Below are 56591 nucleotides of genomic sequence, written 5' to 3' on the forward strand. Positions count from 1 at the left end.
TGGCTCGGCGGGGCGGGCGGTCGTCCAACCCATCGCGCGGCCCGCCCGCCCCGCTCGGCATTTCCGTCCGCGCGTCCGGAGAATCCGGAACGTGCCCGAACTGACGCGTACGCGCTGCATATCCGCTGTTTGCCAGCGGTAGTAGACACCTTGGTGGCAGTCTGCTCAACAGCAGATACGCAAAGTGGTAGTTACAGGCAGGCAGCCGGAGGTGCACGTCCCGTGGCGTCCAATGTCAATCCCACCGTCAGGCGACGCCGGCTGGGCCAGGAGCTGCGCAGGCTCCGCGAGCTCAAGGGCATGACGGCGGAGGAGGTTGCGGAGCGGTTGCTCGTTTCGCAGTCGAAGATCAGCCGGCTGGAGAACGGGCGCCGCAGCATCAGCCAGCGCGACGTCCGCGACCTGTGCGGGGTGTACGAGGTCGAGGACCAGCGGGTCGTCGAGTCCCTGATGGAGATGGCCAGGGATTCGCGGCAGCAAGGCTGGTGGCACGCGTTCGGGGACATCCCGTACAGCGTCTACATCGGTCTGGAGACCGACGCCGAGTCGCTGCGCGTGTACGAACCCCAGCTGGTCACCGGGCTGTTGCAGACCCGGGCGTACGCCGAGGCCCTGGTGCAGGGCGCGTTGCCGGAGACCTCCGCCGCCGACATCGAGAAGCGGGTCCAGGTCCGGATGCGGCGACAGGAACGTATCACCGCCGAGCACAACCCCCTGCGCCTGTGGGTGGTGCTCGACGAGGCCGCGCTGCGCCGGCTCGTCGGCAGCAGGCTGGTGATGCGCGAGCAGCTGGAGTACCTGATCGAGATGTCCCAGCAGCCGCACATCACCGTCCAGGTGCTGCCCTTCGAGTGCGGCGCCCATCCCGGTCTCAACGGCCAGTACGCGATCCTGGAGTTCGCCGACGCGGCCGACTCCAGCGTCGTCTACCTGGAGGGCGTGACCAGCGACCTCTACCTGGAGAAGGCCCACGACGTGCAGAAGTACGCCGTGATGTACGAGCACCTGCGTGCCCAGTCGCTGAACGTCGAGCAGTCCCGGCAGTTCATCGCCGACGCGGCCAAGGAGTACGCCCGCTGAGGAAGTCGCGGACTGTACACCGGAGCCACGGTCCAGCGGAAGTCTCCAACGGAATATGCCACCCGGTCGAGTGAACGGGTACTCCAGGCGGGGAAGTTGGCTAGTAGCGTCGATCACGCCAACCAGTCGGAAAGGTTGGCGTGAATCGCACTACAGCAAGCACCACAGCAACTCGCAACAGGAGTGGACATGGCACTGCTTCAGGGCGCCACGGAGACGTGGACGAAGTCCTCCTATTCCGCAGGGAACGGGGCGTGCGTCGAGGTCAAGTCGCCGACGACCGCGGGACTCGCCGTACGCGACTCCAAGGTCGAGGAGGGCCCGGTCCTCGCATTCCCGGCCGGCGCGTGGAACGCCTTCGTGACCTCGGTCAAGGCGTAGGGGGCATTCCCTGACCCACCGCTTCACGCTCCCGACAAACACAACTGCACGGCCACAACTGCACAAGCGTCACCCGGAGCCCTCTCGACCAGCCCGCCGTCCTTGCCGAGGGGGCTCGGCTTGTGCCCGCCCCCACCGGCCGGCTCTCACCGCACGGGGAACGCGACGTCGCACACCGGATCCTGCGGTCCGGCCGCGTCCCAGTCCGCGAAGTAGACCTCCCGGCACGGGCCGTCGTATGTCAGGTCCTCCCGCCCGGCGATCCACCGCTCCACCGCCTCGAAGGCCGCCAGGATCTGCGGATGCGCCACCTGCGCCTTGCTGATCCGCGTGTACGCCAGCGTGCGCGCCGGCTCGACCCGTACCGCCGTCTCCCAGGCCCGCCCGTGCCGCTCGGCCCAGGCCCGGGCCGCCGCCTCGTCCGCCACCGGGACACAGGCCTCGGCGGGCCCGTCGCTCTCCATGGACACCTCGGCGTGGTACACGACGAACGGCGCCCCGGTCACACCCCCGCACTCCCGGGCCGCCGCCTCCAGCCGGCCCAGCGAGGCGCCGATCCAGGCCGGCAGCTCGTCCGCCAGCGTGTGCCGCGTCTCGGTGATCACCACCTGGGCCGGCACCTCGACCGTCTGCACCGTGAACGTCCCGTACATCTCCGTACTCCCTCCGGACAGCCGTCCACGGAGGTATGCGGCGAGCGTCCGCTGCCCGGCGACCCGCGCCTCGACGTCCGCCCAGTAGCCGGTCAGCAGCCCGGCGGCGGTGTCACCGTCCGCCGCCTGCGCCGCCTCGACCACCTCGGCGATCCGGGCCAGCGGCATGTCCAGCTGGCGCAGCAGCGCCACCAGCCGGGCGCGCTCCACCTGGCCGGCGCGGTAGTACCGGTAGCCGGTCACCTCGTCGACGTGCGCCGGGGCCAGCAGCCCGAGCCGGTCGTAACGGCGCAGGGCCTTCGCCGAGAGCCGGGAGCGCGCGGCGAACGCGCCGATCGTCAGCAGCTCCTCGTCCACGACGTCCACCATGTCCTCCACGGCCGCATCCTCCGTCACCGGGCGGATCCGTTCCGCCCGGTGACCAGGACGCTCGTCCCTGCCCCAGGGGCAAGGTCAAGCCGCGACCGGACCCGCGGTCAGGCGAGGGCGGCCTCCACCGCCGCCACGACCTCCGCGGACTCCGGCTCGGTCTGCGGCGCGAACCGGGCGACGACCTGGCCGTCCCGGCCGACCAGGAACTTCTCGAAGTTCCACCGGATGTCCCCGGTGTGCCCCTCGCCGTCGGCGAACCCGACCAGACGCTCGTAGAGCGGGTGCCGGTCCGCGCCGTTCACCTCGACCTTCTCGGTCATCGGGAAGGTCACGCCGTAGGTCGCCGAGCAGAACTCGGCGATCTCCTCGGCGCTGCCGGGCTCCTGGCCCATGAACTGGTTGCAGGGCACGCCGAGCACGGTGAAGCCCTGCGCCGCGTACCGCTCCTGGAGCTTCTCCAGGCCGTTGTACTGCGGGGTCAGGCCGCACTTGGAGGCCACGTTGACAATGAGCACGGCCTTGCCGCCGTAGCCCGGCAGACCGGCCGAGCCGCCCTGCAGCGCACCGATCTCCACGTCGAGCACGGACCCGCTGTTCTCAGAAGTCGTCATACGCGGATGCTAACTCCGCCGGGTGACCGTCCGGGTTCCGGCCTCGACCAGCGCGTCCCCGGCCGCCGTCCGCCCCCGCCGCACCGACCGCCCGGCCCGCCGCCGGTCCACCAGCCCCGCGTCGAGCTGCACCCGCGGATGCCGCCCGGCGGAACGGGGGCCCCGACCGGTCACCGCCGTCAGCCGGGTGGTGCTCGGCGGGGCATCCGGCAACACCGGCACCTCGGCCACCGGCACCACGCCGGACGCGGCCGGCACCCCGCTGACGCCAGGCGTGGGCGCCGCGCCGACGGGCTCGGTGGTCCAACCCACCTCGCCCGCCGACGCGACGACACTCGCCGCGGCAGCGTCCCTCGCGGTGCCGCCGGCGCTCGCTACGGCCGCTCGACGGGAGCGGACGGCTCCGCTGCCGGCACCTCCGGCGCCGTGAGCTCCCCGGCCGGCCCGAACTTGTCGGCGACGGCGGCGATCTGCTCGATCCCGGCCTTGAGCGCGGCCGACCCGTCCGGCCCGTCCAGTTCGCGCTCGTTCTTCTCGACCTCCTGGTCGAGCCGCTTGGTCGCCCGCTCGAAGTAGCGCAGCAGCTCGACCGGGAAGGGCATCACGAGCGTGGAGTTCTTCTCGGCGGCGACCTCGACGACGGTCTGCAGGAGGCGCAGCTGCATCGCCTCCGGGGTCTCCGACATGATCCGGGAGGCGTTGGCGAGCTGCTGCGCGGCCTGGAACTCGCCGTCGGCCGTGATGACCCGGGCCCGGCGCTCCCGCTCCGCCTCCGCCTGCCGGGACATGGACCGCTTCAGCGACTCCGGGAGCTGTACGTCCTTGATCTCGACGCGGTCGATGTGGATGCCCCACTCGGTGGCCGGGCTGTCGATCATCAGGGCGAGCCCCTCGTGCAGCCGCTCCCGGTCGGTCAGCAGGTCGTCGAGGTCGCTCTTGCCGATGATGGAGCGGAGCGAGGACTGGGCGACCTGGCCGACGGCGAACACGTAGTCCTGCACCTCGATGGCCGCGCGGACCGGGTCGGTGACCCGGAAGTAGACGACGGCGTCGACCTTCACCGAGACGTTGTCCTTGGTGATGCCCTCCTGCGTGGGCACCGGCATGGTGACCACCTGCACGTTCACCTTGCGCATCCGGTCGGCGAAGGGGATGAGGAAGGTGATCCCCGGCCGCCGGAAGTCCGGCAGCGCCTTGCCCCAGCGGAACACGACCCCACGTTCGACCTGGTTCACCACCCGCATCCCGCTGCGCAGCACGAGCAGGGCCGCCACGACCACCAGTACGACCCCTACGACGGCGCCGTCCATGGGCACACACTCCATTCTCGACGTGATCCGGACAAGAATCCGGACAAGGAAGAGGACACGTCCGGGCCCGGCCGGGATGCGGGTGCCGACGTCAGGAGTGCGTAAAGAAAAGAAGAAGGAAAAGAAGGGCTGACCGGGCACCCGGCGGCGCGGCCGGGGTGCCGTCCGGCGTGCGCGCACCCTCACCCGGATGGGCTATGATCAATCCAGAGCTGGTCGGCCCGGTACGGTCCGTCCGGTACTGCGTTGGTGGTCCAAGGAAAGACGCCCCGCTTCCTGCGGGGAAATGCAGGTGCAAGGCCTGCCCGGCGCTCCATCCCGAGGCCCGTCCACATCGGACGGGCCTCGTGCGTTGCCCGGGGCCGTCAGGTCTCCGGCCCCCACCACTCCGGCCCGCCGCCCCGCCAGTCGATCCATGGCGCCCGCGCCACGTCCGCCGGGTCCACCTCCAGCCCGGCCCGGCGGAGGAACTCGGCGACGTCGGTCAGGTTGTGTGCCAGCCCGAGGATCTCGCCGTCCACGCGCACGCGGCGGCCACCCGTCGGCGACGGTGGCTGCACGGTCACCCGTATCGGTCCGGACATGCCTTCAGGATCATCCGGGACATACGGTCCCGCACTCCAGCCCGCCATCATCCGAGCCCCCTCAGCTCCCCAGGTCCCGCAACTCCCGCCACGCGGCGGGGCTCGGCCGCCGCTGCCGCCAGTAGGGATGGAAGTACACCTCCACCGACAGCCGGTACAGCCGCCGCCGCACCTCGGTACGCCCGGGCCGCACGGCGAGCTGCCGGTAGGCGGCGCTCCACTCCTGCTGCGCCCGGGCCAGGTCCACGGGAAACGATCGCATGACTGAATTCAAGCACGTGTTCGATTTTTGAGTCTATCGAGCGCCGGCCGGCTGTCGGCTGGTCGGCGGTGCTGTCGGTGATCCGTAGGCGATGTGTCGGGGGCCGCTGGAACCGTGGGGCCGAGCCGTCCTGCCGGGCGGCTGCAGTTGTCCGTGACAGCAAGGGAGCCCCGCCGCCATGTCGTCCAACCCCTCCACCCCGCCCTGGGATGTCCGACGGCTCCCGCGTGCCGACGGCAGCGTCTTCCTGGTCACCGGCGGCAACGCCGGCATCGGGTACTTCGTCGCCGAGCAGCTGTCCGCGACCGGGGCCACCGTCGTCCTGAGCAGCCGGAACCCCGCGAAGGCCGAAGCCGCCACGGCCTCGATCCGCTCGCGGGTCCCCGGCGCGCGGGTACGTACCGTACGGCTGGACCTCGCCGACCTCCCGTCGCTCGGGACGGCGGTGGAATCACTGGACCTGGAACACCTCGACGCGGTGGTCCACAACGCCGGCGTCGCGCTCGACGATCCGCCGCGCCTGGAGACCGGGGACGGTCACGAGCTCATGTTCGGCACGAACCACCTCGGGCACTTCGCGCTGACCCACTGGCTGATGCCCCTGCTGTCGGCCGCACCTGCGGCCCGGGTGGTGACCATGGGCAGCTTCGCCGCCAGGTCCGAGCGGCTCGACCTCGCCGACCTGCAGTCCCGGAGGGACTACCGGCCCAAGCGCACCTACGGACGTTCCAAGCTGGCGCAGATGTACTTCGGCCTCGAACTCGACCGGCGCCTGCGCGCGGCCGACAGCCCGGTGGCCAGCGTGGTGGTCCATCCCGGGGGCGCGCTGGACTCCCTGACCTCCTCCCGACCGCCGGTGCAGGTGCGGACCGCCGGTGCGCGTCTCCGCGGCGCACCGGCCGCCCTCCTCGTGCAGGGCAAGCACGACGGCGCCTGGCCCGCGGTCCGGGCCGTGCTCGACCCCGCCGTGCGCGGGGGACAGCTGTGGGGACCCCGTGTCTTCGGCCTGCGGGGCCGCCCGCGGAACGAACCCGTGTGGGCCCACCTCACCGACGCCTCCGTCGCAGCCCGCCTGTGGGACACCAGCCGCGACCTGACCGGCGTCGATCCCGCACCCCGCAGCGCCCCGTAAGGGGCGCGCGGGCATGCGCGAACAGCGACGAAAGGCGCCGCGGCCGACCGACGGCCTGCTGCGGCGCCGCCGCGAAACGCTCGGTGCTCAGTCGACGTCCACCGGACCGTCGTCCGACTTCCGCCCCTTCCCGGTGGGCAGCTGGAGCAGGCTGCTCCCGCCGCCGTCGCCCGCGCTCTCCCCGGAGCGGTGGCCCTCGGGGCGCCGGCCGTCGGAGTCCTGGCCGCCCAGGTTCTGCCGTACCGAGTCGAGGATCGTCAGGCCCTGGGACACCAGGCCGGCCGCGAGCTCGCCGAGGCCGTCCGCGCCGTTGAGGACGTTGACGTTGGCACCGGCCAGGCCGCCCGCGGCCTCCTTGACGATCTGCGGGAGCTGGTCGATCAGCATCCGGTCCAGGGCCACCCGGTCGTACGACGCGGCCGCCTCCGCCTGGATCTTCATCCGCTCTGCCTCGGCGGCCGCCAGGATCCTGACCCGCTCGGCCTCGGCCTCGGCGGGCTTCACGACCTCGGCCACCAGCTGCTCCTGGCGCAGCTTGGCCTGGCGCAGGGCCAGCTCCGTCTGGGCGGCGAGCACCTCCTGCTGGGCGTGCGCCTGCGCCAGCGGACCGGCCTGTGCGGCCTGTGCCTGGGCGCGGTCCACCTCGGCCGAGTACTCGGCCTTGACGATGGCGGTCTGCCGGGCGTACTCGGCCTGGTTGCGGGCCGCCGCCTGCTCCGCCTCGACCGAGGCCTGGGTGGCCTGCGCCTGTGCGATCTGCGCCTGTCGCTGGATGGCGGCCTTGTGCGGTGCGGACATCGCGTCGATGTAGCCGGTGTCGCCGTCGTCGATGGACTGGATCTGCAGCGAGTCGACGATCAGGCCGATCTTCGCCATCTCCGTCTTCGAGGTGTCCAGCACCTCCGCGGCGAGCTTCTGCCGCTCGGTGACGATCTCCTCGACCGTCATCGAGCCGATGATGGCCCGCAGGTGACCGGCGAAGATCCGGCCGGTCAGCACCGACATCTGCTCCTGGTCGGAGAGGAACCGCTGGCCGGCGTTGATGATGCTCTCGTGGTCGTTGCCGACCTTGAAGGCGATGACCGCGCGGACGTGCAGCGCGATGCCCTGTCTGGTCACACAGGTCTCGGTGACCTCGGACTCGCACATGGACAGGGTGAGGAAGCGGACCTTCCGTACGACCGGCAGCACGAACTTGCCGTGCCCCGTCACCACTCGGAACGGCGCGCCCCCCAGTCCCCGCCTGCCCCCCGAGATCAGCATCGCCTCGTCGGGAGCGGGTACGCGGTATCCGAACATTCCTGTCTCTTCTCAGCCGGCCTCGGCGGTGTCGCCGAGCGCGTCCAATGGATCCACCCACTCGATGACGCCGACCTCGCGGCATCCCCGTGATTCGATCACGAGCACCGTCGCACCGGCCGGCAAGGGCTCCTCGGACCAGGCGAGGAAGGTCTCCGAACCGCCCCTGACCCGCACCAGGACCTCACCGGGACCGGTGGACCCGCGGGTGCCGATGAGCACCTTCCCCGTGCAGCCGATCACGGCCTCGTCCTGCGGCATCACCGGCCGTCCTCCTCGTCCTGGCCCCATGATTCCGACGATAGACCCGATCCGTGCGGGACCCAACGGTCGGGGAGGACCGTCCTGCCCGGAACCGGATCGGAAGCGGTTGGAGGGTGCCGGCGGAAGCGGCCGGGGTGGTGTCGTGGACGGCGGTGAGGCCGGGCGCACCGGTGCGGGGCGCGGACGGCGGACGATGCCGCGAAGGGGGACGGACAGATGCGGAGCAGCCCGCCGGCCCGGGGGACACGTCCGGGCCGGCGCCCGGTCTCACCTTCGGCGTCAGTCGGCCGCGCGCAGGCCGAGCATCAGGTCCTCGAAGCGCCGCTCCACCGGGGCCAGATCGGTCCGGGCCAGTTCCTGGGGCAGGATGACGACGCGGAGTTCGGGGGTGAGGGCCGGGTGGCGGCGGCAGGCCTCGATGAACGAGTCCACGATCAGGGCGGCCAGCTGGCCCCGGTCCAGGTCGGTGACCCGGGCCAGGCCGGAGCCGATCAGCGGGACGGCGACCGGCTTGAACAGGCCGTTGACCGCGACCGAGGCCCACAGGTTCTCCAGGCTCAGCCGCAGGTCGGCGTGGTTGGACCTGGCCACCAGGTCGTTGCCGAGCCGCGAGTAGGCCGTGGCGAACACCCGGCGGCCCTCGACCGGCACCACCACGGTCGTGCCCACCGGGTAACGGACCCGGCGGCCCAGCGGCTTGGTCCGTACGGTCTCGGTGCCCACCGACCTCACCGCCCGCAGCCCCGTCCGCAGCCGGTCGTCCAGCAGGCGGCGCTTCCCGGCGAACAGCCGGTCGACGAGCTGGCTCTGCAGGCTCTCGCGGCTGATCACGAGGTCCTCGGCGGTCTCCGTGTCGAAGGTGTCGGAGAACCCGATCACCAGATTGCAGTCCGTCTGGTCGAACAGGTCGCCGCGCACCAGCACCACGTCGGCACGCTGACCCTCCAACGGCACCCGGTGCCGCAGCAGTTCGGCCCCGTGCCGGGCGCGCAGCTCCGCGCGCAGGGCGTCCAGGGTCCGCGCGGCCTCGACGTCGTCGGGATGCTCGTGGGTGATCAGCTCGGCCACCGGCAGGGCGAGTTCGGGCCGCCCCAGGTCGGTCTGGACGCGGACCAGTTCCCGGCGGGCCGCGTCCTGGAGGGCGGTCAGGCGGCGGACGAAGGGCACCGCGAAGCCCTCGCCGTTCACCTCGGCCAGTGGTCGGCCGCGGACCAGGGACAGCGCCTCGGAGAGCCGGTGCGCGGCGGTGGCCGGGGGTGCGAGCAGGGCGGCGTTCACGATCGCGGTGAACCGCGCGCTGTCCAGTTCCTCGGGCCGCAGCACCAGGCGGTAGGCGGTCTCCGGGCCCTGCACGGTGACCTGCTGCTCGGTGCGCAGGACCGCGGTGCCCGCGCTGTCCTGGCCCAGGGCGCCGGGGGCCAGTGCCCGCCGCAGCTCCAGGACCCGTTTCTGCACCTCGTTGCGGTTGCGCTGGTCCAGGTGGCGCGGCTCGTCCGCGAGTCCCCACACGTCGCGCCGGAGCTGCCGTACCGGCACCGCTTCGCCGCCGGCCGCCACCAGGCGGACCAGCAGCCGTACGGTCAGCGGCGTCAGCCGGACCGGAACCCCGTCGACCTCGAGCTGGACCGGGCCCAGTACCTTCACCCGGATACGTGCTCGCGCACCGGCCATCCGCGTCGCCCCCCGGCGGTTCAGCGTCACTCTGCGTCAGCCATAGTGACTGAAAGATTATCATGATGTCTTGGGGATTCCATGAGTTCGGGTGATTCCGCCGGACTGGCCCCGATGGACCCGATACGGCCCCGGAACCCCTTCCGGCGTGGTACAAGGCGCGCCCGGCAGGTCTTCCTGCGCGACACGATGGTGGCGTTCGGGGGGCTGTCCGCCGTGTCCCAGATCGTGGGCCCGTTCGTGCCGTACAGCGCGTCCGGCCCGGTCGTCGGGCTGTCGGTGGGCGCCTGCCTGGGCTGGGGCCTGCTGCGCTCCCGACCGGCGGTCCGGGTTCAGCAGGTGTTCCGGCGGCCCGACATGACGGTGGCCGTCGAGGCGGGCGACCTGTTCGACCAGCAGGCCCACCTGGTCGTCGGCTTCTGCGACACCTTCGACACGCTGTCGGCCGGCGGCCGGGTCATCAACGGCGACAGCGTGCAGGCCCAGCTGCTCGACCGCCGGTACGGCGGCGACGTGGACCGCCTGGACGCGGAGCTGGCCGCGGCGCTCGCCGCGGCCGAACCGGTCGCGCGGGAGGAGCGGGCGGACAAGCCGCTCGGCAAGCTCGACCGCTACCCGGTCGGCACGGTGGCGGTGCTGGGCACCCGGCCGCGGCTGGTGTTCGGCGTGGCCTACAGCCGGATCGGCAACGACTACGTGGCCGCCTCCGGCGTGGAGGACCTGTGGCGCGGCCTGGCCGGGCTGTGGGACGCGCTGCGCGCGCACGCCCAACTGGAGCGGGTGGTCATGCCGTTGACGGGGTCGGGGCTGGCCCGCCTCGGCCATCTCGACCGGGACAGCCTGCTCCGGCTGGTCCTGATGTCCTTCGTGGCCCGCTCCCGGGAGGCCCCGATCTGCCGTGAACTGCGCGTCGTCGTACGGCCCGAGGAGCTGGAGGGCATCGACATGCGGGAGCTGGCCGCGTTCCTGGCCGCCCTGGCGTCCGGCCCGGAGCGGTAGCGCGCGGAGGGGGGCGAGGGCCACCGGCCCTCGCCCCCCTCCCGTACGGCCGGTCAGGCCAGCCGGCGATAGGCCGCCAGGTTCTCGAAGTACGAGGTGTCACGCCAGTCCGGCCGGGTGTCGTCCAGGTCGCACTCGGCGCCCTTGAGCCGTTCGACGATCTTCGACACGGCGGTCTCGGAGCCGTCGAAGCGGATCACGTTGCGGCCCCCGAGATCCGCGGCGGGCCGCACCTGGCCGACCTCCACGATGATCGTCCGCTCCGGGTAGGCCATCAGCGCCATGCCGAGCTCGATCAGCACGTTCTGGCGGGGCTGACCGGTCAACCGGGTCTCGTGGGGCGGCTCGTGGTCGCCCAGCAGGTGCGGGTGGAGCTTGGCGACGTCGTCCGGGGTGAGCAGCACCAGCGCCGCCTGCGCCTGGGACAGCGCCTTCTCGATGACCTCGCCGAGGAACGGCGCGGTCCCCCCGGTGCTCCGCACCAGCCGCTCCCACTCCAACGGGCGCAGGTCGAGCCGGCGCAGCAGCCCGAACATGGCCGTGCGCACCTCCTCGTCGCGGCCGTGCACGACGAAGACGCTGCGGCTGCGGCCGTAGTCCGCGCGGGCCTGGGCCGCGCGCGCCGCCTCCTGCTCGGCGGACGGCCCGTCCTCCTGCGGGGTGTTGTACACGTTGTACCCGAATCCGCTCTGCCGGCCGCCGAAGAAGTTCTGGCTCTTCTCGCCGCCGGTGTTCTCCCCGCTCATGGTCACGCCCCCGCTTTTCCTGACGAACCGCCGCTCGACGGCTGGTAGTTGTACCCGAAGTTGCTCTGCCGGCCGCCGAAGAAGTTCTGGCTGTTGTCGCCCAGCAGGATGTTGGTCTGCGCCCGGTCGTGCTCGGCGAGGTCCACGTCGTGCTCGTCGAGGAAGGCGCGGATGTTCTCCAGCAGCCGGCGCTCGACGACCTGCATGTACTTCACCGCGTCGGACTGCTGGAAGAAGTGGTGGTAGGTGTCGCTGGTGGCCAGCTCCCGGACGCTCGCCAGCGCGCCGCAGTTGAGCCAGCGGTTGACGTACCGGCCCAGCCGGAACTCGCTGCTGTCCTCCACCCGGTCCGACAGCAGCAGCGCGGCCGTGGCCCGCCTGGCCCTCCTGATCCGCCAGGGCCGGCTCCACCGGGCCAGCCACGCCGGCAGGAACCGCTCGGGGACCAGCAGCAGCGGCCACATCCACAGCGTCACCCACCAGCGCACCAGGGCCGTGAACATGTCCCACGCCACCCGTACCGCCAGCCGTCCGTCGACGGCCGCGGGCAGCTGGTCCACCAGGTGGAAGTCCTCCACGAGCGGACCGAGGACGTAGGTGTAGAACTCGGTGTGCAGCGTGTTGCCCTTGAGGTCGAACCCGACGAAGACCGAGGTCACCAGCTCCTCGTTCCACGACCCGACGCGCACGCACAGGTACTCGCGGGCCGCGTCGTAGTCCTCCCGCCAGTGGATGCCGGGCAGGTCGTCCACGCTGGGCAGCCGGGACCAGCCGGCGCCCTGGGTACGGTCGTTGGTGCGGATCGCGGTGGTGTAGCGGCGCTGCTCGACGGTGAGCCCGTCGATCCGCTCGTCGGGGTGGGCCTCGTCGCGCAGGTCGGCGGCGAGCCGGGCGGCGACCTGGCTGGTGATCTCGTGCACGGTGAACGGCACGACCTGCCTGCGCTCGACCGTGTCGAGGTCGGGCGGGGTGCCGTCCGCGCTCTTGCGCGCCATGATCCGGGTCTTCGGGGCGCCGAGCAGCAACTGCGCGTTGGACCAGTCGCGCAGCGGCAGGCCCGCGCCGACGAAGGGCCGGTAGCCGCCGTAGAAGACCAGTCCGCTGCGGCCGGCCTGCTCGTGGTCGATCTTGCGGGCGAGGGCGTCGGTCAGCTTGGCGTGCGACGGGCAGGCGCCGTCGAAGCCGCCGTCCGGGCCGTTCTCCCGCACCCGTGTCATCAGGACGTGCAGGGTGACGATCCGGCGCAGGTAGGCCGCCGCCCAGGGCACCCAGCACAGCAGGACCACACCGAGGAACGGGTTGAGCACCCCGTTGCTGAGCAGCAGCAGGACCGCGAGGTCCACGCCGCCCGCGACCCCCCACTGGATGCGGCGCAACCGGCGCGCGGCGAGGGCGTGGGCGAGGACGGAGACGGCGTCGTAGCCGTAGGAGGGGGCGACGACCCGCCACCGCCTGTGGAGCAGTTCCCGGATGACGGCACGACGGTAACCGGGGTCGAGGTAGGTGCCCGCGGACAGCAGCCGGGTGGCTCTGGTCCGCGCGTACGCGCGCTGCACCGGCGGTTCCTGCGGCGCCGGTCCCGGCGGACGTGGGTCGATTGTCTGTGTGGCCATGATGGTTCAGCGCTCCGCTCGTGCGGGCGCGCCCCCGCGGGCACGCCCCGGTGGGTGTCAGCCGGTCTGGGTGGCCGTGCCGCTGGTGATCACGCCGTCCTGGACGGTGTAGGTGGCGTCGTACGACTTCGTCGTGCCGTCCGTCTGCAGCGCCTCGATGGTCACCTGCGCCTGGTCGCCCGTCACGGACTCGACGGTGACGGTGTCCTGCTCGGTGGTGGCGTAGCCCGAGACGAAGCTGTCGTAGTCGGAGTCGAGGTTCTTGCCGCCGAGGTCCCAGGCGGTCCGGTAGTCGTGGGAGCTGATCGCGGCGAAGTAGGCCGTGACGACGTCGCCGGGTCCGGTCGGAGTCGAGCTCGGGGTGGCGGTGGCGGTGGCGGTGTCCGCCGGGTCGCCGTAGGAGCCGTCGGTCGCGCTCGCCCCCGGGGTGTCGGTGTCGCCGTACGGCCAGGCGGAGGCCGTCGTCGGGTCGGCGTAGGCCGGCTGGTCGTCCGTACCGGCGGTGCCGCCGCCCGATCCGGAGGTGCCCGATCCTGAGGTGCCCGAGCCGAAGAGCCCGGAGTCGTACCCGGTGCCGGACGTTCCGGACGAGGAGCCGGACGACCCCCCGGACAGGCCGCCGATCAGGGCGATGAGCACGGCGAGCAGCAGGGGCGTGGCGATGACCACGAGCCCCCAGGTACGGGCGGGGCCGCCCGGCGGTATCAGCCCCGGGGCCTGGTAGGTGGGCGGCGCGCGATGGGTGGACAGCGGGTCGGGACGCCCGGCGGGCGGCGTCGGCTCTGCTTCGGTCATGGGGTTCTCCAGCGGTGACGGCAGTGCACCGCGCCGCGTCCCGGCCGCCCCCTGAACGGGCGGTGAACAGCGGGGCGCGGCAAGGCGGTTGACGCCTACGAGGTGACCAGTGCCGCCGCTTCCGTGGCCAGAACCGAGCTGCTTCCGATCCGCTTCCGGCCCCCTACCGCTCCCTTCGGACCACCACCGTCACCCCGCCGACCCCCCGTTCCCCGCCCGCCCCGCACCCGGCGCGGGATCCGGCCACCGGCTTCCTGCGGTTCCGCGCCGTGACGCGGCGGAGCCGGGCGCCGCGGGTGTCGTACCCGTGCGCCCGGCTCCGCCGGGGAGGTTGTGCCGGTGGGCGGGGGAGCCCGGCGTCAGCCCAGCGGTCCGGGCTGGGGGGTGTTCTGCTGCCCGGTCTCCTCGTGGGCGAGGTAGAGGTCGAAGCCGTCCTGGCCGGTGCCGTCCAGCCGGAGCGGGGCGGCGACCGGCGGGTAGCCGGAGGCGACCACCGTGTACTCGGTGCCGGGCAGGTCGGGGAAGGCGTACTCGCCGTCCTCGCCGGTGGTGCGGGAGGCGACCACGTTGCCGGCGGCGTCCAGCAGGGCCACCCGGGCGTCGGTCAGGGGCGAGCCGTTCCTGCCCCGGACGGTGCCGCGGACCGCGGCGGCCGGCGCGAGGAGGATGTCCTGGGCGGCCCCGGTGTCCCCGACGGTCACCGCGACGGCGGTGGGCCGGTGGCCCTCGGCGCTCACGGTCAGGACGTACTCCCCGGCGACCAGTTCACCGAGGCGGTAGCCGCCGTCGGCGCCGGTGACCGTGGAGTCCGCCACCTCGCCGAAGAGGTCGGTCGCGACCACCAGGGCGCCGGTCACCGGGAGGCCGTCGCCGGAGCGGACGCTGCCGGTCATACCGCTGGTGCCGGCCAGCACCAGGTTGTACTCGACCGGGGAGCCGCCCACCGTGAGGGTGGCCACCTGCGGCTGGCGCCCGGCGGCCGAGCCGACCAGGACGTACGAGCCGGCGCCCGGGACGGCCACCGCGTAACGGCCCGCGGGGTCGGCGACGGCGTGACCGAGCTGGCGCCCCGTCGGGTCGATCAACGTGACCACGGCGCCCGGCGCCGGCACCCCGTCGCCGGCCGCCAGGACCCTGCCGCTCACCGTCAGGCCGGCCGGATCCGGCAGCGGTGCGGTGGCCGGTGTCCGGGGCTGGACCAGGGGCACGGTCCCGGCCGTGCCGTCCTCCTCGAAGGCGGCACGGGGAGTGGTGTCCACGGCCTGTGTCTGGGCCGTCGGGCTGCCCTTGCGGTAGAGCACCGCCGCGAGGACGGCCGCCACGACGAAGAAGCCGGCCGCCCACCAGTAGGCGGTGGCGTAGCTGTGCAGCGCGGCGTCGGCCTTCACCAGCGGGGTCACCGGGTGGTGGTCCTTGACGTAGTCGGTGGCCGAGGTCGCCGCCAGGGTGGAGAACAGCGCGGTGCCGATGGAGCCGCCGACCTGCTGCATGGTGTTGGTGGTCGCCGAGGCGACGCCCTGGTCCTGCGGCGCGACGCCGAGGGTGGCCAGGCTCATCGCGGGCGGCATCACCATGCCGATACCGGCACCCATCATCAGCAGCGGTCCCAGCACGTCCGAGGTGTACGCCGAGTGCAGGTCGAGCCGGGTGAGCCAGACCATGCCGGCGGCCGCGAGCAGCGCGCCGACCGGGACGATCGGCTTGGCGCCTACCCGGGGCACCACGACGATGGTGGCCAGCTGCGCGAACACCATCAGCGCCCCGATCATCGGGAGGAAGGCCAGACCGGTCTTGACCGGTGAGTAGTGCAGCGTCTCCTGCAGGTAGTAGGTCAGGAACAGGAAGATCCCGAACATGCCCGCGCCGGTGACGAACACCGAGAGGTAGGCGGCCGCGCGGTTGCGGTCGGCCAGCACCCGCAGCGGCAGCAGCGGGTGGCTGGTCCGGGTCTCCCAGAACGTGAAGAGAGCGAGCAGTACGCCACCGGCGGCCAGGAAGGCCCAGACCATCCAGTTGCCCCACGGGTGGGTCTCGGCGTTGGCGAAGCCGTACACCACCGAGAACATGCCGCCCGCGGCGAGGACGGTACCCAGCGTGTCCAGCCGGGGACGCGCGGCCTTCACGGGCCGGCGGACGAACACCACTGTGCCGATCACCGCGACGACCGCGATCGGCAGGTTGACGTAGAGGGTGTACCGCCAGTTCAGGTGCTCGGTCAGCAGGCCGCCCAGCAGCAGGCCGATGGCACCGCCGCTGCCGGCGATCGCACCGTAGACGCCGAAGGCCTTGGCGCGTTCCTTGGCGTCGGTGAAGGTCGTGGTCAGCAGGGACAGCGCGGCGGGCGCGAGCAGCGCGCCGAACACCCCCTGGACCGCCCGGCCGACGATCAGCATCGTCAGGTTCTGCGAGGCGCCGGCCATCGCGGAGGCACCGGCGAACCCGATCAGGCCGATCAAGAGGGTGGTCTTGCGGCCGAAGAAGTCCGCGAGCCGGCCGCCGAGCAGCAGCAGGGAACCGAACGCCAGCGAGTAGGCGGTGACCACCCACTGCCGGCCGTCGTTGGAGAAGCCCAGGTCGCGCTGGGCGGACGGCAGGGCGATGTTCACGATCGTCGAGTCGAGCACCACCATCAGCTGGGCGAGGCCGATCACGGCCAGCACCATCCACCGGTGCGGTGCCTGGTGCCTGGCACCGCGGAGCGACGAGGACGAGGACGGGGCCGGTGCGACGCCGGCGTGCGCGTCGACGGAGTCGACGGAAGTGGATGACATGAGGGGGACTCTCCGGAAGCGAGTGGATCGTGTACTGGTGAGCACCGGAGGAATCACGGTGGCCAGGAAGTGCGTGAGGTGGCACCGATCAGCCGCGGTCTGCCCGGCCGCCGTCGGTGGAGCGTTGCCTTGCCGCACACCTCGTTCCTGAGCCCCGGGGCGGTGGGCCCACAAACTGATCGAAACCGTTTCGTACACTTGAGGCTAGGCATTCCGCGAGCGAAATGCAAAGCATTTGGCCGACGTCACATTCCGGTCTGATCGGCGTCGCGACGGGCCGGTCCACACCTTTGCTCTGGCTTTGCTCTCCCCTTGCCGCTCGAAGGAGAAAGGGGAGTTACGAGGAGCAAGGGGAAGGAAGGGAGGAAGAGGGGGAAAGGAGGGGGAAAGGAGCGGGAAGGGAGGGGGATCTTCGCCGGTCCCGCTCGGTGCCCGCCGGGGGCCCTCGTACGGTGGCGTCGGCGTCGCCGCCCAACTGATCCGCCAGGCAGGCGAGGCAGAGCGCGACCTGGACCCGGCGCCCCGGCACCCGCTCTGCTTCGGCGAACGCCGGGCCGTCGCCTCACCGATCGGCGCCACCACGCGCATCGGCGGCACGATGGAACTCAGCGGCGACAACAACCGCCTCGACTGGCGCCGCGTCGTCGCGGTCGCCCTCGCCAGGCGGCACTACCTGGGCCGCTGGTTCGACGACCCCGACCCCGACGACCTGGTCGGCCTGATCCGCGGTCCCTGGGTCGGCGGACGGCCCTTCCTTCCCGACGGGCTCCCCGTTATCGACCGCGTCCCGGGCCACGCCAACGCCAACGCCTACGCGGCCACCGGCCACCGGCCACGGCGTGCTCGGCGTCACGCTGGGCCCGGTCACCGGCCACGCCCTCACCCGGTACGTCCTCACCGGCCGCCGCCCCGATGCCCTGCACCCCTTCCGCTTCGACCGACCGCGCCGCTGAACTACGTGCCACGGCAGCGGACTCGGAGCCGTGCCGTTCCGTTCCGTGCCGTCAGGACGGCGGCTGGAGCACTGCGTCGATGACGTAGATCGTGGCGTTCGCGGCCTTGATGTTGCCGCAGACGATGTTCGCCTCGCCGTTGACCTTGAAGTCGGTGCCCGAGCCCGACGTGGTCAGTTTGCTGCCCTCCACCGTCTTGAAGGAGCCGTGCGACAGCTCGTCCGGGGTGATCTGCCGGTCCACGACGTGGTAGGTCAGCAGCTTCTTCAACTGCCCCTGGTCGGCGAGGAGCGAGGCGAACTGTGCCACGGTCGCCGCCTGGAAGGCCTCGTCGTCGGGGGCGAAGACGGTGATGCCGGACTTTCCGTCGAGGGTGCCGTTCAGATGCGCCCGGACCGCGGCGGAGACCAGATGACTGAGTTGCGGATACGCGGCCGCGGCCTCCACGACCTTGTCCTTGGCCGTGCCGACCTTCTGGGCGAGCGCCTCACAGCCGGAACCGAACGTGCCCGTCGGACCGGGCGACGCGTCCTGGGCGTGACCCTGCGACGCCGCGCCCACCAGCGCCAGCGGAACGGCGACCAGGGCGGCCGCCGCGGCGTTCGCGGTGCGGGTGCGCAGGTGCATGCGGGTGAACCTCATCGCGACCTTCCTCCCGTGGAGACGTGAACACTGCAGAGGTCTGGACTGCGGAACTCCCCTTCTCCGGGGGCAGGACGGGGGCGACTGCCGCGCCGTGGCCTCGGGGCGTCGTCACCCGGCGGCCACCCAGCGAGCGTATCCAGCGGCAGCCGAAGCCCGCATCTCGAACCCGTGGACGTGACCGGTGCCGCCGGGATGCCGCCGGATGCCGCCCCCGACGCGGGGCGGGTCTCGCGGCGGCTCCCCGCCGTTCCCCGCCCGGCCCGATGCGCGTAGGGTGCAGGCGGTCGGGACACTGCGCAGCCCACAGGGGGAGGACATGGCCTACCGCCGCGCGCCGTGGTGGTGGTGGCCCTGCACGGCGCTGTCGTTCCTCGTCGGGGGCTTCGTGATCGTGACTTCCCTGCTCGATCCCGGTCCCTGGTGGTCCTGGTCGCCGCACCTGCTGCTGAGCGCGATCCTGATCGCCGACGCCGGCTTCCTGTGCACGGAAGCCCGCCGCAAGCGGCAGCGCGGAGGGAAGAAACGCCCCCTTCCACCGCTGTGAGGTTCATCGTGAACATCGAGGTGCCCGGTTCCACACCACGGACGGATTCACGTCCACCGCGTACGCCCTGACCGGTCTGGCGGCCGGAACCCGGCAGGTCGGCCGCTGCGCCGCCGTGCGGGAGGCCGTCGACATCCGACTCCACAGCAGGGCGCAGACACCTCCGGGCGTCAGGGGCTCGACGGGGCCCGGAGGGCTCCGGCGGGGATGTGGAAGGATCGGGTCTGTGAGTGTGCTTCCCCCGTCCGGGACGGGTGCGGGTGCGGGTGCGGGTGCCGCAGGCGGTGGTGAACTGCGGCGGGTCCTGGAGCGCTTCGACGTCGGCGTCGTGGTGCGCCGGATGGAGGCCGGGTTCGGCCGGTTGCCGGCCTACACCGAGTTCGAGTGGCCGGTCGACCGGACGGCCGTGGTGCGCTGGAACGTCGACCTCGTACTGCGCTGGCTGATCAACGGGATCCCGCCGGACAGCTACCTCCGTTCCGAGCTGCACGAGTTCCTGCGCGTGCGCGCCGTCGCCGGCCAGCCGATCGAGGACAGCATCCTGGTCTACCGCCGTGGTGCGCGGATGCTCTGGGAGGCCCTGCTCGACCTGGCGGATGACGAGGAGCGGGCGGTGCTCGTCGCGGAGTGGGACACTGTCTGGGGCTGTCTCGAGGACTACCTCGACCTGGTCGTGGACGTGTTCGCGCGGGCCTACGCCGACCAGCAGGACGCGCCGTCCACGGCCGGGGACCGGCGCGCCCGGGCCTTGTTCGACCGGCTGTGCGCGCGGCTGCCGGTCACGATCGAGGACCGGGACCGGGCCGCCCGGCTCGGCTTCGACCTGGCGGGACCGTACCGTCCGTTCACCGCGCTGCTGGCCGGGGCCACGGTCGCCTCGCACGCCGACCTCGCGTCGCGGCTGCGTACGGCAGGGGCGCTCGCGTTCACCGAGGGAGGCCGGGTGACCGGGCTGACCCCGGCGGAGTTCGGCTGGGAGACGTTTCTCGACGACCCGCGGCTGATCCTCGCCCAGGACCCGCCATTGGCCCGCGACCGGCTCGGCGCGGCGGTCGACGGCCTGCGCGCGTTGCTCGCGATCGCGGTCCGGTCCGGACGCCGGGGCCGGGTACGCGCCGACGACTACCTGCCCGAGTTGCTGTTGGCCGACTCCCCGGAGGCCTCCGACCGGATCGTCCGGCGGGTCTTCGGTCCGCTGGAGCGGGCCGAAGCCGTGGACCTGGCGGACACACTGCGGTGCCTCGCCGTCCACGGCTTCGACAGCACCGCGGCGGCGGCCGCGCTGCCGGTGCACCGCAACACGCTGCTGTACCGGATGGGCCGGATCGAGAAGCTGACCGGTCTGTCGCTCAAGGACCAGCGGGACCGCACCCTCGTGCTGCTCGCCGTCACCTGGGAGACCGTCGCCCCGGCCGTGCAGTCGGCCTCGCGGCGGTCGGACGCCTTCGACTAGGTCCCGTCGGCCCTCCACGGGGGACGCGTCCGGCCGGGCGGCGGACCGACCCCACGGCGGCGGGGGTCAGGCCGTTCGGGCGATGACCCGGATCCGGCGTGCCAGGCCGAGCTGCATGGCGCCGAGCATGATCAGCCACAGCCCGGCCAGGAAGGACAGCGTCAGCAGCGACAGCCCCGGCCAGACCAGCAGCGTCAGGCCGGCCAGGACACCGAGCAGCCCGATGAAGACGTTCCATGCCCGGCCGGGCAGACCGGGATGGTCGACCGCCGCGAACACGGCGGTGAAACCGTCCACGACCCAGTAGACGCCGAGCAGCACCCCCAGCGCGAGCACCGTGATCAGGACGTGCCGGATCGCGTACAGCCCGAGCAGCAGGCTCACCACGCCGAGGACCGCGGTGAGGGTGCGGGCGGTACCGGTCTCCCCCAGGCTCGCCGATCCCACCAGCCGGAAGACCCCGGTGGCGATCAGCTGCGCACCGAGGACCACCGCGAGTACGACGAGCGTCGGACCCGGCCACGCCACGGATATGACGCCGGTGGCGATCGAGACCAGCCCGAAGAGCAGATGCCAGGTCCAGGAGCCGCCCAGGCGGGCGACGGGGCTTTTGTTCATGCCGCGAAGCTATCCGCGCACCCGTTGGGCGAACTCCCAAAAACCCGTCGCGCCTTCGTGCCCTCGCACAGGGCGGAAGGGCGTTCAATGAAGCGGACGGAACGCGTGTCCGGAGACGATCCCGCACCGGCGTCCGTCACGTGCCGGACACCATCCGCGGTCCCGGCGCGGCCCCTGCGGAAACGGCCGCCGGGGCAGTGCCCGAGCGTCGCGGAAGCTGTCCGAAAGACCTGCTCCAGTTGCCTACACAGTTGCCTACACGGAGAGTGCGAGGACATGTCCGGTCCCGTCGACTGGGAAAGCTTCGCCGTGATGACCGGAGGCGCCAGCGGTGCGCTCACCGGCCTGCTGTTCGTCGCGGTGTCCCTCAACGCCAACCGGATCGCCAAACATCCGGTGCTGCGCGCGATCGCGGCGCAGACCCTCGTGCTGTTCCTGGCGCCGCTGGTCATGGCGACGATTCTGCTGGTGCCCCGCCAGGCCGACTGGGCCCTCGGCGCCGAGCTCGTGACCGCCGGGCTGGCCGGAGGCGTGAGCCTGCTGGCCATCGGGCGGCGCAGGCGCGCTCCGGTCACCGCCGACAAGCGACTGACCGGCCTCTTCGACCGCCGTGACACCAGCATCGTCGTCATGCTGCTCTTCGTGGTAGGCGGAGCCGTCCTGGCGTCCGGCAACTCCGCCGGGCTCTACCTGCTGCTGCCCGCCTCGCTCGTGGCGTTCGTCAGCGGGGTGCTGAGCGCATGGAACTTCCTGCTCCCGCCGCCGGACATGCTGTAGCGGTCTCACGCCGACGACCCGTGCCGACGCGTGCCGAGGCCCCTGTGCCCGACGCGTGCCGGCGGTGCCGGGGCCGACGGTGACCACGGCGGCGGCCAGCCGAGAACCGGTCCGCACCGAGCATCTGGAAGGTAACAGCCATGTACGCCACGCCCCGGGCCGGCATCGGGCCCGCGGTGGCCGGGCGGCTGCGCGGCGTACTCCAGGACCTGGACAGCACGGCGCTGGCAAGGCAGTTGGCCCGCGATCTGAGCGACACCCCGGTCGGACGCATACCCGACCAGGGCTCTCGGGCTCCCGGCCAGGGCTCTCGGGCTCCCGGCCAGGGTTCCCGGGCGGAAGCCCTGGAACACCTCGTCCGCAGCAGCCTGGAAGTGCTCAGGAACTGGCTGCTGAGCGGAGCGGAGCCAGGCGGGGACGTGCTGTCGGACCTGTACGAGGCGGCGCGCGAGGCGGCGCGGCACGACCTCGCCGTGGCGGACGCGATCCGCGCCTGCTGCGGGGCGGCGCGGGCGGTGCGGAGCGTCGTGACGGAGGCCGGGCCGCCCGAGGGCGGAGCCTGGCCGCCGCCCCACCTGGAGGTGCCGTGGGCGTTCCTCGACGTGGCCCTGACGACCGTCACGCGGGCGTTCGCCGACCAGCGGGACCTGCCGTCCGCCGACGGCGACTCCCGGGCGGCGACGCTGTTCGCCCGGATCTGCGCCCGGTCGGCGACGACCGTCGAGGACCTCGACCGGGCCGAGCGGCTGGGCTTCGAACTCGCCGGCCCCCACTGCCCGTTCGTCGCCGTGATCGACGGCGGCTCGGCCGCCGCGCACGCCGGTCTGGCGGCGCGCCTGCGGTCCGCGGGTGCCCTCGCCTGCACACAGGGGCACCGCGTCGCCGGGCTGACCGTTCCGGGCTTCGACTGGACGGCCTTCCTCACCGACAGCGCGCTGCTCCTCGCCGCCGAGTCGGCCACCGACGCCGCCGGGCTCGCGGAGGCGGTGGGCAACCTGCACGACCTGGTCACCCTGGCGGGCCGGGCCGGACGCCGGGGGCGGGTCCGCCCCGACGACTTCCTGACGGAGCTCATGCTCACGAACTCCCCCCGGCTGGCCGAGGACATCGTGCGGCGGGTCCTCGGCCGACTGGACGCCGAGGACCCCTCCGGGACGCTGTCGCAGACGCTGCGGTGCCTGGCCGCGCACGGCTTCAACCGGACCGCGGCGGCGGCCGCGCTCCCGGCCCACCGCAACACGCTGCTCTACCGCATCAACCGGATCGAGAAGCTGACCGGCCTCGACCTCGACCGGCACGCACACCGCGAACTCGCCCGGCTGGCCGTCGTCTGGAGAGACACGACAGGCGGCGACACCCTGGCCCGGCCCGAGTGAGCGCCGGTGAAGCCCGCCGGGTGCACACGACGGTCCCGGCCGGCCTCGGAACAGGCCGCGGACGGGCGCCGGAGGGTCCGGGCCGGCCTCGACGCAGGCCGCGGGCGGGCACCCACGGGTCCCGTCCCGCCTCGGAACAGGCTGCGGCCAGGCGCCGACGGGTCCCGGCCCGGCCCCGGCACAGGCGGCGGGCGGCCAGTGCCTGACGAAGGCGCGTCGCCTGCGCCGCTCGCGGCCGTCACCCCTGCCGCTCCACCCTTGCCGCACCACCCTCTCCGCTCCACCCTCGCCCCTCGACCCCGCCCCCGACAGGGGTTGTTGCCGTGCACAACGGCCGCTCGAATCCTTGGCCCCGTGCACAGTGCGGGCGGTGCGACGCTGACGGCGGCAGGACCGAACCGGCCGGGCGTCCGCCCTGACGGCTGCCGTAGCGACGGAGGGATGCAGACATGACTTCTGCACCGAACACGATTGTCCTCATCCACGGCCTGTGGATGACACCGCTCGCCTGGGAGCGCTGGGCGGCCCGGTACGAGGAGCGGGGCTTCACCGTGCTCACGCCCGGATACCCCGGGATCGAGCCGGGGGAGGCCGGGGTGGCGGCGCTCCGCGAGGACGCCTCGGCGATCGCCGAGGTCGGGGTGCGCGAGGTGCTGGACCACATCACCGCCGTCATCGAGAAGCTCGACTCCCCGCCGATCATCATGGGGCACTCGTTCGGCGGGACGTTCGCCCAGCTCCTGGTGGGTGCCGGGCTCGGGGCGGCCGGAGTGTCGATCGACGGCGCCGGGGTCAAGGGCGTGAACGCGATGCCGTTCTCGGAGCTCCGCTCGGTCCTTCCGGTGCTGAAGAACCCCGCGAACGCACACCGGGCCGTCCCCCTGACGGCCGAGCAGTTCCACTACGCCTTCACCAACACCCTGGACGACGAGGCCTCCCAGCGGGCCTACGACCGTTACGCCGTGCCGACGCCGGCCCGCATCCTCTTCCAGGGCGGCCTCGCGGCCGTCACCCCGCACGCGACCACGACCTTCGACTTCGCCGACGGTGACCGGGCGCCGCTGCTGTTCGTCTCCGGCGGCAGCGACCACATCCTGCCCCCGGCCGTCCAGCGGCAGAACTACGAGAAGAACGCGAAGCACTCGACCGCGGTCACCGCCCACACCGTCTTCGAGGGCCGCGACCACTTCACCTGCGGCGAGCCCGGCTGGGAGGCCGTCGCCGACTTCGCCCTCGACTGGGCACTGAACCCGCGCGCCGGAGTCCTCGACGCCACGACCGGCGAAACCCACTGACCGGATAAGTCCGGCGACCAGCCAAGACCAGCCAAGACCAGCCAAGACCGGGATAGCACCGGCTGAGAACGGAGACACCCCATGTCGAAAACGGTGGCCGACGGCCTGTGGGAGATGCTGGTCAGCGCGGGCGTACGGCGCTGCTACGGCATCGTCGGCGACGCACTGAACCCGGTCGTCGACGCGATGCGCCGCAACGGCCAGGTCGACTTCGTACACGTCCGCAACGAGGAGTTCGGCGTCTTCGCCGCCGTCGCGGAGGCGAAACTGACGGGGCATCCGGTAGCCGTGTGCGGGACGGCAGGCCCGGGAGTGGCACACCTGATCAACGGCATGCTGGACGCCCTGAAGGAGAAGGTGCCCGTCATCGTCCTGGCCGGCGACACCGAAACCGGACTGATGGACAGCGAGACCGTCGAGGAGCTGAACCCGTACCGGTTCTTCGCGTCCGCGGCGGTGTACGTGGGCCGGCTGGTCAACCCCGGCCAGCTGCGCACCGTCGTGACCTCCGCGGTGACGGCCGCGGTGACCCGGGGCGGCCCCGCGGTCGTCGCGCTGCCCGGTGACGTCGCGGCGGCGCACGCGCCGAAGGACCGCTACGAGATCCGGCTGCCCCGTCCGGTCCGCGCGCCGGCCGGGGCGCAGGACCTCGCCGCCATGGCCGAGATGATCAACGAGGCCCGCACGGTGGCGGTCTTCGGCGGCCAGGGCTGCGCCGGGGCACACGCGGAGGTGACGGCGCTGGCCGGAAAGCTCGGCGCACCGGTCGGCTACTCCCTCAAGGGCAAGCAGTTCCTCGAACACGACAACGCGAACGCGGTCGGGATGACCGGTCTCCTCGGCTACGGCGGCTGCCATCACGCGCTCCAGCACGCGGACGTGCTGCTGATGCTCGGCACCGACTTCCCGTTCAGCAGTTTCCTGCCGCACGGCGGGACCAGGATCATCCAGGTGGACCACGACCCGGAACGGCTCGGCCGGCGCGTACCGGTGGACCTGGCCGTCACCGGTGACGTACGGGCCACGGTGGCCGCGCTGCTGCCACTGGTCGAGGCGAAGTCCGACGGCGGGTTCCTCGCCCGCTGTGTGGAGGAGACCGAGCGGTTCCACCGCAGGATGCGGCACTACACGGAGAAGGGGCCGCGGATCAGGCCGATCAGGCCGGAGTACCTCGCCACGGTCCTCAGCGACCTCGCCGCCGACGACGCGCTGTTCTTCGCGGACACCGGCACCCCCGTCATCTGGGCCGCCCGGCACATCAGGTACGGGCCCGAGCGGCGGCTGCTCGGATCGTTCTCGTGGGCGTCGATGGCCACCGCCTCGCCCGGTGCGTTCGGGGCACAACTGGCCTTCCCCGGACGGCAGACGATCGCCCTGTGCGGCGACGGCGGGTTCACCATGCTCGCACTCGGCGACCTCCTCACGGAGGTACAGCGCCGGCTGCCCGTCGTGCACATCGTGCTGAACAACAGCGGCCTGGACTTCGTCAAGATCGAGCAACAGGAAGCCGGCTTCGTCCCGTTCGGGACCGACTTCGCCAACCCGGACTTCGCCGCCGTCGCGGAGGCCATGGGTGCCAAGGGCATCCGCATCGAGGACCCCGATGACGTGGCGGACGGCCTCGCGGCCGCGCTGGCCCACACCGGCGGTCCGGTCGTCGTCGACGTCCTCGTCGACCCCTACGCCCTCGCCGTGCCCGCCCACGTACCCGCCGGCACCGCCGCCGGATTCACGCTCAGCGCGGCACGGCAGATCCTCGCCGGCCGCCTCGACGACGTCATCGACACCGCCACCCACAACGCTCGTATCGTCTGAACGGCCACCCGGTCGACGGAGGAAGACGCCCCATGACAGACAGCCACGACCCCCCGCCGAACGCACCGAACGCACCGAACGCACCGAACGCACCGGACGCGACGCCCGGCGGCTGGCGCGAGATCTACCACGGCGGCTCACCGGAGGCCGAGGAGGCCCACTTCCGTGACCTGGCGGACGTCGTCGTCGGCCTGCAGCGGGCGAACAAGCGGAAATCCGGCTCGCAGGTCTCCCGCCGCACGTTCCACGCCAAGATCGTCGTCGGAGTGGACAACGCCGAACTCGCCTTCCGGACCGATCTGCCCGCCGACCTGGCGGCCGGAGACTTCACCGCCGGGGCCCGGCTGCCCGCCGTCGTCCGGCTGTCCAACGCCAGCGGCACCGTCCGGCCCGACAGCAGCCCCGACCTCCGCGGCGCGGCACTGAAGCTGACCCTCCCCGGTGGCGACGAACACGACCTCCTCATGACCAGCTACCCGGTCTCCCACGCCCGCGACGCCACCCAGTTCGTGGAGATCGCGAGGATCGGCGCCGGTCCCAAGCTCCTGGTCCTGCCCCGCATGCTGGCGAGGCTCGGCCCCGCGGAGACCGCACGCGTCCTCCGTAATCTCAAGCAGGCCAACCGTCCCTCGCCCGGTCTGGCCCTGGAGTCCTACTGGAGCCGCGGGGCCGTCCTGTGGGGCGCCGCCGGACCCGTCAGGTTCCGCCTCAGCCCACTCGACGCTCCCGTCCCGGCGACCACTTCGCCGCCGGACCCGTCCGACGGCCTCCAGACCGAGTTCGCCGCCCGGCTGAGCGACGCGTCGGTCCGCTTCGCCCTGCACGTCCAGAAGTACGTCGACGAGAGGCTGACGCCGATCGAGGACGGGGCGGTCGAATGGAAGGAGAGCGACTCGCCCTGGCTCGCCGTGGCCACCCTGACGATTCCCGCCCAGAACACCCTCGACGCGAAGGGCCGGGCCACCCGCGACCACGTCGACACCCTCGCCTTCAACCCCTGGCACTCGCCGGCGGAGTTCCGCCCCCTCGGCAACCTCAACCGCGCCCGCCGCACGGTCTACACCGCCAGCGCCAGAGAGTGGAACGCCCGGTAACGGACACGCCGGGCCCCGCCCCGTCGGCGGCCCGGCCCGGACCACCCCTGGGGGCAACGGCGATTCGACCCTCGGTACGAGGAGAGGGCCGTCGATGCTGTCGTGCTGCAGACCATGCATCTTCGCGCCGGGGCCCTGACCGTGTCGTACGGGCGCACCGCGGGTACATCCGCCTTCGATGACCGTGAGTCTCCAGGAGGAGCGTATGCAGCCGCAGGGTTCCGCTGTCCCTCAGACGCCTCCTGGTCCACGTGTGCCTCAGCGCCAGATCGAACACGAGATAGCCACTCTGTTCGAGGAGTACCGGACCTTACGCGAGGAAGTCACACAACGCGTGGCATCGCGCATGCAGATGATCGGGTTCGCGGGCATCATCTCTGCCCTGCTGGCCGTGTCGAACAAGATCACCTTCGGTGCCCCGACCGTTTATATCGCCGTTCTGGTCCTGTTGCTGGCAGTGCTGTGGCTGCGCGGCTTCAACAAGGCGATCCAGCGAATCGGGCGACACCTGCGCATCCTCGAAGCACGCATCAACGCACTCGCCGTACAGGCGTGGGGAGCGCCTGACGCATTGCTCACCTGGGAGACCGGGACGCAGGACGGAAGGATGCGAGTACGCGGACTGCCCGGCCAGGTCGGCCGTCTCGGAGGCTGGTACGTGCCCTGAACCTCTGACCGGCCGGAAGCGGTGAAGGTCAGCCGGCACCCCGTGGTTCCGTCGCTGAAACACATGGCCGACCACCGCCACCTCCGGCCGGGTTCCCACCCATGGCCGATAGTGCAGGATATGACCCATGGCAACCGTTGTGGCCTTTCACGCCCACCCCGATGACGAGGTGCTGATGACGGGCGGCACTCTGGCGCGAGCCGCCGCTGAGGGACACCGGGTGGTGATCGCCGTGGCCACCGATGGCGCGACGGACGCTGTCGGACAGGACGAACCGCCTCGCATGAGGGAGCTTCGCGCCAGTGCGGCCGTGCTGGGGGCGGCTCGCGTGGTGCACCTGGGATACGCGGACAGCGGCAACGGGAAGGTGCTCAGTCCGGATCCGCCGGACCGGATGCGGTTCACGCGCGCCGACCCGGAAGAAGCCGCCGAGCGGCTTGCCGCGGTCCTCCGCGAGGAACGAGCACAGGTGCTGCTGAGCTACGACGCCAACGGGGGCTACGGTCATCGTGATCACGTCAGAGTGCACGAGGTCGGAAAGCGCGCCGCGACCCTGGCCGGCGTGGAGCAGGTGTTCGAAGCGACGATTCCGCGTGATCTGGTGGCCCGGGTTCTGAAGTTCGTGGACTGGTTGCGGCTGCCCGTCCGCCATGACGCCGTGGCTCCCGGCACCGCTTACAGTGCCCGCTCCGTCATCACGCACCGAGTGAACGTGGCGAAGTTCGCCCGGCAGAAGCAGGCGGCACTCGCCGCTCACCGGTCCCAGGTGAACGGGACCGGCCGTCTGGCTCCGGTCATGCGGGTCCTGATCCGGCTCCCGGCCCCCCTGTTCGGAGTTCTGCTCGGCCGGGAATGGTTCATCGACTCCACGAGCGCGGGCGCAGCATCGTCCGACGTGGTGGGCATCTTCCGAACGTCACGCTGAGGACTCCACTCCCTCATGGAGGGTGGGCCGGTCCGTGGCCTTGACGATCGGGACGGCGAACATGGCGCCGATGTTGTTCCACATGAACCCGTCCTGCCAGTCCGGCTTGCCGGCCGCCCAGCCGAGGAGAGCCTGACAGGCCTTCTCCTGAGAGGCCGTCAGCGTCTGGTAGTGCTCGGCGGCGACGCCGTCCCGGTACTCCAGCTGATAGGTGTTGTTGTCGCGGAACAGCACCTGGATGTACCAGTTCCCCTCAAGATTCTCGTCCTGCCGCTCGAGGATCAGATGGTCGCCCTGGCGCAGGTTCGCGAGCATCGTGCCCATCGTCGGCTTCGAGGGGCGCTTCACCACGTGCCCTCGGCTGTTCGTCGCAATCAGCATGGGCAGAGCATGACGGAAGGGTCTGACAGCGCCGGCCCGTCGAAGGCCCCCGCGGACGGTGCACCCCCGACGGCGCCATCCAGGAACCAGAGCCCGGAGCAGCCAAGATCAGGCAAAAGACGCTCGCGCGACTCAGACGGCCGCATCCGCATCGACAACGCTCAGGGAGCCGTCGACGTCATCGCCGACCTGGAGGGGCACTCCGGCTGACCGGCTCCGGTCCCGCGAGCCGGCCACCAGCACGCCAGGAGCGTTCACCTGGATTCATGGCCGATCGGCCGTCGGCGCCGGGAAGGTCGGGGGTCCTGCTCGAACGGTCGTGAACGCCGCTGAACGGGACGCGGACCGAGACCGGGCCACTGTCTCGGACGTTCTCCCCTGCCCGGGCGTCGCTCATCCACCCTGGGCGTCGTCCGCGATCGGGGTGGTGTCCTTGGCCGGCGGGGCCTTGATGGCCACGGGCCGATTGATGTCGAGGAAGGTGACGGTCAGGTCGAGCGGCCCGTCTCCGGTGCCGGCAGCCATGTCGTTGTGGTCGGCCCGCAGACGGAACTGTCTGGTGCGGCCGTCACCGTCTGTCCACAGGTCCATGGTGAGCGGGTCGGAGACTTCGAGCTGCATGAACTGATCGAGGCGCCCGCCGACGAGGCCCTTGCTGTTCACCGTCCCCCGGTAGTGCGTGGTCTTCGCTCCGTCGACCGCCTCGGTCCCGATCAGGCGCAGATCCTTGGATCCGGTCAGAAGCGTGGACTGCTCCGTCGGGCTCGCCTGCAGCTGACCGGGCAGTACGCCGTAGGACTGGTTGTCCCCTCCGCTGCGCCCCCATACGGCCGGCGCAGCGCTCAGCCAACGCTTGCCGTTCAGCTTCTCGGGACGCACCGCACTCCCGCCGACGTACATCACCTTGCCGACGAACCGGATCTCCAACTGGCCGCGCCCACCCTGGGCGGCCGCAGCGGTCATCTTCATACTCATCGCCGGCGGCTGCGTGTTCATGGAGGCCTCGGCCTCCAACCGGCCTTTCCCCGGCACGGTCCCGCTGATCCGATACCGCAGCGACGTGATGTCCTTGGCATCCTCTCCCGCCCTCGCCACGGCCGCCGCCGGAGTCACCCGGGGCTGGCCGGCAACCGCGGAATCGCTCTTGGCGCCCCCTCCGCAGGCAACCGACCCCCCTGCGAGCAGTAGGGCCACGAACGCCGCGCCCGTCACCCTGCGTGGCGCAGAAACCACAACAAGCACTCCCACAACCCCCATCGACACATGCCAGATCCATGCCAAGGCCGTGAGCCTAACTCGGGGTACGCCCCGAGCCCTGCCGGGGCCTCGCGAGGCAAACGCGACAGACGGCCGCGCGAGGCACCCCTCACGCCAAGCACGATGACACCCTCGGCACCCACAACGACGAAGCCGCCGCCCCCTACCCGCCCCCTGCACGGAGGCCTGGCATCACAGCGGTCAGGCAGGTGCGCTCATGTACCCCGCTGTCCGGTGCCGTTGATGTCAGTCATGGATGTCAGGGTCCGTCGGGGGCAAGGGGCGCGGCCGAGACCCAAGGTGGTCAAGAGCGAACAGCGGTTGAGAAGATCCTGGCATGCAGTTCGACGACCCTGCCGACTTGAGTCGCGTATGCACAGGACGGCTCGGCGAGAAGGCCGGTCGGCAGTTTGCCGCCATGGCCCGCCGCGGCTTTCAGCTGGTCCGCCCGGCAGGAAGTATCCAGGCCACTGGGCAATGCCGACTTGGTGGGCCTGCCCTCCTCGAACCGGAGACTTGCTGGCCCGAACAGAGCGGGGTTCCGTTGTCCCTGCATGCCGTGCTGGACACCGATGCTCTCGCTGCCTGGCTGGGCAACGAACTGCCCATACGGCCCGGCCTGCTCAACTTCTTCTACCTCGATCCGGACCTGCCGTACGAGGAGTACCGCCAACTGGACATGTCCGAGTCCGGGGTGTGCCACGTCATTCCTGCCGACCCGGTACGGGCAGTCGAGACGACGGCACCCGAACCAGCGAGAAGCTACCCGGCGATGCCCGTCCACGCAGCCGAGGTAACGATGCTCCCGGACTGCTGGGACGTCGAGGACGAGGACGTGGAGTTCGACAGGGATCAGCACTGGGGAGCGGCATCGCTCATTCTCGGCGAGATGGAAGATCTCGACGGGAACACCGCCGGCAGTCACTGCGCCTTCGGTTGGCCGGACACCTCGTACACGCTCAGGGTGTCGTCCCGCGACGCCGACGGCCCGGCCGTTCATCTGCTCCAGCTTGCCGAGGACACCGAACTCGGATGGGGCTGGGGGGACGCCGGAACGTTGTACTTCACGATCCCGATCAAGGCACTCGCGACCGGCGACTTCAGCCAGGCCGTGACACAGGTTCTCTGCTGCTGATCCGTACAACAGGAGATTGCTGCCGGATACCGCATGACTGTCGTGGGTCCACTCAGGAGAAGTAGATGCCAAAGGCCCCGGACCCTGATCGGTCCGGGGCCTTTTGGCTGGTGCCCCCGGCAGGATTCGAACCTGCGACACCCGTTCTAAAGGAGCGAAGTTGGGCGGTCGCGGGCCTGACCTGCGGGTTCCCTGTCTTGGGCGGAGTCCGGCGGCCGTACCTTTGCGCACCCCGACTCCCCGTGACTCCCCGCCCGTTCTGGCACGAGAGTGGCACAGGGCCGTGCACCGGTGACCCTCTCGATGCGGACTACGGGCGGGACGGTCGCTGAGGTCCGCCGGGCTGGTCGTCTGGCACCTTAAGGCTGGTCGGAGTCGGCTGCAGTTGCGGCGGTTGCTGTACTTCGCTGCCGTACAGCCGCTCCTGAGCTCGGACATGAAGACGTCGTACCCCGCCTGCAAGGTCGGGGGGGATGCGAGTGGGGTCCGAGCTGGCGAGAGCCGGCCTGTTCAGCCGTGATGGCCGATGGGTACGCTTCCCTCGCAGCCCCTGGTGATCAGTGCCGAGGCGCCAGATCGCACGGCGCGGTCTGAGACATTCAGGGGAGCCGATGGTCTACCTGGTGCTGACCGCGTTTGCGCTCGCCTCCATCGTGGCGGCGGCCTTGATCGTGCTGGTACGCCGTGACCGACGCCGGATGGTTTCGAGTCCGGATGGGCAGCAGATCGAAGCGACGGCCACGAGAGCCTTTCGTGACGCGCGTCGGCAGGCTCACGCCTATGAGCATTTCAGTGATGCCAGTGGCAGCGTCAGTGCCCTGCGGGATCGCGACTCCCGGTCGTAGGGCACCTTCAAGCTCTAAAGCTACCGGAGCATCGAGCTCGATCTCTGTGCGTAGGCAGCGCCGCCCCAGTGCAGTAGTTCGGAGTCGTCGAGCGGCTCTATTCGACTCGTCCAATTGGAAGAACGCCTGGATCGATGCGACCGACTTGGGCTATTTTATGAGTCCGGCATAGTTTCCAGAGGAGTGCGTGCTTGACATATGGTAATCGTGAAAAAGAGCCAGGTCAGTGTTCGCCGAATCGATCGAACCATCTGAACGTGCTGCTCATAGCTAATGGTGAGAAATCGGACCGGATCGCTGAAGTTCTTGCGTCCAATCCATTTGTTTCCAGGGTCGAGCGAAGTGAATCGGCGGAGTATTCATTCGGATTGATCCGCCGACTGCAGGACCGCGGCGTTCCTGTGGACGCTATTTTCATCGACCCGTTCGCCGATTCGTGCGATCCGCACCAGTCGTCCCTCTTCATTGCTTCGACTCGCGGCCAGTACCCGCGAGTTGTCTTCGTGTTGATCGCAGATCCGGTGCAGTTCGCGATCAGGTCGCACGAGTTTCTTCCGGAGTTGCGCCAGCGAGTGAAGCACTATTATCGACTCGACTGGACGGTGTCTGACAGCCGGCTGAAAGGCGAGGTGGAACGAGCGCTCCGCGGGTGTCTGGAATGGCATGGCGTACCAGCCCTGCAGCAGGATCGAAGAGGATTCGAGTTCGATGTGGCCATATCTTTTGCGGGCGAGGACAGGGGTTTCGCCCAGTCCCTTGAGAGGGAACTTGCTGCGCATGGCGTGCGCGCATTCTATGACGAGAATGAGCGGCCCCGTCTATGGGGGCGAGACCTCTACAGCGACCTGTTGGACATTTATGCGCATCGGTCTCGGTATTGCATAATGCTGGTGTCTCACGCTTACAGAGAGAAAGCCTGGACGGTGCATGAGAGAAGGGCAGCACAGTCCAGGGCGCTGGAGATGAGAGAGGAAGAGTACGTACTTCCTGTTCGCCTCGAAGACTGCGACATACCGGGACTGCCCTCGACGATCGCCTATCTGCCGGGGGAGCTAGGACCCGCAAAGGTCGCTGAGTATTTCCTCAGGAAACTCGGAAGCTCTGGCTCCGGCTGAGGTACCCGGCGGCTATCCCGCTCTCGAAGACATCCGATTTGATATGGAGACCGTGTCCTGCGCGCACAGGGCGCGGTCGCGGCCATCAGTTGCTGGGGGCGCGAAAGGTGACCTGCCGGCGCGCGGCCTCATCGATCTCGTCGAGGGTGATGAGCGGGGTGGCCCGGGTGCGGAGGGCTCCGCTGGCCTTCACGGTGAGGCTGACTGCGGCCATGGAGACCGAGTCGGGGAATTCGACGATGAGCACGATGTCATCCTCCCCGAAGGCGAAGTACATGGCCTCGACCTGCCCGCCGAGGCCGGTGACGACTTGGTCGACGGCGGCGCGGCGACCGCTTGCGCCTTCCTTGAGCAGCCCCTTGGTGCCCTCGGGCGTATAGGTGGCCTGAATGAGGAACTTCGGCACAGGCGTGCCTCCTGCCGATCGACTGTCCGGTGTGCAATGGCCTTCCCGCTGTCGCATCGGCCACTACTTGCGGACCGACGGGATTCACTCGTTGGAACCTGCGCCTCTTTCCGCTAATCACTGTCGAAGAGCTGTAGCGGCGCCGACCGGCATACGGCTGTACAAACGCGAAGACAACCGCGTGCTCTACGTCCGCCACCAGGTCCAGCGCCGCCGTGGCGTCCTGCACGACGACGACCCGAAAAGCCGCCGTCGCCGCGCCGTACCGCTGCCCGCCCTCTGTATCGCACCCCTGCGTCGGCACCGTATGCGGCAGGCAGCGGCTCGGGCCAAGGCGGGGGAGAGGTGGCAGGACTCGGACTACGTCTTCGCCACCCGCACCGGGCGCCCCGCCGAGCCGCGCAACCTCTGTCGCTCCTTCACCCGCGTTGCCGAGTGCGCAGGCCTCCGTGTCATCCGGCTGCACGACGCCCGCCACGGCACCGCCACGCTCCTCACGGCGGCCGGGGTCGCGCCCCGCGTCGTGAGGGAGATCCTCGGCCACTCCCAGATCGGCATCACCATGGACGCCCAGACATGTACGTGGTCCAGGACACTCACCGCGAGGCCGTGAGCCGCATGGACCCGCTACTGCGAAAGCGGCGCCTTGGTCGTGAGTGACCGCCCCCGCTGATGCCAAAGGCCCCGGACCATGATCGGTCCGGGGTCTTTTGGCTGGTGCCCCCGGCAGGATTCGAACCTGCGACACCCGCTCTGGGAGTTTTCCCTGGACGTAGCGCTGACCTGGGGAGATGTGGGCCATGGGATGTCTGACCAGGGGAAACAATCCTCCGTGGTTCTCACGTGTCCACGGTGCTTCCCGTTCCCGTGTGTGCTGAATACGTGCCGGTGGATCCTGTCCGACAGGGCCATGGCTCTCGGGGGTAGCCGGCGAGTGGTCGGAGCGCAGCGCGGGCGGCGTTTCGCCAGACCTTCTCGACTCGCACGGAGTGCCCCGCGAGGCGTTGACTCATGTCGTCGGTGCCGGAGGTGAAGACGGTTGCCCGAGCTCCCTGTGCGGCTTCACGTCCTGTGTCCGTCGGGAGGACGGGGGCGCCGACCGCGTCGGTTGCCGGCCTGTCTGTTCGATGCGACGTTCGGACGCGGTTCCGTCCTCGACGGGTCGACGGCTGCTTTCCGGATGCATGCTGGAGGGACCGGAGGGAGTCTTCCTCCCGAGGGGAGCCGGAGTGGACGAGGACACGGACCCTACAGAGGGCACCGGGGACGGGGCGGCGCCCCAGTTCCGGTTGGACGGGCGACTGCAGGACATGCAGGCCCAGATCACGCGAGTGCGCTCCGCCCGGGAGCGGGTGCACGGACTGCTGGAGGCGGTCCTCGCCGTCGGGACCGATCTGGACCTGGGTACGGTGCTGCGGCAGATCGTGCGGTCCGCAGTCACCCTGGTCGACGCCGAGTACGGGGCGCTGGGCGTACTGGGCGAGGAAGGCGGTCTCGAAGAGTTCGTCACGGACGGGATCGATGAGGAGACCCTCGCCGCCATCGGGCACCCCCCGGAGGGCCGGGGCATCCTCGGACTGCTGATCCGTGAACCGCGCCCGCTGCGGCTGGCCGACCTCAACGAGCACCCGGAGACCGTCGGTTTTCCGGCCGGGCATCCGCCGATGCGGACATTCCTGGGTGTTCCCCTCCGGGTGCGCGAAGCGGTGTTCGGCAACCTGTACCTGACCGAGAAACGCGGTGGGGCCGAGTTCGACGCCGATGACGAGGCGGTGCTGGTGACGCTGGCCGCAGCGGCCGGGGTGGCGATCGACAACGCCCGGCTGTACGAGACGGCGCACCGCCGTGAACGCTGGCTGGCGGCCAGCGGCGAACTGACCCGCAGCCTGCTGTCCGGCACGGCCCCGGCGGAGGTCCTGGACATCTTCACCGACACCGTCCGGGAGATGGCCGACGCTCATCTGGTCGCCCTCGCCGTGCCCGTCCCCCACACCGGCGACCTGGTCGTGGAAGCCGCCGCGGCCCCGGACGCCGACCGCGTACGCGGGCTGGTCCTGTCGGCCACCACGTTGGCCGCGAAGGTCTACACCTCCGGTGAGACGATGACGATCAGCGACTGGAATTCCGACCCTCGGACCGAACACGACACCGCCCTCATGCCGCTGGGGCCGGTCTTCCTGGTCCCGCTCGGCACCCCCGAACACGTGCGGGGCGTCCTGCAGGTCGCCGGCCTCCCCGGTCGTTCCGCCTTCGCCGACGCGACCGTCGCCATGATCGCCGGATTCGCCAACCACGCCGCACTCGCCCTGGAGGTAGCCGAGCACCGCCGCGCCGCCGAACAGCTCCTGCTCCTCGGTGACCGTGACCGCATCGCCCGCGACCTGCACGACCTGGCCATCCAGCGCCTGTTCGCCGGAGGACTGGCCCTGCAATCGGTCCTCGCACAGGTCTCCGACCGCCCGCGGGCCGCTGAGGTCGTACAAGGGGTCGTGGACGACCTCGACGACATCATCGGGATCATCCGATCGACGATCTACGCCTTGGGGCAGCGTGACCACACCGGGCACACCCCCCTGCAGACGCGGCTGGCCGCCGAGATCGGCGAGGCCGCCGCGACCCTGGGTTTCACTCCCGCCCTGAGCATGACCGGCCTGTTGGACACCCGCGTCGCCGACGACATCGCCGGCCAGTTGCTCGCCGTGCTCCGCGAAGCCCTCGCCGACGCCGCCCGGCACACCCACGCCACCGCCGTGGACGTCACGGTCGAGGCCACCGCCGCGCACCTGAGGCTGCGGGTCTGCGACAACGGCCGCGGCGTCGACCCGGCTCGCGCCCGTCGCGGCGGACTGGCCGCCCTCCGCATCCGTGCCACGGAGCTCGGTGGCACCCTCACCGTCGACCGGCACCGACCCACCGGCACCACGCTCGACTGGACCGTCCCCCTGCCCGCGGGCAAGGGCTGATCTCTCGCCTCTGCGGGGGCCGCCCCGGTGGGGACCGTTCGGCCCATGCGGTGTGCGTGCGCGTCGAGCGATGCTGGACACACGGCCGGTCCCGAGGCCCCTACGGCATCGGGTGCCGGTGCCGGTGAATCGCGCCTCTCGCGACGGGACACGAGCACTCACAGAGTGCTCGCCCCCTGGCGTCACGTGCTCCGCCGACCCATTTCCGGGACCTCGCGCGAACGCCGTGGTCCTCGTCCCGAGGAGCCTTGTATGCAAGTCCTGATCGTTCTCATCGTCGTGGTCGGCCTGCTGGCCCTGGTGGCGCTCGCCATGGCCGTGAAGGTTGTCAAGCAGTACGAGAAAGGGGTGCTGTTCCGCTTCGGCCGACTGGTCGGAACACGCTCCCCGGGGCTGCGGTTCATCATCCCGTTCGTCGACGCCCTGCACCGGGTGTCGCTGCGGGTCGTCACCATGCCGATCCAGTCCCAGGGCATCATCACCAAGGACAACGTCAGCGTCGACGTCTCCGCGGTGGCCTACTTCCGCGTGGTCGACGCCGTGAAGTCGGTCATCGCGATCGAGAACGTGAACGCCGCGATCGACCAGATCGCCCAGACCACCCTGCGCAAGGTCGTCGGCCAGCACACCCTGGACGAGACCCTGTCCGAGACCGACCGCATCAACCTGGACATCCGCCAGATCCTCGACATCACCACCGCCGAATGGGGCGTGGAGGTCACCCTGGTCGAGCTCAAGGACATCCAGCTGCCCGAGTCCATGAAGCGCGCGATGGCCCGGCAGGCCGAGGCCGAGCGGGAGAAGCGGTCCAAGATCATCAACGCCGAGGGAGAGTCCCTGGCCGCTGCCGCCCTGGGGGACGCCTCCGACACGATGATGGCCCACCCGCTCGCCCTGCAACTGCGCAACCTGCAGAGTCTGGTCGAGATCGGCGTGGACAAGAACACCACCGTCGTCTTCCCGGCACCGCTGATGAGCACCATCGGAGAACTCGGCTCCTTCCTCACCCGCGAAGCGACCGCGGCCGCCGCCGCGGTGCCGCCGGCTCCCGCAGCCGTACCGTCCCTCGGGGCTCCCGTCACGGTGCCGCCGTCCCCCACCGCCGTACCGGCCCTGGGCCTGACCGACTCCGCTCGCGTGCCGGCACCGAGTGGGGCGACCGAGACCAGGTGAGGGCCCCTGTGGCCGCGAGCCCGCGGTGACCCACGGCGCATGTCCGCCTGCCGGGTCACCGCAGGGTGATCTCCCGCCCTGTCCGCGCCCCGCCGCTCGCCGCCGGCCGACGGTCCGCATCACGGCGGGCCGTCGGCCGGCGTGGGGCGGGGCGCGGCAGTGCTGAAGCGGCCGGCCCGGCGCCGCAGGTGACGACGGTCGGCGTAGTGCCGGGGAACCGGAGGTGCCACTGCCACGGCCCCGTAGAAAAGCCGTTTGCCGATTTCGATGAGGACCAGGTAGACGAGGACCATGCCGACCAGCGCGGCGAAGAACGCCCCGGGAAGCGGCTGGAAGCCCAGGGCGTGGGCGAGCGGGGTGGCCGGCAGCACCGTGCCGACCAGGACGACGCCGAGCGCGGCGAGAGTCAGCGGCAGGCTGGGGTGGCTGCGGAAGAACGGGACGCGCCGGGTACGGATGGCGAAGATCACCAGGGTCTGGGTGGCCAGCGACTCGACGAACCAGCCGGAGCGGAACTGGGCCGGCCCGGAGTGGAAGACCCAGAGCATGACGCCGAAGGTGAGGAAGTCGAACACCGAGCTGAGCGGCCCGAAGCAGATCATGAACCGGCGGATGAAGGCGATGTCCCAGTGCGAGGGCTTCCGCAGCTGTTCCTCGTCCACGTTGTCGGTGGGGATGGCGAGCTGACTGCTGTCGTAGAGAAGGTTGTTCAGCAGGATCTGTGAGGGGAGCATCGGCAGGAAGGACAGGAACAGCGAGGCGCCCGCGGCGGAGGCCATGTTGCCGAAGTTGCTGGACGTGCCCATCAGTACGTACTTGATGGTGTTGGCGAAGATCCTGCGGCCCTCGGCCACACCGTCCGCGAGGACGTCGAGGTCCTTCTCCAGCAGGATGACGTCGGCCGCGTCCTTGGCGACGTCGGTGGCCGAGTCGACGGAGATGCCCACGTCGGCGGCGTGCAGGGCCAGTGCGTCGTTGACTCCGTCGCCCAGGAACGCCACGCCGCCGCGGCTGAGCCGTTGGGCGTGCACGATGCGGGCCTTGGCCTCGGGACTCACCCGTGCGAAGACGGTGGTCCTGGTGATCGCTTCGGCCAGCTGAGCGTCGTCCAGCGCGTCGACCTCGCTGCCGGTCATCGCGCCCGCGTCGGTGAGCCCCAGGTCGTGGCAGACCTTGGCGGCGACCGCGGCGTTGTCGCCCGTGACGACCTTCACCGCGATTCCGAGGCCGGCGAGTCTGCGCAGCGCCGTGGCGGCGTCCGGCTTGGGCGGGTCGAGGAACACCAGCAGCCCGGCCAGGCTCAGCCCCCGCTCGCTGTCGGGTTCGACGGTCTGCGTTCCGGGGGCGACGGGCCGGGTGGCGACGGCGACCACCCGGTTCCCCGCGGCGAACTCCGCCGCCAGCGCCGCACGGGCTTCGGGCGGGACCTCGACGCAGCGGTCCAGGACGGTCTCCGGAGCACCCTTGGTGACCAGGCTCGAACGCCCGTCCCCGTCCCGTACGAGGACCGAGACCATGCGCCGTTCGTGATCGAAGGGCTCCACCGCGACCTGTGTGTACCCGTCCAGGGCGGCCCGCTCGCCCGCGGCGGCCGGAGACCGCCACAGGGCCTGGTCCAACGGGTTCCCACCGACGTCCTGCTCGTCCCGCGCCGCGTTCTCGGTACTGAGCAGTCCCCACCGCACCACCGCTTCGGAGCCGTGGCCGTCGGCGGGAACGGCGCGCATGTACTCGATGCGGCCCATGGTGAGGGTGCCGGTCTTGTCGGTGAACAGGACATCCACATCGCCCAGGTCCTCGATGCAGACCAGCCGCTTCACCAGCACCTTGCGCCGGCTCATCCGGCGCGACCCGGCGGCCAGGCTGGTCGAGACGACCGCGGGCAGCAGCTGCGGGGTGATACCGACCGCGATGGCGAGCGAGAACAGCAGCGCGTCGATGACCGGCTTGTGCAGGACGACGTTGATCACGAAGATCGAGGTGGTCAGCGCGCCCGCGACGTAGACCAGCAGCAGCGAGAAGCGCCGCAGGCCGACCTGGAACTCGGTGTCGAGCGGGTGGGTGTCGAGCCCGGCGGCGATCTTCCCGAACTCGGTGTGCGGCCCGGTGGCCACCACCACCCCGCGGGCGGAACCGGTCCGGACGACCGTGCCCATGAGAGCGCACCCGGACAGCTCGGCCAACGGGGTCCCGGCCGCGACCGCGGCGAGGCTCTTGTCCACCGGCAGCGACTCGCCGGTCAGCACCGACTCGTCGCACGCCAGACCGGTGACCCGCAGCAGCCGCAGGTCCGCCGGAACGATGTCGCCCAGCCGCAGTTCCACCACGTCACCGGGGACCAGCGCGGTGACGTCCACCAGGGTCGCCCGGCCGTCGCGCAGCGTCACGGCCCGGTGGTGGATCTGGGAGTGCAGCGCCTCGGCCGCCTGCTCGGCCCGGTACTCGTTGACGAAGCCCAGTCCGACGGACGCGGTCACGATCAGCCCGATGATCACCGCGTCGTTTCGCTCGCCCACCAGGAAAGACGCGACAGCAGCCGCCATCAGCAGTCCGAGCAGAGGAGAGCGCAGCTGATGCCACAGCACAGGGAACACCCGGGCATGGTGTGTGGCGACCGCGTTGGGGCCGAACCGCGCCTGCCGTCGTACGACATCCTCGCCGCCGAGCCCCTCGGCGGCGACGACACCGAGTTCACGCAGGACATCGTCCCCCGACAGGGCCGCCGCCGACATCACCCCGGGCGCGAGCACGGACTCCTGCGCCGGAGCGGAGACGCTCACCCTGCCCGGCCTTCCGGGCAGGACGCCCCCTCCCGCACACCGTGGTACGGGCCGTTCCCACGATCCCGGCATCGCCGCCCGGTCATACGCATCGCCGCCCTGGGGCCGTCACGCCCGGTGAGAACGCGGGGCCCGAAGACCCGGCGCGCTCCAGGGTTCCAGCATCGCACGCCCGGCACGGCCCGACGCCCGGCACGTGGCGCCCACGTCGAGTATCACCGAGGAACTCGTTCTCGTCCCGGCACACTGCACAGCCGGGTCCGGGGCGGGTGCCCTCTGGGCGGGGCGCTGACCTGGGGAGACACGGGCCACGGGGCGTTTGACCGGGGGAACCACTCCTCCGCGTCCGCGGTTCTCACGTGTCCACGGTGCTTCCCGTTCCCATGTGTGCGGCATCCGTTCCGGCGGAGACCGCTCGGGGGACGGCCGCAGCGGCGGTCGGGAGAGCGAGGGGCGAACCGCACCGGAACGCGTGACGGGTCCGCTCTATGACCCGCGGGTCGTGGGGCGTTCCTGCATCTGCAGGAAGCGTCCGTGCCAGGTGCGGTACCAGACGTCGCCGGTGGTCGCGTTGACCGAGACCATGCCGACGATCCGGTTGTCGCGCAGGGTGCAGGAGGTGTTCCACATCGTGGCAGGCCCGAACTCCGGTTGGACCGCGCCGCTGCCCGGGTCGACGAGTGCCTCGGTCGCGCCCTTCCCGCAGGAGTCGAGGAGCTGGGCGTAGTACCCGTTGCTGAACCGCATGACCTCCCCCACGTGCAGACCCCACCGAGCGGCGAACTGCCCTGCGGCGCGGTCCGCGTCAGCCAGGTCGCGTACCGGTCCCGGCCGGTGCCTTCGCCGGTGGCAGTTCCTCACCTGCCGTCGTTCACGGAGCGAGGGAGAAGTAGTTCTCCTCCTCCTGGGTGAAGTGCAGGCGCAGGACGGTGTTGAGGCCGTAGAGGCAGGAGCGCAGGTCGTCGAGTTGCTCGGCGGACAGGCCCCCGCCCGCGTGGGCCAGTTGGAGGTGGGTGGCGATACGGCGGGCGAGACGTTCGATCTCGGTGTGGGCACGGCTCATGGTGGCGGTGGCCTCCGGACCGCCGAGCGCCGGCGCGAGAGCGGGGTAGAGCTCGTGTTCTTCGGCGTGTTCGTGGGGCAGCAGCCGTTCCGTGAGGAGGCGGTGTGTCTCCTCCACGGCCGCCAGGGCCGCCAGGCCCGTCGGGCCGGAGCTGTCGGAGAGGCGGTCGGCGGCGTCGCGTACGGACTCGAGGACGTCCTGGAGGTCGTCGTGTTCCGCGGCGAAGCGGTGGATGAGGGCTTCGGCCGCGGGGGTGAGGGCCGGTCGCACGGTCCGGTCGGCACCCAGGGCGCGCAGGGCGTTGAGGATGACGGCGACGTCGATGCCCTCCTGGAGCAGGGCGCCGGCGGCGGGCGGGAGCACACCGAAGGCGGCCGCGCCCATGGCGGCCAGGGACATCAGCATGCCGCCGAGGGCGCTCTGGACGGCGATGCGCCGGGCCCGTCGGGCGATGCCGACGGCGTCGGCGAGGCGGTCGACGCGGTCGGTGGTCAGGACGATGTCGGCGGCCTCGGAGGACGCGGTGGAGCCGCGGGCGCCCATGGCGACGCCGATGTCGGCGGCGGCGAGGGCGGGAGCGTCGTTGACGCCGTCGCCGACCATCACGGTGACCGCGCGCTCGCGTTCGGCGCGGACCGCGGCGACCTTGTCGGCCGGGCCGAGTTCGGCGCGCACGCCGTCCAGGCCGAGGACGGCGGCGACCTCCTGGGCGGGCGCGGCCCGGTCGCCGGTGAGCATCAGCAGCCTGTCGATGCCCACCGCACGCAGGTGGCGCAGGGTGCGCGGGGCATCGTGGCGCAGGGGGTCGCGCAGCAGCACCGCGCCGGCCGCCTGTCCGTCGACGGCGAGCCAGGCGACGGCCGCGCCGTCGAGGAGCGCTCGGTTGTCGACCGCCTTCGCCCAGCCCGGCCGGGCGGTCGCGGCGTCCATCCGGCCTACTGAGATCCGGTGCCCGTCCACGGTGCCGGTGGCGCCCCGGCCGGGCTGCTCGGTGACGTCCGTCGGGACCGACAGCTCCAGACCGCGTTCCCGGGCGGTGTCGACGATGGCCTGGGCGAGGACGTGGGGCGAGTACTGGTCGAGCGAGGCCGCAAGGCGCAGCACTTCGGCCGGTTTGACGTCGGGTGCGGCGATCACGTCGAGGACGCGGGGGCGGCCGCGGGTGAGGGTGCCGGTCTTGTCCAGCAGCAGGGTCCGGGCGCGGCCGAGGTTCTCCAGCGCGCCACCGTCACGGACGACGACGCCGAGACGGGAGGCGCGGGAGAGACCGGAGACGATCGCGACAGGAGCGGCCAGCAGCAGCGGACAGGGGGTGGCGACCACCAGGACGGCGACCGCGCGCACCGCAGAGCCACTGGCCAGCCAGGCCAGCCCAGCCACCGCGAGCGACAGGGACAGGAACCAGGCGGCGTAGTGGTCGGCCAGCCGCACGACGGGCGCGGACTCGGCCCCGGCCTGCTGGGCCAGCCGCACGATACCGGCGTAGGTGCTGTCCCGCTCGGTGGCCGTGGCGCGCAGCTCGAAGGCGCCGCCGGCATTGACCACGCCGCTGCGCACCGTCTCGTCGCGGGCCCGTTCGACCTGGAGGGGTTCACCGGTGAGCACCGACTCGTCGAGAACGGCGGCGGCGCTCTCCACCCGACCGTCGACAGGGACGACCTCGCCGGGGCCGACGACGAGCAGGTCACCGACGGCGACCTCGGCCAGTGGCACCGTGGCCACCCCCGCCCGGGTGCGCCGGCGCGCGGACCGTGGTGCGTGTTCCAGCAGGGCACGCAGGTCGTGGGAGGCGCGTCGCCGGGCTGCGGCCTCCAGGGTGCGGCCGGTGGCCAGCATCAGCGCGATCAAGGCACCGGCGAGGTATTCGCGGACGGCCAGGGTGCCGCCGAGCGCGAGTACGGCGATGACGTCCACACCTGCGTGGCCGTGCCGCAGCGCGGCGAGCACCCAGCCCACCGCGGGTACCACGGCGGAGAGCGTGCCGACGCCCCAGAAGAGATCCGCGAGACCGCCGGCACCGGCGAGCCAGGCGATGCCGCCGGCGGTCAGCGCCACTGCCGTGACGGCCAGGAGGACGGGGTCGAGCCGTGGAGCCATGACCGCCGCGCCCAGACGACGTAGCGATGCAGTGCGGGGGGTGAGCCGTGGAGCCATGACCGCCGCGCCCGGACGACGTGGCGATGCAGTGCGAGGGAAGTGTCGGTTCACTGCGTACCTCGTTCCTTCCGACGCGGCGGTCCTCGGATCGGTTCCCGTCCATCACACCTCGCCACAGGGCCGTCGCGGCAGGGGACGTCCGGCCCTGTCTCGGGCCGACCAGCCGGACGCGCGCCTGTGTCCGGGCCCTGACATGCCACGATGGCCGCCGCTCGACGGTGAGATCAGGGGTCAGGACGCTCCGCTCGCCGTCTGGGCCGGCTGTGTGGTGGAGGCCGGGGCGTGGGCAGGGCTCTGCGGGTGGTCGCGCAAGGAGTGCTCGACCGCGCCGGACGCCAGTGCGGAGACGCCCGGCAGCACGTGGGCGTAACCGGCTCCGAGCACAAGGGCCGCGGCCGTCGCGGCGGTGGCCGTCCGGCGGGTCGTGGTGCCCACCCGCCGGAGCCCGCGTTCGCGCTGCCGCACCGGGTCGGAGTCGTGCGTGGGTTCGGGTACGGGCATGGGACGGCCTCCTTCGGTGAAGGCGGTGCCGCGAGGCGTTCCTCCGGCTCGCGGACGCCATGCCATCAGCGTGCGCCGCACCGCGTCTGAAAGCCGTTCGGGAAAGCTTCAGATGTGGCAAACCCGGGCGACTGCCGCAGCGGCTCTTGCACGTGACCCGGCCTCCGGCCGAGCAGGAGAGCCGTCCGCGTCGTCCTACGCTTGGTGCCGTGGAACACGAAACCGGCTCCCGGGCGGATCCCGACGCGCTCACCGTGCTGGTCGTCGAGGACGACCCGGGGCTCGCCGGATCGCTGGTGCGCGGCCTGCACCGGGCCGGGTACCGGGCCGGCAGCGTCGGCACCGCGCGCGGTGCGCTCACCCACGTACCGGCACCCGACGTGGTCCTGCTCGATCTCGGCCTGCCGGACATGGACGGCATCGAGGTCTGCCGCGTGCTGCGCCGCCAGTCGGACGTGGCGATCATCGTGGTGACCGCCCGCGGCGAGGAGGGCGACCGGGTCGCCGCGCTCGACGAAGGCGCCGACGACTACCTGGTCAAGCCCTTCGGGCTGGCGGAGCTGCTGGCGCGGATCAGAGCCGTACTGCGGCGGACCCGCCCGTCCGGGCCCGAGTTGCTGACCCACGGCCCGCTCGTCGTCGACCCGCGCACCCGCAAGGTGACGGTCGGCGGGGCGGACGTCGCACTGACGCCCAAGGAGTTCGACATCCTCCAGTGCCTCGCCGCCGATCCGGGCCGGGTCGTGACGCGCCAGGAGATCCTCGAACGCGCCTGGGACGCCCATTGGTACGGGCCCACCAAGGTGCTGGACGTCCATATGGCCGCGCTGCGCCGCAAGCTGGGTGTGCCCGGACTGGTCGAGACGGTCTACGGGCGCGGATTCCGCCTCGGCGAAGCCGGCTGAGCGCCGTGACCCGCCGCATCGCGCTCAGCGCCCTCGCCCTGATCACCGCGATTCTGGTGCTGGCGGTGGTGCCGCTCGGGCTGATCATGACGCAGCGCGAACAGACCTCGTTCCGGGACGAGGCGGCTTCGAAGGCGAGGGCGATCGCCTCCGCGGCCGAGGAGCACCTGTCCGACCACAGGTCGGACGCAGTGGCGCGCAGCCTTGTCGAGGAGGCCCGCCGGAGGGGTGACTGCGCGACCGTCTACGACAGCGCGGGCCATGTGGTGCTGTCGACCCCGTGTTCCGACGTGGCCGGGGACGATTCCGCGGGTCTGGTCTCCTCGGTACTCGCCCACCCCGACACTCGGGTGCGCCAGGACGACCGGTGGCTGACCACCGCCGTGCCGATCGGTGACGCCTCGGACGCCGTCGGTGTCGCCGTCCTGAGCCGGTCCGCCGATCCGCTGCACGACCGGATCCTGGCGATGTGGGGCTGGCTCGCCCTGACCGGCGTCGGCGGCCTCGGTGCCGCTGTGCTGGTGGCCGTGCTGCTGGCCCGCTGGGTCGGCCGTCCGCTGCGCGTGCTGGACGAGGCGGCGCAGCGGCTGGGCGAGGGGACGCTGGACGCGCGGGCGCCGGCCGGGGCGGGACCGCAGGAGGTGCGCCGACTCGCGGCGACGTTCAACACGATGGCCGCGCGCACCGAGGCCCTGGTGCACGGGCACCGTGCCGTGGTCGCCGACGTGTCCCACCAGCTGCGCACCCCGCTGGCCGCCCTCCGGCTGCGCATCGATCTGCTCGCCGCCGACGCGGAAGGAGACACCGCGGCGGAACTGGCCGACGCGCAGGGTGAGATCGCCCGGCTGTCCAGGCTGGTGGACGGCCTGCTGGCGGTGGCCCGCGCCGAGCACGCCGTGCCGCGGCCGGTGCCGGTCCGGGTGGACCGCCTCGTGGCCGAGCGGGTCGCCGCCTGGGAGCCCGTCGCCCACGCGGGCCAGGTCCGGCTCGCCGCCGACTGCCGTCCCGGGCTCACCGCCTTCCTCGGCGAGGGCGATCTGGAACAGGCGCTCGACAACCTGATCGCCAACTCCCTCGACGCCGTCCCGGAGGGCGGCCGGGTGCTGGTCACCGGCAGGCGGGAGGGCGGAACCGTCGAGCTGCGGGTCCTCGACAACGGCCCGGGGATGAGCCAGGCCGCGCGGCAGAGCGCGTTCCGCCGGTTCGGCAACCCCGAGGCGGGCGGTACCGGGCTGGGCCTCGCCATCGTCCACCGACTGGTCACCGCCAACGGCGGCACCGCCGAGCTGCTGGATTCACCCGGTGGCGGGCTGACGGTGGCGCTGTCGCTGCCCGCGTCCCGGCGCGGACGCGACCGCGGTGGCAGGTCCGACTCCGGCGGTAGGTCCGGCTCCGGTGGTAAGTCCGGTTCTGGTGGTAAGTCCGGCTCTGGTGGCAGGTCCGACTCCGGCGGTAGGTCCGGCTCCGGTGGTAAGTCCGGTTCTGGTGGCAGGTCCGACTCCGGCGGCACGCGGAGGAGCGACGCCTGAGCTTCTCGGGCGGCCCGCGCCGTGCCGCATGCGGCCCAGGCACCGCCGCCGACCTGTTCACAAGAGGGCGTCTCACCGTCCTGACCAGCACCTTCGCCGATCTTTGCGGGTTCTGAAGGATTCCTGAACCGGATCCCGACAGATGCCTGCGCAGGCTGGTGGACGGATTGGACGGATACCCACAGGTGCGGCCGCGAGGTGCCGGACGCTTCACGCCGGCACACCGCCTGCCGAGGAGGAACCATGTCCCACCGCGACCACCCCACGTCGGCCGGTGCCGCCCGGCGCCGTGACCGCGGGCTGCGCCGGGTCGCGAGCGCCACCCGCTGGGTGGCCGCCGCGGCCGCGGCCGGCTCCGCGCTGCTCGCCACCGGATACGCCCAGGCCCTGCCCGGAAAGTCCGCGCCCGAGCCCGGGAACACCGCGCGGCCGTCCACCCCCGCGCCCGCACCCACATCGAGCGCGCCCACCACCCCGGGGGCCGCGTCGCACTCGGCGGCCCCGTCCAGGACCGACGCGCCGCCCTCCCGCACGGCACCGCACACGACCGTCCCGAAACAGCGGGCGACGCCCGTCGCGCCGTCCACCGCACATCCGGCAGCCCCCGCACCCACCGCGACGAAGCCGCCGGCCCCGACCCCACAGCCGTCGCACACCACGTCGGGTGCGTCATGACGGCCGCCGCCGCACACCCGGCGTCGGTCTCCTTCCCCGCGCTGGGCACCACCGCCTCGCTTCTCGTCGCCGACCCCGGCGCCATGAACGTGGCGCGGCAGGTGCTCGACGCCGAGCTCGCCGCCGTCGACGCGGCGTGCAGCCGCTTCCGGCCCGACTCGGAACTGTCGCGCTGCAACGCCGCTGCCGGCGCCCCCCGCTCGGTGAGCGCCCTGTTCGCCGAGGCCCTCGACGTGGCGCTGCACGCGGCGGAGGCGACCGGAGGCGTCGTGGACCCCACCGTCGGAACCGCCGTGCGCGCGCTCGGCTACGACGTCACGTTCGCCGCGCTGCGACCGCAGGACGTGGGCCCCGTTCGTCTCGCCGGGCCGTCCGCGGGCCGGCGTGCGGTGGAATGGGACAGGGCCGCCCGGCGGCTGCGGCTGCCCCCGGGCATCACGCTCGACCTCGGCGCGACCGCCAAGGCCCTCGCCGCGGACCGGGCCGCCCGCCGCGCCGCCGAGGTGGCGGGCTGCGGCGTCCTGGTCAACCTCGGCGGGGACCTCTCCGTCGCGGGCCAGGCCCCGCCGGGAGGCTGGCGGGTCGCCATCGCCGACGACCATGCGGCACCCGACCCGGTGGGCCGGCCCACGGTGAGCGTCACCGCGGGCGGACTCGCCACCTCCGGCACGACGGTGCGGACCTGGCGCCGCGGGGGCCGCCGGCTGCATCACATCGTCGATCCCGCCACCGGCGACGTGCCCGCCCCGGTCTGGCGGACCGTCAGCGTCGCCGCCGCCAGCTGCGTGGACGCCAACACCGCGAGCACCGAGGCCGTCGTCCTCGGCGAACGCGCCCTGGACCGACTTCGCCGGACCGGGCTGCCCGCCCGGCTGGTACGGGTGGACGGAACCGTCGAGCGGGTCTGCGGCTGGCCCGAGGACACCGCGGGAGGTGCCCGGTGACCGGCCTCGTCCCCCTCGCCGCCGGACCGAGCCCGCTGTGGTACGCGACCCGGGCCGGCGGCACAGTCGCCCTGGTGCTGCTCACCGCAACCGTCGCGCTCGGCATCGCCGTGGGCGGCCGGTACACGCCGCGGCGGTTCGCCCGCTTCGAGGTGAGCGCGCTGCACCGCAACCTGTCGGTGCTGACCCTGGCCTTCCTGGCCCTGCACATCGTCACCGCGGTCCTCGACACCTTCGTCCATCTGGGCTGGCTGGTGACGGTGGTGCCGTTCACCGCCTCGTACCGGCCGCTCTGGCTGGGGCTGGGCACGGTCGCGTTCGACCTGCTGCTCGCGGTCGCGGTCACCAGCGCGGCGCGGCTGCGCATCGGACAGCGGCGGTGGAAGTCCGTGCACTGGCTGGCCTACGCGGCCTGGCCGGTGGCGCTCTTCCACGCCGCCGGGACCGGCACCGACACCCGGCTCACACTGCAACTCGCCCTGTACACCGGATGCATCGCCCTCGTCGTCGCCGCCGTCTGGTGGCGGTTGTACCGGGCGGGACCGGGCCGGTTCGCGGTGCGGCTCTGGGCGGGGGTCACCGCGGCGGTGGTGCCCGTGGTGCTGGCCGCCTTCCTGAACTCCGGGCCGCTGCAACCGGGTTGGGCGCACCGCGCGGGAGGCGCCGCGCCCACGCCCCCGGCCACGGGCACCGTCCACCCGGCGCCCGCGTCGGCCGACGACGAGGGAGAGTCCGAATGACCGAAGGAACGACCGACGGAATGACCAGCGGACGGACGGCCCTGCTGACCGGCGACGGGCGTGCGGGCATGCTGGGCCCGTACGGCTCCCGGTTGCTGCACGGCTGGTACGACACCGGTGGCGCGGCCGATCTGGACGAACATCTCGGCCGGTACGGTCCACCGCCGTCTCCCCGCTCCGCGGACGCGAGCGACCGGCTGGTGCGCGCGGTGGAGGACGCCGGGCTGACCGGCAGGGGCGGCGCCGCCTTCCCCACCGGACGCAAACTGCGCACCGTCGCCGACGGCAGGGGCACCGCCGTGGTGGTCGCCAACGGCATGGAGAGCGAACCGGCCAGCCGTAAGGACGAGACACTGCTGGACCTCGCCCCGCACCTGGTCCTGGACGGCGCCGCACTGGCCGCCGCCGCGGTGGGCGCCGACGTCGCGCACCTGTGTCTGCCGCGCAGCAGGCAGGACCAGGCACGGGCGCTCCGTGAGGCCGTCGAGGAACGCCGGGCACGGGGCCTCGACCCGGTGCCGGTGCTGGTGCACGAACTGCCGCACCACTACGTCTCCAGCGAGGAGACATCGCTGGTGCGGTGGCTGAACGGCGGCGATGCCCGCCCGTCGGCGACCCCACCGCGTCCCTTCGAGAAGGGGGTCGAACGACGCCCCACCCTGATCGACAACGTCGAGACCCTCGCCCACCTCGCACTGATCGCACGCTATGGTCCCGGCTGGTTCCGGAGTGCCGGGCACCCCGACGCCACCGGCACCACGCTGGTGACCCTCTCCGGCGCGCTGCGCGCGCCGGGCGTCTACGAGGTGCCGATGGGCCGGCCGCTCGGTGAGGTACTGGACGTCGCCGGGGGAGCCGCGGAACCGCTCGGATCCGTGCTGCTGGGCGGCTTCTTCGGCAGCTGGCTGCCGGCCGAGCAGGCGCTGCAGGTCCCGTTCGCCAAACAGGACCTGGCCGCGCTCGGCGCGGGACCCGGTGCCGGAGTGATCGTGGCGCTGCCCGCCCGCGCCTGCGGACTGGCCGAGGCGGCCGGGGTCCTCGGCTACCTCGCGGCGCAGAGCGCACGCCAGTGCGGACCGTGCCGGTTCGGACTGCCCGCCGTCGCGGCGGACTTCGCGGACCTCGCCTGGGGCCGTCCCGCCCCGCAGGTGATGCGGCGCTTGGAGCGCCGTGCGGGACTGCTCGCCGGGCGTGGCGCCTGTCGGCACCCCGACGGCGCGTCCCGCTTCGCGGCGACCGCCCTGCGGGTCTTCGCCGACGACGTACGGCACCACCTGAACCTCGGGCCGTGTGCAGCGGCAGGCCAGGAGCCCGTACTGCCGGTTCCGGACCCCCGGGCACCCGACGACCGGGAATGGAGGTGAACGGCATGGCCGGCACACACTCCCTCGGGATCGACCGCATCGCGTGCGACGGCTACGGGCTCTGTGGCGAACTGCTCCCGGAAATCGTCGAGTTGGACGAGTGGGGCTACCCGATCGTCGGATCGGCCCCTCTTGTGGGTGAAGCCCTCGCACACGCGCGGCGCGCGGTGGCCGCGTGCCCGGCGCTGGCACTGCGCCTGGACCGGGCACCGGAGCGGGCACCGAAGCGGGAACCGGGGCGGCAGCCGTCCCAGCGGACGTGAACGAGTTCTTAACCCCACGTCAGACATACTTCTGCCCGCTCAGGTGCACGGTGCGGGAGCGGGCAGGACAGCACTGCCATCCGGGCCGGGCGGGGCCTGATCACCAGGAGGACGGACAAGTGACCGTGATCGGCGGCAGGACGCGCGTGGACACATCGTCCGAGCGGACCGGTACGACGCCCGGCGGGCCGGAAGGGAACGAGCGGCTGACCGCAGCAACCGGTGCGGTCCTGCTGGTCCTCTTCGCCGTGGAGGGCGTCACCATCCTCTTCCTCGGGCAACTCATCACCCTGCACTTCTTCATAGGGCTGCTGCTGACCGGCCCGGTCTGTCTCAAGATCGGATCGACCGGCTACCGGTTCTACCGCTACTACACCGGATCGCCCGAGTACCGCCGCAAGGGGCCGCCCGTACCGCTGCTGCGGGTGCTCGGCCCACTGGTCGTCGCCACGAGCGTCGCGGTCCTCGGTACGGGAGTGGCACTGGCCCTGCTCGGACCCGATACCGGTCCGGTTCCGGTGCTCCTGCTGCACAAAGCCAGCTTCATCTGCTGGATCGCCGTGATGACCGTGCACGTCCTCGCCTACCTGTGGCGCCTGCCGCGCCTCATCAGCGCCGACCTGCGCCGCCGTCCGGCACGCCACGGGACCGTCGCCCCGCGTCGCGGTGCACGCTGGTCCCTGCTGGCGGTCGCGCTCGGCGCGGGCCTGGTCGTCGCCCTCGCCGGAGTCCACCTGGTCTCCGCCTGGACCGGATAGTGCCGCCACGTCGGCGAACCGACACGTGGAGGTTGTCTCAACTGGTCCGGACGGCCGGTACGTTGCCGAGAGCACGAGGGTGTTGGCCGCGGCCCTCGTCGATACACGGCCCGGTGCCGGCACCTGCGGCCGGGACCGGCTGGACGAGGTGGCCGACGTCCTCGACGCGAGCCGTGCTGCCGCTCCGGCCAGGCCGAGGGCGTCGATCTCCTCGCCCGTGGCGCCGAACTGAGGTGTACAGAACGTCTCCTGGCCCCCGGGCCGCCTTGGGTTCTGGTGGTCGTTGCAACACCCCGGTTCAAGGCGGCTGCGAAGAGCGCCGGTTCGCCATGGGTGACGTTGCAGCAACGGCGGACGGGACCACGAGGGCTTGGGCGGTCGCTGAAAGCAGCCGCCGACTCCTGGCTGTGACGAGAGCCGGAGATTGCCGCTGAGGTGGCTTCAAGGCTGAGCGTCCAAGCGCGCCCCGGCGCTGCGCCCCTGCACGGTAGAGCCGTGACCCGGTGGGGGATTATCTGCTCAGTCATCGCCTGCCCATGAGGGGTCGTTATGCGTTCCGTCCGCCGTCTCGTGCCGCCCGTCGTTTTCGCCTGTCTGCTGCTGGCCGGATGTAAGTCCACCTCGCTTGGTACGTCGACGCCGTCCGGGAGTGGGAATCCCGGTGCGGGAGCGCCGGGTACGGTCGGCTCGGGGCGGGCCATCGCGGTGGGGGCGGGCCCGCAGAAGCACTACACCGTTCAGCAGCAACCGGCGGCGGGCACATGCCACTACCGCTACGAGCACGGGGAGCCGCTGGAGGACCCGAAGTGCACCCCCGGCGCGATCTCCCCAGCCGTCACGCAGGCGAACCTGAAGTCCACGATATGCCGCAAGGGGGGATACACCTCCGGGGTACGCCCCTCCGCGTACGTCACCGGCAAGGAGAAGAAGCTCAACGCCGCCTCCTACGACTACACCGGCAGCATGTCGGAGGGCGAGTACGACCACCTCATAAGCCTTCAACTCGGAGGCGATCCCAACGACTACCGCAACTTGTGGGTCGAACCGGCCGACCCCGGCCACAAGGCAAGCCAAGGGATCAACAACAAGAAGGACCCGGTGGAGACCAAACTGCACACCGCGGTCTGCTCCGGCCGAGTCAGCCTCGCCGCCGCACAGCGCGCGATCGTCATCGACTGGACCACCGCCCTCAGCCGCCTCCACCTCCAGTGATCCGGGTACGGCGCTCCTACCGCTACCCGCGAATCAGCATGACGGCCAAGCGTCCGTGACGGGCCGTCAGTCAGCCACCGGAACTGGAACCCCGGAGGTGGGGCAGGTCACCCTTCGCACTCCTCCCGCACAGCGACCTCCACAGGTGTCCGCTGCAGTTTCCTGGCCTGGTGTCGATACCGGCGGCGTTCCTCCTCGGCTGGGTGAGCAGCGTCAGTGCACGCGGGCGCGGGGCCGGCGACGGACAGGGCGAACCCGGCTACGCGGAAGCGGAGCCCCGGATCCTCACTGGAGCCGGGAGCGACTGAACGGCGGTCGAGGCGGAGTGGCCTGCAGCCTTCGAGCAGGCCTCCTGCGGATCACGGCTCCACGCCGTGAGGAGTGCCATCGGTGGGCTGTTCCGCCCAGATGGTCTTGCCGGTGGCGTCGTAGCGGGTTCCCCAGCGGTGGGAGCACTGGGCGACGAGGAAAAGCCCGCGTCCGCCTTCATCGATGGTGGCGGCCCGGCGGATGTGCGGTGAGGTGCTGCTGGCGTCGCTGACCTCGCAGATCAGCATCTGGTCACGGATGAGCCGCAGCCGGATCGGCGGGCTGCCGTGGCGGATGGCGTTGGTGACCAATTCACTCACGATGAGTTCGGTGGTGAAGGCCAGATGCCCCAGCCCCCACTGGTCGAGCTGCCGTGTCGCGAGCGAGCGCGTACTGGCGACCGCGGCGGGGTCGCACGGCAGGTCCCATGTGGCGACGTGCACGGCGTCGAGCGAGCGGGTGCGGGCGACGAGCAGTGCCAGGTCGTCCTCGGCCGCCAGGTGGGGAATGACCGCGGTTGCGACGGCCTGTCCGATCTCGTTCGGCGAACGGCCGCTCTGCCCGATGATCGCGCAGAGCCGCTCGTGCAGGGTCTGGTCCGCATTGCGCGCCGCCAGGACGCTCTGTGCGTACAGCGCGAGAGTGCTGCCCTCGGCGAGTTCGATCGTGCGGGGCTCGAAGACGCCATCGCCCAGTCCCAAGGGCTGGTTGGACGGCAGATCCGCGAAGTGGACCTGACCCGACGGATCGGCGACGACAGGTGGGGGGTGGCCGGCGCTCGCCATGACGCAGCGGCGGGAAACGGGGTCGTAGACCGCGTACAGGCAGGTGGCACCGACGAGCTTCTCCAGGATGGGCGCGAACCCTGCCGTGTGTTCGCGTTCGACCAGCCGCGGCACCATGTCGTCGAGCCGGGCCAGCACCTCGTCAGGGGCGAGGTCCAGCTGTGCGAGGGTGCGTACGGCGGAGCAGATCTGCCCCATGCAGGCGGAAGCCTCTACACCTGTCGCGGGTATGCCGCCGAGGGTGAGGGCCACGCGGGCGCCGGAGAGGGGGATCACGTCGAACCAGGAGCCGCCCACCCCGGCGTGGGCACGCGCCGGACGGTAGTGGTGCGCGACCTCGACGGCGCACTGCTCCGGAACGCTGCGCGGGAGCATGCTCTGTTGGAGGGTGATGGCGGCGGTACGCTCGCGGGTGTAGCGGCGGGCGTTGTCCACGCAGACGGCGGCGCGGGCGACCAGCTCCTGTACGAAGACCAGGTCGTCGGGCTCGAAGGCGTCCGGCTGGGCCGCTGTGCGGTACAGATGGGCCAGCCCCAGAACGGTGTCTCTGGCACGCAGGGGCACCACCATCAGGGAGTGGGCCCCGTGCGTCAGCAGCGCCTGGGTCCTGGGATCGGGAGAGTTGCGGACCCAGTCGGCATCGGGGTCGACGACCGGCAGCAGCCGGGGCTGCCCGTCGGCGAGGGCCTGGGCGTGGGGCGTATCGGCGGAGAAGTCCTGGGCTTCTCCGACCAGCCGGAGCTTTTCGGTGATGTCCGGGTGGGACACCTTGCGGGCTGCGATGTGCAGGGCGACCCCGCCGGCGCCGGCGGCCGGGGTTTCCTCGCCTGTCACGACGCCGTCCAGGAGGTCGATCGAGACGAGGTCGGCCAGGCGCGGGACGAGCACGTCGGCAAGCTCCTGGGCCGTGCGTGTGACATCGAGTGTCGTTCCGATGCGGGCGGTGGCTTCGTCGAGGAGGGCCATGCGCTCGCGGGCACGGTGGCGGTCGGTGACGTCGATGATCAGGTCGGTGACGCCCAGGCGTCGGCCGTCCGGTCCGTTCAGCGCGAACGACGACGTCATCCATATGTGGTCTCTGCCCGGGTCCGCGGGTGTACGGCCGCGGTGCTCGGCGCCGACGACGGGCAGGCCCGTTTCCAGAACCGTTGCGAGTCGGCGCTCTATCCCGGCGACGTCGAGTGCGGGCAGGACCGCACTGATCCGGTGACCGAGGAACCTGTCGTTGGGAACACCGTGGATGCGTTCCAGCGCGGGGTTCGCCCGGACCAGGCGCAGCTGGGTGTCGTACACGGCCACGCCGATCGGTGACTGGGTGAACAGCGCGTCCAGGATGGCCAGGTCCTCCTCGCACGGCATCAGCCGCTCGGGCCTGTTCGCGCTCCAGGGGCGGCCGGATGCCTCGGCTGAAAAGTCCACCCCACTGGTCCCGTCATTCGGTCTCAGTGTCTCCTCCACCCCAGGGTAGACAGGCTCGGACGGCACCGCCGGGTACAGGAGTACAGGACGGCCATGACGGCGACGTTGTGCTGCGCTGCCCGGTCCCACCCGTGGCCAAGGACGCTGTCTGCTTGTTCGCCCGTGATCAGGTGGACGACCAGCGGCGCGAGCACGCCGACGGAAGTCACCGACGTCCGCGTGATCAGCCGTCCCGAGACCGTCGTGGCCCCGGGGCGGTCGAGACCGACTGGAAGCCGCCGATCTCACGCTTGAGGATCTTGCCGGTGGGCCCCTTGGGGAGGGCGTCGACGAGCCGGATCTCCCGCGGGTACTTGTACGGTGCCACGCGCTCGCGCACGAACTGGCGCAGTTCCTCGGCATCGGCCCGCCCGCCGGGACGCAGGGCGACCACGGCGGCGACCTCCTCGCCGAGGAGCTCGTGGCGAACGCCGATCACGGCGGCCTCCGCGACAGCGGGGTGTTCGTAGAGGACCTCTTCGATCTCTCTGGGGTAGACGTTGTAGCCGCCGCGGATGATGAGGTCCTTCTTGCGGTCGACGATGTAGAAGTAGCCGTCCGCGTCCATTCTGGCCAGGTCCCCGGTGTGCAGCCAGCCGTCCACGATGGTCTCGGCGGTCGCGTCGGGGCGTCCCCAGTAGCCGGCCATCACGTTGTGGCCGCGCACGCAGAGTTCCCCCACGCCGTCCTGCGGGTTGAGGACACGCATCTCCACGCCCTCGATGGGGGTGCCGACCGAGCCGGGCCTGCGGGGCCGGTCCAGGTGGTTGAAGGAGACCACCGGAGAGGTTTCGGACATGCCGTAGCCCTCGAGCACGGAGCAGCCGAAGGCGGCTTCGAAACCGTGCAGCAGCTCGACCGGCAGGGAGGCTCCGCTGGAGACGCACAGACGCAGCGAGGCCGTCTCGCCGCGGCGGTCGACATGATGCTCGGCGAGCAGGGCGGCGTACATGGTCGGTACGCCTTCGAAGACCGTGACCTTCCGGTCCCCGATGACGCGTAGCGCCTGGCGTGGGTGGAAGCGGGGGAGGAGGAGGGTGAGACGGGCGCCTGCGATCACGGCGGCGTTCATGGCGCAGGCCTGTCCGAAGGCGTGGAACAGCGGCAGGCAGCCCATCACGACGTCGTCGGGGGTGAGGCGGAGCAGGCGCGCGGTGATCTCGCAGTT

Annotated in this window: 51 protein-coding genes, 1 tRNA gene and 1 pseudogene (1 of these 53 running past the window's edge); 28 read left to right on the plus strand and 25 right to left on the minus strand. The window is 71.5% G+C overall.

Annotated features, from left to right (window positions below; genetic code table 11):
* Positions 1-222 precede the first annotated feature (222 nt).
* The gene (locus tag AB0472_RS14780; RefSeq protein WP_093501737.1) at positions 223-1080 is read left to right on the plus strand and encodes a helix-turn-helix transcriptional regulator; all 858 of its coding nucleotides are present in this window, start codon (positions 223-225) and stop codon (positions 1078-1080) included.
* 189 nt (positions 1081-1269) lie between these two features.
* Positions 1270-1461: a DUF397 domain-containing protein gene (locus tag AB0472_RS14785; RefSeq protein WP_089102095.1), complete on the plus strand. Its 192-nt coding sequence runs from the start codon at positions 1270-1272 to the stop codon at positions 1459-1461.
* A 146-nt stretch (positions 1462-1607) separates the two neighbouring features.
* Here the strand turns inward: AB0472_RS14785 and AB0472_RS14790 are convergent, their stop codons facing one another.
* The 6 genes from AB0472_RS14790 to AB0472_RS14815 form a co-directional block, all read right to left on the minus strand.
* The gene (locus AB0472_RS14790; protein ID WP_366356959.1) at positions 1608-2483 is read right to left on the minus strand and encodes a MerR family transcriptional regulator; all 876 of its coding nucleotides are present in this window, start codon (positions 2481-2483) and stop codon (positions 1608-1610) included.
* A 107-nt stretch (positions 2484-2590) separates the two neighbouring features.
* Positions 2591-3097, minus strand: coding sequence for a glutathione peroxidase (locus AB0472_RS14795; RefSeq protein WP_366356580.1), 507 nt, complete (start codon positions 3095-3097; stop codon positions 2591-2593).
* Between the two features lie 9 nt (positions 3098-3106).
* Positions 3107-3409 (minus strand): hypothetical protein, encoded by a 303-nt coding sequence (locus AB0472_RS14800; RefSeq protein WP_366356582.1) that lies wholly within the window; start codon positions 3407-3409, stop codon positions 3107-3109.
* Positions 3410-3471: 62 nt separating this feature from the next.
* Positions 3472-4407, minus strand: coding sequence for a slipin family protein (locus tag AB0472_RS14805; protein WP_366356584.1), 936 nt, complete (start codon positions 4405-4407; stop codon positions 3472-3474).
* A gap of 365 nt (positions 4408-4772) precedes the next feature.
* A complete protein-coding gene (locus AB0472_RS14810) occupies positions 4773-4991 on the minus strand; it encodes a hypothetical protein (RefSeq protein WP_366356586.1) in 219 nt (72 codons plus the stop codon).
* Between the two features lie 61 nt (positions 4992-5052).
* Positions 5053-5253 (minus strand): hypothetical protein, encoded by a 201-nt coding sequence (locus AB0472_RS14815; protein WP_366356587.1) that lies wholly within the window; start codon positions 5251-5253, stop codon positions 5053-5055.
* Between the two features lie 178 nt (positions 5254-5431).
* On the opposite strand from AB0472_RS14815, the gene AB0472_RS14820 reads away from it, so the two are divergent.
* Complete coding sequence (locus tag AB0472_RS14820) at positions 5432-6385, plus strand: SDR family NAD(P)-dependent oxidoreductase (protein WP_366356589.1); 954 nt, start codon at positions 5432-5434, stop codon at positions 6383-6385.
* Positions 6386-6472: 87 nt separating this feature from the next.
* Here the strand turns inward: AB0472_RS14820 and AB0472_RS14825 are convergent, their stop codons facing one another.
* The 3 genes from AB0472_RS14825 to AB0472_RS14835 all read right to left on the minus strand — a co-directional run bounded on the left by AB0472_RS14825 (position 6473) and on the right by AB0472_RS14835 (position 9619).
* Positions 6473-7684, minus strand: a complete 1212-nt coding sequence (locus tag AB0472_RS14825; protein ID WP_366356591.1) for an SPFH domain-containing protein — start codon at positions 7682-7684, stop codon at positions 6473-6475.
* A gap of 12 nt (positions 7685-7696) precedes the next feature.
* Positions 7697-7945, minus strand: coding sequence for a hypothetical protein (locus AB0472_RS14830; RefSeq protein ID WP_366356592.1), 249 nt, complete (start codon positions 7943-7945; stop codon positions 7697-7699).
* A 282-nt stretch (positions 7946-8227) separates the two neighbouring features.
* Positions 8228-9619, minus strand: coding sequence for a macro domain-containing protein (locus AB0472_RS14835; RefSeq protein ID WP_366356594.1), 1392 nt, complete (start codon positions 9617-9619; stop codon positions 8228-8230).
* Between the two features lie 81 nt (positions 9620-9700).
* Here AB0472_RS14835 and AB0472_RS14840 point away from each other — a divergent pair, with 81 nt between their 5' ends.
* Positions 9701-10618, plus strand: a complete 918-nt coding sequence (locus AB0472_RS14840) for a macro domain-containing protein (RefSeq protein ID WP_366356596.1) — start codon at positions 9701-9703, stop codon at positions 10616-10618.
* A gap of 53 nt (positions 10619-10671) precedes the next feature.
* On the opposite strand, the gene AB0472_RS14845 is transcribed toward AB0472_RS14840, so the two are convergent.
* The 5 genes from AB0472_RS14845 to AB0472_RS14865 all read right to left on the minus strand — a co-directional run bounded on the left by AB0472_RS14845 (position 10672) and on the right by AB0472_RS14865 (position 18138).
* Positions 10672-11364, minus strand: a complete 693-nt coding sequence (locus AB0472_RS14845) for a nucleotide-binding protein (RefSeq protein WP_366356960.1) — start codon at positions 11362-11364, stop codon at positions 10672-10674.
* Between the two features lie 2 nt (positions 11365-11366).
* The gene (locus AB0472_RS14850; protein WP_366356598.1) at positions 11367-12977 is read right to left on the minus strand and encodes a hypothetical protein; all 1611 of its coding nucleotides are present in this window, start codon (positions 12975-12977) and stop codon (positions 11367-11369) included.
* A 57-nt stretch (positions 12978-13034) separates the two neighbouring features.
* Complete coding sequence (locus AB0472_RS14855) at positions 13035-13772, minus strand: hypothetical protein (protein ID WP_366356600.1); 738 nt, start codon at positions 13770-13772, stop codon at positions 13035-13037.
* Positions 13773-14131: 359 nt separating this feature from the next.
* Complete coding sequence (locus AB0472_RS14860) at positions 14132-16543, minus strand: MFS transporter (RefSeq protein ID WP_366356602.1); 2412 nt, start codon at positions 16541-16543, stop codon at positions 14132-14134.
* A 1004-nt stretch (positions 16544-17547) separates the two neighbouring features.
* Positions 17548-18138, minus strand: a complete 591-nt coding sequence (locus tag AB0472_RS14865) for a fasciclin domain-containing protein (RefSeq protein ID WP_366356604.1) — start codon at positions 18136-18138, stop codon at positions 17548-17550.
* A 319-nt stretch (positions 18139-18457) separates the two neighbouring features.
* Here AB0472_RS14865 and AB0472_RS14870 point away from each other — a divergent pair, with 319 nt between their 5' ends.
* Both AB0472_RS14870 and AB0472_RS14875 read left to right on the plus strand, forming a co-directional pair.
* On the plus strand, positions 18458-18685 hold the full coding sequence (locus AB0472_RS14870; protein ID WP_366356605.1) for a hypothetical protein: 228 nt from the start codon (positions 18458-18460) through the stop codon (positions 18683-18685).
* 226 nt (positions 18686-18911) lie between these two features.
* A complete protein-coding gene (locus AB0472_RS14875; protein ID WP_366356606.1) occupies positions 18912-20138 on the plus strand; it encodes a helix-turn-helix domain-containing protein in 1227 nt (408 codons plus the stop codon).
* A gap of 66 nt (positions 20139-20204) precedes the next feature.
* On the opposite strand, the gene AB0472_RS14880 is transcribed toward AB0472_RS14875, so the two are convergent.
* A complete protein-coding gene (locus tag AB0472_RS14880; RefSeq protein WP_366356607.1) occupies positions 20205-20756 on the minus strand; it encodes a DUF308 domain-containing protein in 552 nt (183 codons plus the stop codon).
* A gap of 276 nt (positions 20757-21032) precedes the next feature.
* Between AB0472_RS14880 and AB0472_RS14885 the strand changes: the two genes are divergently transcribed.
* The 7 genes from AB0472_RS14885 to AB0472_RS14915 all read left to right on the plus strand — a co-directional run bounded on the left by AB0472_RS14885 (position 21033) and on the right by AB0472_RS14915 (position 28705).
* Positions 21033-21533, plus strand: a complete 501-nt coding sequence (locus AB0472_RS14885) for a hypothetical protein (RefSeq protein ID WP_366356609.1) — start codon at positions 21033-21035, stop codon at positions 21531-21533.
* A 140-nt stretch (positions 21534-21673) separates the two neighbouring features.
* Positions 21674-22909 (plus strand): helix-turn-helix domain-containing protein, encoded by a 1236-nt coding sequence (locus AB0472_RS14890; RefSeq protein ID WP_366356611.1) that lies wholly within the window; start codon positions 21674-21676, stop codon positions 22907-22909.
* A 449-nt stretch (positions 22910-23358) separates the two neighbouring features.
* The gene (locus tag AB0472_RS14895; RefSeq protein WP_366356613.1) at positions 23359-24204 is read left to right on the plus strand and encodes an alpha/beta fold hydrolase; all 846 of its coding nucleotides are present in this window, start codon (positions 23359-23361) and stop codon (positions 24202-24204) included.
* 81 nt (positions 24205-24285) lie between these two features.
* Positions 24286-26019 (plus strand): thiamine pyrophosphate-dependent enzyme, encoded by a 1734-nt coding sequence (locus AB0472_RS14900; protein ID WP_366356615.1) that lies wholly within the window; start codon positions 24286-24288, stop codon positions 26017-26019.
* Between the two features lie 32 nt (positions 26020-26051).
* Positions 26052-27113, plus strand: coding sequence for a hypothetical protein (locus AB0472_RS14905; RefSeq protein ID WP_366356617.1), 1062 nt, complete (start codon positions 26052-26054; stop codon positions 27111-27113).
* 253 nt (positions 27114-27366) lie between these two features.
* Positions 27367-27780: a hypothetical protein gene (locus tag AB0472_RS14910; protein ID WP_366356619.1), complete on the plus strand. Its 414-nt coding sequence runs from the start codon at positions 27367-27369 to the stop codon at positions 27778-27780.
* A 127-nt stretch (positions 27781-27907) separates the two neighbouring features.
* On the plus strand, positions 27908-28705 hold the full coding sequence (locus AB0472_RS14915) for a PIG-L family deacetylase (RefSeq protein ID WP_366356621.1): 798 nt from the start codon (positions 27908-27910) through the stop codon (positions 28703-28705).
* Here the strand turns inward: AB0472_RS14915 and AB0472_RS14920 are convergent.
* Both AB0472_RS14920 and AB0472_RS14925 read right to left on the minus strand, forming a co-directional pair.
* Complete coding sequence (locus tag AB0472_RS14920) at positions 28697-29086, minus strand: hypothetical protein (RefSeq protein WP_366356623.1); 390 nt, start codon at positions 29084-29086, stop codon at positions 28697-28699. The two genes, AB0472_RS14915 and AB0472_RS14920, sit on opposite strands and share 9 nt — an antisense overlap.
* A 393-nt stretch (positions 29087-29479) precedes the next feature.
* Positions 29480-30367, minus strand: coding sequence for a hypothetical protein (locus AB0472_RS14925; protein WP_366356624.1), 888 nt, complete (start codon positions 30365-30367; stop codon positions 29480-29482).
* 313 nt (positions 30368-30680) lie between these two features.
* Here AB0472_RS14925 and AB0472_RS14930 point away from each other — a divergent pair, with 313 nt between their 5' ends.
* On the plus strand, positions 30681-31478 hold the full coding sequence (locus tag AB0472_RS14930; RefSeq protein ID WP_366356626.1) for a DUF1963 domain-containing protein: 798 nt from the start codon (positions 30681-30683) through the stop codon (positions 31476-31478).
* Positions 31479-31586: 108 nt separating this feature from the next.
* On the opposite strand, the gene AB0472_RS14935 is transcribed toward AB0472_RS14930, so the two are convergent.
* Positions 31587-31661, minus strand: a tRNA-OTHER gene (locus AB0472_RS14935).
* Between the two features lie 428 nt (positions 31662-32089).
* On the opposite strand from AB0472_RS14935, the gene AB0472_RS14940 reads away from it, so the two are divergent.
* Together AB0472_RS14940 and AB0472_RS14945 are read left to right on the plus strand one after the other, a co-directional pair.
* Entirely contained in the window at positions 32090-32323 is a 234-nt protein-coding gene (locus AB0472_RS14940) for a hypothetical protein (RefSeq protein ID WP_366356628.1), read from the plus strand.
* Between the two features lie 257 nt (positions 32324-32580).
* The gene (locus AB0472_RS14945) at positions 32581-33438 is read left to right on the plus strand and encodes a TIR domain-containing protein (protein WP_366356629.1); all 858 of its coding nucleotides are present in this window, start codon (positions 32581-32583) and stop codon (positions 33436-33438) included.
* A gap of 85 nt (positions 33439-33523) precedes the next feature.
* Here the strand turns inward: AB0472_RS14945 and AB0472_RS14950 are convergent, their stop codons facing one another.
* A complete protein-coding gene (locus tag AB0472_RS14950; protein WP_366356630.1) occupies positions 33524-33844 on the minus strand; it encodes a GYD domain-containing protein in 321 nt (106 codons plus the stop codon).
* A gap of 172 nt (positions 33845-34016) precedes the next feature.
* Between AB0472_RS14950 and AB0472_RS14955 the strand changes: the two are divergent.
* The 3 genes and pseudogenes from AB0472_RS14955 to AB0472_RS14965 form a co-directional block, all read left to right on the plus strand.
* Positions 34017-34504, plus strand: a pseudogene (locus tag AB0472_RS14955) (tyrosine-type recombinase/integrase); the annotation flags it as partial.
* Positions 34505-35154: 650 nt separating this feature from the next.
* A complete protein-coding gene (locus tag AB0472_RS14960) occupies positions 35155-36807 on the plus strand; it encodes a GAF domain-containing protein (protein WP_366356962.1) in 1653 nt (550 codons plus the stop codon).
* 252 nt (positions 36808-37059) lie between these two features.
* A complete protein-coding gene (locus AB0472_RS14965) occupies positions 37060-37980 on the plus strand; it encodes a slipin family protein (protein ID WP_366356632.1) in 921 nt (306 codons plus the stop codon).
* 119 nt (positions 37981-38099) lie between these two features.
* Here AB0472_RS14965 and mgtA read toward each other — a convergent pair whose 3' ends face one another.
* The 4 genes from mgtA to AB0472_RS14985 form a co-directional block, all read right to left on the minus strand.
* Positions 38100-40760, minus strand: a complete 2661-nt coding sequence (mgtA, locus tag AB0472_RS14970; RefSeq protein WP_366356634.1) for a magnesium-translocating P-type ATPase — start codon at positions 40758-40760, stop codon at positions 38100-38102.
* Between the two features lie 486 nt (positions 40761-41246).
* The gene (locus tag AB0472_RS14975; protein WP_366356635.1) at positions 41247-41507 is read right to left on the minus strand and encodes a hypothetical protein; all 261 of its coding nucleotides are present in this window, start codon (positions 41505-41507) and stop codon (positions 41247-41249) included.
* 124 nt (positions 41508-41631) lie between these two features.
* Positions 41632-43920 carry a heavy metal translocating P-type ATPase gene (locus AB0472_RS14980; RefSeq protein WP_366356637.1) on the minus strand — a complete coding sequence of 763 codons (2289 nt, stop codon included), beginning with the start codon at positions 43918-43920 and terminating at the stop codon, positions 41632-41634.
* Positions 43921-44211: 291 nt separating this feature from the next.
* A complete protein-coding gene (locus tag AB0472_RS14985; RefSeq protein ID WP_366356639.1) occupies positions 44212-44481 on the minus strand; it encodes a hypothetical protein in 270 nt (89 codons plus the stop codon).
* A gap of 209 nt (positions 44482-44690) precedes the next feature.
* On the opposite strand from AB0472_RS14985, the gene AB0472_RS14990 reads away from it, so the two are divergent.
* From AB0472_RS14990 to AB0472_RS15030, 9 genes are all read left to right on the plus strand, one after another.
* Positions 44691-45386, plus strand: a complete 696-nt coding sequence (locus AB0472_RS14990) for a response regulator transcription factor (RefSeq protein ID WP_366356641.1) — start codon at positions 44691-44693, stop codon at positions 45384-45386.
* Positions 45387-45391: 5 nt separating this feature from the next.
* Positions 45392-46915, plus strand: a complete 1524-nt coding sequence (locus tag AB0472_RS14995) for a HAMP domain-containing sensor histidine kinase (RefSeq protein WP_366356643.1) — start codon at positions 45392-45394, stop codon at positions 46913-46915.
* Between the two features lie 243 nt (positions 46916-47158).
* The gene (locus tag AB0472_RS15000; protein ID WP_366356645.1) at positions 47159-47590 is read left to right on the plus strand and encodes a hypothetical protein; all 432 of its coding nucleotides are present in this window, start codon (positions 47159-47161) and stop codon (positions 47588-47590) included.
* Positions 47587-48534, plus strand: coding sequence for an FAD:protein FMN transferase (locus AB0472_RS15005; RefSeq protein WP_366356647.1), 948 nt, complete (start codon positions 47587-47589; stop codon positions 48532-48534). The genes AB0472_RS15000 and AB0472_RS15005 overlap by 4 nt, the downstream gene beginning before the upstream one ends.
* Positions 48531-49274 carry a ferric reductase-like transmembrane domain-containing protein gene (locus AB0472_RS15010; RefSeq protein ID WP_366356649.1) on the plus strand — a complete coding sequence of 248 codons (744 nt, stop codon included), beginning with the start codon at positions 48531-48533 and terminating at the stop codon, positions 49272-49274. Before AB0472_RS15005 ends, AB0472_RS15010 begins: the two co-directional genes overlap by 4 nt.
* Complete coding sequence (locus AB0472_RS15015) at positions 49271-50638, plus strand: NADH-ubiquinone oxidoreductase-F iron-sulfur binding region domain-containing protein (protein WP_366356651.1); 1368 nt, start codon at positions 49271-49273, stop codon at positions 50636-50638. The genes AB0472_RS15010 and AB0472_RS15015 overlap by 4 nt, the downstream gene beginning before the upstream one ends.
* 5 nt (positions 50639-50643) lie before the next feature.
* Complete coding sequence (locus AB0472_RS15020) at positions 50644-50901, plus strand: ferredoxin (protein ID WP_366356653.1); 258 nt, start codon at positions 50644-50646, stop codon at positions 50899-50901.
* A 119-nt stretch (positions 50902-51020) separates the two neighbouring features.
* Entirely contained in the window at positions 51021-51659 is a 639-nt protein-coding gene (locus AB0472_RS15025; protein ID WP_366356655.1) for a hypothetical protein, read from the plus strand.
* A gap of 549 nt (positions 51660-52208) precedes the next feature.
* Entirely contained in the window at positions 52209-52871 is a 663-nt protein-coding gene (locus tag AB0472_RS15030) for a hypothetical protein (protein ID WP_366356656.1), read from the plus strand.
* A gap of 359 nt (positions 52872-53230) precedes the next feature.
* Here the strand turns inward: AB0472_RS15030 and AB0472_RS15035 are convergent, their stop codons facing one another.
* Together AB0472_RS15035 and AB0472_RS15040 are read right to left on the minus strand one after the other, a co-directional pair.
* A complete protein-coding gene (locus AB0472_RS15035; protein WP_366356658.1) occupies positions 53231-55384 on the minus strand; it encodes a SpoIIE family protein phosphatase in 2154 nt (717 codons plus the stop codon).
* A gap of 223 nt (positions 55385-55607) precedes the next feature.
* Positions 55608-56591, minus strand: partial view of a long-chain fatty acid--CoA ligase gene (locus AB0472_RS15040; protein ID WP_366356659.1) — the 3' portion only. It continues 531 nt past the right edge of the window; 984 of the gene's 1515 nt are visible here — the last part of the coding sequence; its start codon lies off the right edge, out of view — the gene reads right to left on this strand; its stop codon occupies positions 55608-55610.

Origin of the sequence: Streptomyces sp. NPDC086777, assembly GCF_040702065.1 — a bacterium.
In the GTDB taxonomy this organism is placed as follows: Bacteria; Actinomycetota; Actinomycetes; order Streptomycetales; family Streptomycetaceae; genus Streptomyces.

Excerpts from the sequence above, each read along its gene's own strand:
- AB0472_RS14840 (WP_366356596.1), top strand. The coding sequence starts at position 9,701 with ATGAGTTCGGGTGATTCCGCCGGACTGGCCCCGATGGACCCGATACGG.
- AB0472_RS14895 (WP_366356613.1), top strand. The coding sequence starts at position 23,359 with ATGACTTCTGCACCGAACACGATTGTCCTCATCCACGGCCTGTGGATG.
- AB0472_RS14805 (WP_366356584.1), bottom strand. The coding sequence starts at position 4,407 with ATGGACGGCGCCGTCGTAGGGGTCGTACTGGTGGTCGTGGCGGCCCTG.
- AB0472_RS15015 (WP_366356651.1), top strand. The coding sequence starts at position 49,271 with ATGACCGAAGGAACGACCGACGGAATGACCAGCGGACGGACGGCCCTG.
- AB0472_RS14785 (WP_089102095.1), top strand. The coding sequence starts at position 1,270 with ATGGCACTGCTTCAGGGCGCCACGGAGACGTGGACGAAGTCCTCCTAT.
- AB0472_RS14915 (WP_366356621.1), top strand. The coding sequence starts at position 27,908 with ATGGCAACCGTTGTGGCCTTTCACGCCCACCCCGATGACGAGGTGCTG.
- AB0472_RS14920 (WP_366356623.1), bottom strand. The coding sequence starts at position 29,086 with ATGCTGATTGCGACGAACAGCCGAGGGCACGTGGTGAAGCGCCCCTCG.
- AB0472_RS14795 (WP_366356580.1), bottom strand. The coding sequence starts at position 3,097 with ATGACGACTTCTGAGAACAGCGGGTCCGTGCTCGACGTGGAGATCGGT.
- AB0472_RS14790 (WP_366356959.1), bottom strand. The coding sequence starts at position 2,483 with ATGGTGGACGTCGTGGACGAGGAGCTGCTGACGATCGGCGCGTTCGCC.
- AB0472_RS14940 (WP_366356628.1), top strand. The coding sequence starts at position 32,090 with ATGGTCTACCTGGTGCTGACCGCGTTTGCGCTCGCCTCCATCGTGGCG.
- AB0472_RS14845 (WP_366356960.1), bottom strand. The coding sequence starts at position 11,364 with ATGAGCGGGGAGAACACCGGCGGCGAGAAGAGCCAGAACTTCTTCGGC.
- AB0472_RS14905 (WP_366356617.1), top strand. The coding sequence starts at position 26,052 with ATGACAGACAGCCACGACCCCCCGCCGAACGCACCGAACGCACCGAAC.
- AB0472_RS14980 (WP_366356637.1), bottom strand. The coding sequence starts at position 43,920 with ATGGCTCCACGGCTCGACCCCGTCCTCCTGGCCGTCACGGCAGTGGCG.
- AB0472_RS14930 (WP_366356626.1), top strand. The coding sequence starts at position 30,681 with ATGCAGTTCGACGACCCTGCCGACTTGAGTCGCGTATGCACAGGACGG.
- AB0472_RS14890 (WP_366356611.1), top strand. The coding sequence starts at position 21,674 with ATGTACGCCACGCCCCGGGCCGGCATCGGGCCCGCGGTGGCCGGGCGG.
- AB0472_RS14860 (WP_366356602.1), bottom strand. The coding sequence starts at position 16,543 with ATGTCATCCACTTCCGTCGACTCCGTCGACGCGCACGCCGGCGTCGCA.
- AB0472_RS14900 (WP_366356615.1), top strand. The coding sequence starts at position 24,286 with ATGTCGAAAACGGTGGCCGACGGCCTGTGGGAGATGCTGGTCAGCGCG.
- AB0472_RS14870 (WP_366356605.1), top strand. The coding sequence starts at position 18,458 with ATGGCCTACCGCCGCGCGCCGTGGTGGTGGTGGCCCTGCACGGCGCTG.
- AB0472_RS14830 (WP_366356592.1), bottom strand. The coding sequence starts at position 7,945 with ATGCCGCAGGACGAGGCCGTGATCGGCTGCACGGGGAAGGTGCTCATC.
- AB0472_RS14885 (WP_366356609.1), top strand. The coding sequence starts at position 21,033 with ATGTCCGGTCCCGTCGACTGGGAAAGCTTCGCCGTGATGACCGGAGGC.
- AB0472_RS14815 (WP_366356587.1), bottom strand. The coding sequence starts at position 5,253 with ATGCGATCGTTTCCCGTGGACCTGGCCCGGGCGCAGCAGGAGTGGAGC.
- AB0472_RS15000 (WP_366356645.1), top strand. The coding sequence starts at position 47,159 with ATGTCCCACCGCGACCACCCCACGTCGGCCGGTGCCGCCCGGCGCCGT.
- AB0472_RS14850 (WP_366356598.1), bottom strand. The coding sequence starts at position 12,977 with ATGGCCACACAGACAATCGACCCACGTCCGCCGGGACCGGCGCCGCAG.
- AB0472_RS14965 (WP_366356632.1), top strand. The coding sequence starts at position 37,060 with ATGCAAGTCCTGATCGTTCTCATCGTCGTGGTCGGCCTGCTGGCCCTG.
- AB0472_RS14985 (WP_366356639.1), bottom strand. The coding sequence starts at position 44,481 with ATGCCCGTACCCGAACCCACGCACGACTCCGACCCGGTGCGGCAGCGC.
- AB0472_RS14855 (WP_366356600.1), bottom strand. The coding sequence starts at position 13,772 with ATGACCGAAGCAGAGCCGACGCCGCCCGCCGGGCGTCCCGACCCGCTG.
- AB0472_RS14820 (WP_366356589.1), top strand. The coding sequence starts at position 5,432 with ATGTCGTCCAACCCCTCCACCCCGCCCTGGGATGTCCGACGGCTCCCG.
- AB0472_RS14865 (WP_366356604.1), bottom strand. The coding sequence starts at position 18,138 with ATGAGGTTCACCCGCATGCACCTGCGCACCCGCACCGCGAACGCCGCG.
- AB0472_RS14880 (WP_366356607.1), bottom strand. The coding sequence starts at position 20,756 with ATGAACAAAAGCCCCGTCGCCCGCCTGGGCGGCTCCTGGACCTGGCAT.
- AB0472_RS14810 (WP_366356586.1), bottom strand. The coding sequence starts at position 4,991 with ATGTCCGGACCGATACGGGTGACCGTGCAGCCACCGTCGCCGACGGGT.
- AB0472_RS14975 (WP_366356635.1), bottom strand. The coding sequence starts at position 41,507 with ATGCGGTTCAGCAACGGGTACTACGCCCAGCTCCTCGACTCCTGCGGG.
- AB0472_RS15030 (WP_366356656.1), top strand. The coding sequence starts at position 52,209 with ATGCGTTCCGTCCGCCGTCTCGTGCCGCCCGTCGTTTTCGCCTGTCTG.
- AB0472_RS14960 (WP_366356962.1), top strand. The coding sequence starts at position 35,155 with ATGCAGGCCCAGATCACGCGAGTGCGCTCCGCCCGGGAGCGGGTGCAC.
- AB0472_RS15005 (WP_366356647.1), top strand. The coding sequence starts at position 47,587 with ATGACGGCCGCCGCCGCACACCCGGCGTCGGTCTCCTTCCCCGCGCTG.
- AB0472_RS14825 (WP_366356591.1), bottom strand. The coding sequence starts at position 7,684 with ATGTTCGGATACCGCGTACCCGCTCCCGACGAGGCGATGCTGATCTCG.
- AB0472_RS15020 (WP_366356653.1), top strand. The coding sequence starts at position 50,644 with ATGGCCGGCACACACTCCCTCGGGATCGACCGCATCGCGTGCGACGGC.
- AB0472_RS14835 (WP_366356594.1), bottom strand. The coding sequence starts at position 9,619 with ATGGCCGGTGCGCGAGCACGTATCCGGGTGAAGGTACTGGGCCCGGTC.